Source organism: Kitasatospora sp. NPDC002543, from assembly GCF_053594915.1.
On record NZ_JBSFWR010000080.1, the window covers coordinates 1 to 41,754 of the forward strand.

The following is a 41,754-nucleotide window of genomic DNA, read 5'->3' on the forward strand; positions in this document are numbered from 1 at the left end:
CGAGAAGTCGGACCGGCCGACTTCTCGCGCGGCCGTGCTCATCGGCTCCTCTCCGTAGGGGCGGGCCGGGTGGTGAGGGCGTGGCGCAGGCGCTGGATCTCGGCTCTGGCTTCGGTGAGTCGGCGGTGGAGGTCGGGGGGTGGGGGCGGCGCCGCGCCGGTGCGGCGCAGGGCCGTGACCCACTCGGCCTCCTCTGCCGGACCCACCCCGCAGGCCCGGACGAACTCGACGAGGACCCGCTCGGTGCAGCCCCGCTGACCGGCGAGCACCCCGTGCAGGGTGCTGCGCGGCAGATGGCTCACCGGGCCGCCCCGCGCCGCGCGCGTCTCCAGTTCGCGCAGGGACGGGCTCCCGGCGCGCAGCCTCAGCCGCCGCATGGCGACGAGCAGTTCGGAGCGCTCCGTCACGTACGGCAGGGCCCGGCTCGGGCCCGCCCCGCCCGGTGCGACCGGTACGGGCTTGCCCCTGCGCCGCCCGGGACGGTGGGCGTCGGCGCGCAGCCACAGCCGCTCGGCGGTGCGCACCGAGCCGCCGCAGGCCCGGACGTAGGCCTCGGTGGCCGGCCAGGTCGGCACCGTGCGGCCCTCGTCCGCGCGGGAGAGGGTCGCGAGGGAGACGGGCTGGGCGAGTTCGGCGGTCTTGCGCGCCATCTGGCTGTAGGTGAGGCCGGAGCGCTCGCGCAGCCCGCGCAGCCACCGCGCGAGCGTCCGGACCTCCTTGTCCCGTTCAGCCAGGGCGCTGTTCAGGCGCCCCACCGGCCGCCGCCTAGCGGGCCCGGCGGACGGTGAGCGCCTCGGCCAGGCGGCGGACCAGCTCTATGCCGAGCAGTCCGCCGGTGGCCAGGGTGGCGACGGCGGTGCGGGCGGGGGTGCCGGAGCCGGTCAGGGCGGTGGTGAGGAGGAGGACGACGACCACGAGCACCGTGGCCGGGACCGGCCCAGGGACGCCGGGGGCCGTCCGGATCTCCCGGGCCCGCCGGGTCTCGACGCACGCCGGGTGCGCGGCCGGGGTGTGCTGCTGTTCCATGCGGTCTCCGCTTCGCTGGGTTGCGGTTGCTGCCACTCGACACCGGGGTCCTCGCGCCCGCCCGGCCTTCCAGAGCCGGGCGGGACGGACACCCACGCACAGGGTCGCCGGGTGCCGCGGGGACGGTCCAACGCTTTACGCCCCGGTTTCTCGCTTTGTCCCACTCGAAGTCGAGAAGGGGTCGGGGGAGAACCGCAGCTCACACCCCTGCCCGCCCGTATTCCCGGGCCCCGGTGGGCCGCAGCGTCCGATCCCGCGCGCCCTTTCGGGCTTGCCGCGGCGGAGCGAAGAACGCCATCCTCTGTGGACATCGGCGGGGTGAACGACCCGCACAGGCCCCGCCCCGGGCCAGGAGCCGGGGGCGCCCGGGCCCGGCCCGGCACAGGCACGGGTCCGATGCCTCAGGTTCGCGGTCTCCCCGGCCGCTGCCACTCGACACCACCCGGGGGATCCGGCCCGCCCTGTTCCAGCGGGGCGGGCCAGGCGGGTCAGGTGCGGCGCCGCCACACCTGACCGCCATACCTGACCGCCATACCTGACCGCCGCACCGGGGCGGGACACCGGTGCGGGACACCGGGCCGGGCCGGCGGGCCGACTGCCGGTCGGCCCGATGGCCGGTCAGTCCGCGGGCCGGTCCGCCGTGACCGGCAGGAGGCCGCGCTCGCCGAACACCTTCTTGGCGACGAAGGTGGCGTTCAGGGCCTTCGGGAAGCCGCAGTAGGCGGCGGAGTGCAGCAGCGCCTCGACGATCTCCTGCGGGGTGAGCCCGACGTTCAGCGAGGCGTTGACGTGGACCTCCAGTTGCGGCTCGCACCCGCCGAGCGCGGTGAGCATGCCCAGGGTGACCAACTGCCGCTCGCGCGGCGCCAGCCCGGGACGGCTGTAGATCTCCCCGAAGCCCCAGGCGACCACCTGGTGCCCGAGCTCGGGGCTCACGTCACCCAGCGCGTCCACCACCCGCCGCCCGACCTCGCCGTCGATCCGGTCGAGCACCTCCAACCCGTGCGTGAAACGCTCCCGGCGGACCTCGGCCTCGTTCGCGGACATGCTCATCTGCGCTGCTCCTCTTCCGTCTCCCGGCCCCCGGCCACCGGCGGCGGCGACCAGCAGAACCGTAGGACTTCGAGTGCGCTCCACCTCAAGTCGACATGCTGACCCGCCCTTACAGGAAGATTTGCGGCCAAGACCCCCTGAGATGGCATCACCGCGCCCTACCGGAGCCGAAAGATTTCCTGTGGCCGAGTCACCCGAGGGGGTGACCCCGGGTCGGAACGCCGTCCGCGGGCGGCCGGTGAGCCACGGTCCGGGCCGCACGGGCAAGGACCCGGGGGAGAAGGAGACAGCTGTCGCCCGCCACGGAGAACCCCCGTGGAGCGGGAAGTCGGCGGGGCCGACTTCCCGCTCCGTGGGCTTGCCGGGCTCAGGTGCGGTGGTACTGGACGGGGGTGGGGACTTCGCCGCCGAGGGTGGTGGCGGCGTGGCGGGCCCAGTAGGGGTTGCGCAGCAGCTCGCGGCCGATCAGGACGGCGTCGGCGCGGCCCTCGGTGAGGAGGGCCTGGGCCTGCGCCGGGTCGGTGATCAGGCCGACGGCCGCCACCGGCAGGTCGGTCTCCCGGCGCACGGCCTCGGCGAAGGGCACCTGGAAGCCGGGCGCGGCCTCGATGCGGGCGTCGGGGACGACGCCGCCGGTGGAGACGTCGAGCAGGTCGACGCCGTGGGCCTGGAGTTCCTTGGCGAGGCGGACGGTGTCCTGGGAGGTCCACCCCTCGCGGCCGTCCTGCGGGTTCTCGGTGATCCAGTCGGTCGCGGAGACGCGGAAGAAGACCGGCAGGTCCTCGGGCCACACCGAGCGGATGGTGTCGACGACCTCCAGCGCGAAGCGGACGCGCCCCTCGAAGGAGCCGCCGTAGCCGTCGGTGCGGTGGTTGGACGCGGGGGAGAGGAACTGGTGGATCAGGTAGCCGTGGGCGCCGTGGACCTCGGCGACCTGGAAGCCGGCGGCGAGCGCGCGCCGGGCGGCGTCGGCGAACTGCCGCACGATGTCGCCGATCTGCTCCTCGGTCAGCTCGTCCGGCGTGGTGTGGGCGGGGGAGAAGGCCTCGGCGCTGGGGGCGAGCGGGGTCCAGCCGTGTTCCTCGTCCGGGGTGACGGGGCGTCCGCGGTCGACCCAGGTGCGCTCGGTGGAGGCCTTGCGGCCGGCGTGGGCGAGTTGGATCGCGGGGACGGTGCCCTGGCTCTTCAGGAAGTCGGTGATCCGGCGGAAGGCCGCGGCCTGCTCGTCGTTCCAGATGCCGAGGTCGTACGGGGAGATGCGTCCCTCGGGGCTGACCGCGGTGGCTTCCGTGATGATCAGCCCGGTGCCGCCGGCGGCGCGGGCCGCGAGGTGGGTGAAGTGCCAGTCGGTCGGGACGCCGGCCGCGTCCCCGTCCGGGGCTGCGCTGTACTGGCACATCGCCGGCATCCAGATCCGGTTGGGGACGGTCAGGGAGCGCAGGGTGAACGGGGCGAAGAGAGAGGTGCTCATGTCGGACTCCCGGTGGGTCGGCGACCGGACGAAGGGGCGGGCATGCAACTTTTGCAGCTGCATCTATATTCGCAAACAATAGTTGCGTGCGCAGAGACCTGCAAGGGGGGGTATCCCTCCGGCGCGCCCCCCACCTGCGACAATCCGTTCCATGATCGACTCTGCCGCCACCGACAGCCCCGACTCCGCTCCCGCCCCCCTCGCCGTCGCCGCCGCCGCGATCATCCGGGACGGCCGGCTCCTGGTCGTCAGCAAGCGGGCCGCCCCCGACGTCTTCTACCTCCCCGGCGGCAAGCCCGACCCCGGCGAGGACGCCCTCCGGGCGCTGGCCCGCGAGCTGGGCGAGGAGCTCGGCGCGGCCCCGGTCGACCCCCGCCACCTCACCGACATCCGCGCCACCGCCGCCCTCGAGGGCGTGCCCATGCTGATGACCGTCTTCACCGCCACCCTGGACCGCGAGCCCGTCCCCGCCGCCGAACTCGCCGACCTGCGCTGGACCGACGGCCGCGACGACACCCTGCGCCTGGCCCCGGCCGTCCGCGACCACCTCCTGCCGCTGCTGCGCGAACGCGGCGACCTGGCCTGACCGGAAGCCGCGCCCGGAAACCGCGCCCGGAAGCCGCGACGGGGAGCCGGGCCCGGAAGCCATGGAAGAAGGCCGGGCCCGGGAGCCGCGACGGCCCCCGCCCGTCCGCACGCCCCGTGGAAACGGGACGCCCGGACGGGCGGGGGCCGAGCCGTGGGCGGAGGGACCGCCGCCGGCGAGTCGCCGGTGAGTCGTCAGCGCACCGTCAGCGCACCGTCTGCGGAACGCGCTGGGCCGGGACGGCGCCGCGCGCGGAGCGCGGCGCCCCGGCGGAGGCGGAGGCGGCGGGGGAGGCGCCGAGCGCGGTGCCGCGGGTCTCCTCGGCCCACCGGACGCAGACCAGCAGGCCGACGGCCGTGGTGCCGGCCGCGATCAGCATCGTCGGGCCGGTGCCCAGCCCGGTCAGCGACAGCGGCAGCAGGTAGGTGCCGACGGCCGCGCCGATCCGGCTGACCGAGGTGGCGACGCCCACGGCGGTGGCCCGGATCTCGGTCGGGAACAGCTCGTTGGGGTACGTCCAGTCGAGCACGTTGGGCCCGCCGCACAGGAAGGCGTACGCGCACAGCGCCAGCAGCGCGACGGCGGCCGGGGCGGTGGGCCACACGCCCAGCAGCGCCAGCGGGACGGTCATCAGCGCGAAGGACCAGATGATGACGGGCCGCCGGCCGCGGCTGTCGATCAGGCGCAGCGCCGGGTAGCAGCCGAGCAGGAAGACCAGACTGATCAGGCCGGTGCCGAGGGTCTCCATCACGGTGCCGCCGGGCATGCCGAAGGAGGAGAGGATCTGCGGGCCGAAGGTGAGCATCGCGAACAGCGGGCCGACCTGACACAGGAAGAACAGTCCGCAGAACAGGGTGCGGCGTCGGTAGGGCTGGGTCATCAGCAGGCGCAGGCCGGTGGGGCCGCTGCGCTCGGCGGGGTCGGGCATCAGTTCCCGGCCGTCCACGCGTACGCCCAGGTGCTTCTCGACCACGCGCACCGCGTCCCCGACCCGCCCGTTGGCGGCCAGCCAGCGCGGCGACTCGGGGGAGCCGCGCCGGATGACCAGGAACACCACGCACAGCACCGTGGAACTCGCGAGCATCCACCGCCAGCTGCCCGGTCCGGCCAGTTCCAGGAACAGGTAGCCCACCACGTAGGCGAGGACGGATCCGGCGTACCAGGCGATGATCTGCTTGCCGAGCAGGCGGCCGCGGTGCTTGGTGGGCGTCCACTCGGCGAGCAGCGAGGTGGCGATGGGGTAGTCGGCGGCCACGGCCATGCCGAGCACGAAGCGCAGCACGGCGATCGCCCACACCGCGTCCACCCAGAAGGAGAGCACCGAGCAGGCGACCATCACGAGCAGGTCGGCGGTGTACATCACCTCCCGGCCGATCTTGTCGGTCAGCACGCCGAAGAGCGCGCCGCCGACGAACATGCCGACCAGGGCGGCGGCGCCGATCAGGCTGACCTCGGCGGTGGACAGCCCGAGGTCCGGGCGCATCCCGATCAGGGCGACGCCGACGATGCTCAGGATGTATCCGTCGAGCAGGGGTCCGCCGGAACAGGCCAGGGCCAGCCTGCGGTGGAACGCGGTATACGGGGCGTTGTCGATGGTCTGGGACATGTGCTTGGGGTCCTCCGGAGCGTACGGCGCGCACTGCGCACCGTGCGCCGGGTAGACGGCAGGGGAAGGCGCCGTCCACCTCGGACGGCGCCATCGCCCGGTCACAACGGGCGACCGTCCACGGTTGCCCCGGCTCCGCGGGGCCGCCACCGGGTCGAAGGTCGGGGGGATTCGCGACCAAGGTCCCGAAGCGGACAGGCCCTTCGCCCGTGCCGGACCGCCGCCCGCCCAGTCCCGCCGCGGGGAGCCCGGGGGCGGGCGCCGGCGCGCGCCGGGAACCTGCCCGAGGGGTGACCCTTTTCACTCGAAGACCCCAACAGCCCTGGAACTGTGGCCCATTCCACACCGGGGCGGTGCCCGTCCGTACGGGAACGACCCCGCTGCGTGACCCGGAGCGTGCCGCCGGGGCGTCACGGGGGGCACGGGGTCGGGGCGGTGTCAGCCCAGTCCGAGCCGGGCCAGGCCCGAGTCCAGCGCCGCCTCCAGGTGGTCGGCGGAGCCGGTGGTCAGGAGGATCAGCACCCCGCCCTGGATCCCGGCCAGCAGCGCCGCGGCCTCCCGCTCGGCGTCCAGGTGGGCGGGGGCCGCGCCGGCGCCCTGCAGGTGGCGGATGCCCGCGGCGAGTTGGCGCCGCCACCGCGCCAGCAGCTCGGCGGCCACCGTCCGGCCCGCGCCGGTGGCCGTGCCCAGCTGGGACAGCGCCACGTGCAGCGGGCAGCCGACGCCCTGGGCGCGGTAGCGGGCCAGGACCTTGTCGCGCCACCGCAGCCAGGCCTCCCGGGAGGTGAGGGCGCCGAGCTCGGGCTGCTGGTCGTCGAGGACCCGGGCCGCCTCGAAGCGGGCCACGGCCAGCAGCAGTTCGTCCTTCCCGCCGGGGAAGTAGTGGAAGAGCTGGCTCTTGCTGGTGGCGGTGCGGGCCATCACGTCCTCCAGCCGCAGCGCGAACACGCCCGCCTCGCGGATCTCCCGGGCGGCGCCCTCGACGATGCGCCGCCGGGTCGCGGCGCCCTTGCGGGTCGGCGGCACGTGCTCCCTCGGCGCGGTCACGGCAGCAGCACCAGCTTGCCGGTGGTGCGCCGGGACTCCAGGTCCGCGTGCGCCCGGGCCGCCTCGGCCAGCGGGTAGCGGCCGGTGATCCGCGGGGTGAGCCGGCCCGCCAGGACGAGGTCGAACAGCTCGCCGGTGCGCCGCACCAGCGCCTCGCGGGTGGGGACGTGGTGCTGCACCACCGGGTAGGTCAGCAGGATGCTGTTCGGCAGGTCGGTGGGCCGCAGCTCGGGCACGCCCATGAAGGGGCCGTAGTAGGCGTGCACCCCGTGCGGGCGCAGGGCCAGCTGGGAGGAGACGAAGGTGTCGGCGCCGCCGCCGTCGTAGACGACGTCGGCCCCGCGCCCGCCGGTCAGCTCCCTGATCCGCTCCTCGAAGCCGCCGCCGGAGTGGACCAGCACGTGGTCGGCGCCGGCCTCCCGCGCGACCGGGGCCTTCTCCTCGCGGGAGACCAGGCCGATCACGGTGCCGCCGCGCGCCTTGACCAACTGGGTGAGCAGCCGGCCGACCCCGCCCGCCGCCGCGTGCACCACCGCGGTGTCGCCCGGGCCGACCGGGTAGGTCTCGGTGCTCAGGTGGCTCGCCGTCAGACCCTGCATCAGCAGGCCGCCCGCGACCTCGTCCGGCAGCCCGTCGGGCACCTTGACCAGCGAGGCGGCCGGGACGGCGAGCAACTCGGCATAGCTGCCCGGGTGGTAGAACCAGGCCACCCGGTCGCCGACGGCGAAACCGCCCGCCCCCGGGCCGAGGGCGGCGACGTGGCCCATGCCCTCGGCGCCCAGGACCACCGGCGCCGCCCAGCCCGGGCCGCCCTCGGCGCGGGCGCCGACGTCCATGTAGTTGACCCCGGCGGCGCCCAGGCGCACCAGCACCTCGCCGGGGCCGGGCACCGGATCCGGCAGCTCGGTCCAGCGCATGACCCCGGGGCCGCCGTGCTCCTCGATCCGGATCGCGTGCATGGGCTGACACCTTTCTGTACGGGCCCGTACGGGCTTCCGTACGGACTTGTACGGGCCCGTTCGGACTCGTACGGGCCCGTTCGGGCTCGTACGGGCTCGTTCGGGAGGGACGAACAGCACGGTAGGCAGCCGAAAATGGACCCACAAGTCCAGAAATCCACGCCGGGACGGGGCAGTTGCCCGGCCGCCGGGGACGGGGCGGACGCGGTCGGGGACGGGCCGTCGGGGGCGGACCCCCGTCCCCTTCCTGGCGGTACGTCAGCCTTCCTCCCGGATCCGCCCGCCGCTCCCCGCCTCCTGTTCGCGGCGCCGAGCGGGCCGGTTCACCGGCCCGTGGACTGGAGGTCGTCCGTGCACGGTTGGCTGCCCCCGACCTGGGAGGACACGCCCCCGGGCCGCACCGTCCGCAGGCGAACGACGAATCCGGCGCCCCGCACGCCGCCGGAGCCGCCCGAGCCCGCCGCCGTACGAGGAGAGCCCCGCATGCCACCCCCACCCGCCCGCACCGCACGGACCACCCGCACCGCACGGACCACCCGCACCCGCGGCCGCCGCGCCCTGGGCGCGCTCGCCCTGGCCACCGCGCTGGCCGCCGGCCTGACCGGCCTCGCCGCCCCCGCCTGGGCCGCCCCCGCCCCCGCCCCCGTGAAGGAGTCCGCCGACCCCGGCCTGGTCCTGGACCGCCCCGGGGAGTCGGTGGTCACCCGCCGCGAGGTCACCCCCATCGCCCCCGGCCTGACCATGACCTCCTTCGACCGCCTCGGCGGCGCCGGCTGGATCCGCGGCAAGGTCCTCGTCGCCGACCTGGCCACCGAGGGCCTGAGCGTCGACTACCTGTCCTCCGGCCGGGTGACCACCCGCGAGACCGTCACCGGCATGGCCCGCGGCGCCGGCGCCGTCGCCGCGATCAACGGCGACTACTTCGACATGAACGCCTCCGAGGCCCCCCTGGGCGTCGGCGTCTCCCGCAAGGACGGCCTGGTCCAGGCCCCCGTCGAGGGCTGGAACCAGGCCGTCACCGTCGGCACCGACGGCCTGGCCCGCATGGCCCAGGTCTTCCTGGAGGGCCACGCGGGCCTGCCCGGCGGCCGCGAGCTGGCGCTCAGCGGCGTCAACACCTACGGCCTGCCCACCGACGGCGTCGGCGTGTTCACCCCCGCCTGGGGCAACGCCACCCGCGCCCACGTCGCGGGCGACTCCGCCGAGGCCGTCGAGGTCGAACTGCGCGACGGCCAGGTCACCGCCGTGCGCGACCGCCTCGGCGCCGCCGTCCCCGAGGGCACCACCGTCCTGGTCGGCCGCGAGGCCGGCGCCCGCGCCCTGCGCGACCTCAGGCCCGGCGACCGGGTCAGCGTCGGCTACCGCCCGCGCGCCTCCTTCGGCGAGGTCGCCGTCGCGGTCGGCGGCTACCAGGTCCTGGTCGCCGACGGCGTCGCCCAGCGCTCCGGCGAGAACGACGGCAACGAGCCCAACGCCCGCACCGCCGTCGGCTTCTCCGCCGACAACCGGCGCATGTACCTCGTCACCATCGACGGCCGCCAGGCCGACAGCCCCGGCATCAACCTGCCCGACCTCGCCGTCCTGATGCGCGACATGGGCGCCCACAACGCCCTCAACATGGACGGCGGCGGCTCCGCCGCGATGGCCGCCCGCCTGCCCGGCGCCCAGCAGGCCGGCACCGTCAGCAGCCCCTCCGACAACGGCGGCGAACGCGCCGTCGCCAACGGCCTCGGACTGTTCTCCACCCCCGGCTCCGGCCAGGCCCGGGGCTTCCGGCTGCGCCCGGCCGAGCCCGCGGACACCGCCACCCGCCTCTTCCCCGGCCTGCACCGCACCGTACGCGCCCTGCCCCACGACGAGGCCTACGGCGCCGTCACCGCCCAGGTGCCCGCCACCGCCTGGTCCACCGCCACCGGCGAGCGGGTCGCCGTCGAGGGCCGCGGCCTGGACGCCGTCGTCACCGGCCGCGCCTCCGGACCCGCCGAGGTCGCCGTCACCGCCCAGGGCGCCCGGAAAGCCGTGCTGCCGCTGACCGTGCTCGGCCCGGCGGCGCGCATCACCGCCGGCGACGAGCCGATCGCCCTCGACGGCGCCGGCGCCACCGCCCGCCTGACCGTCACCGGCCACGACGCGCTCGGCCACACCGCGCCCGTCGAGGCCGCCGACGTCAAGGTCACCGGCGGCGAGGGCGTCGTCGAGGCGAGCGCCGCTCCCGACGGCACCATCGCCCTCAAGGCCCTGGCCGACGGCCGGTCGGCCACCCTCGAACTGACCGTCGGCACCCTGAAGAGCGCCGTCGCCGTCACCGTCGGCATGACCGAGAAGCCCTTCGCCGACCTCTCCGACGCCGCCGCCTGGAAGTCCGGCAACGACCGCGCCCCCGGCGGCTCGGTGGCCCCCGCCCCCGGCCCCGACGGTGCCCACGGCCTGCGCCTGGCCTACGACTTCACCCACTCCACCGGCACCCGCGGCCAGTACGCCATCGCCCCCGAGGGCATCGTGCTGCCCGGCCAGCCCCGCTCCGTCAGCATGTGGATCGAGGGCGACGGCAACGGTGCCTGGCCGCGCGTCCAGTACCGCACCGCCGCCGGCGTCACCGCCAACCTCGACGCCCCGATGGTCACCTGGACCGGCTGGCGCAAGGTCGAGTTCCCCATCCCGGCGGGCGTGCAGTACCCGCTCACCTTCCAGCGCTTCCGCCTGATGGAGACCAGCGCCGCCCGCTCCTACACCGGCGCCCTCACCCTCGCCGACCTGCGGGTCAAGGTCGCCCCCGACGTCGAACTGCCCGTCCGGCCCAAGGTCACCGACCCCGTCGTGCTCACCCACGGCACCGTCGACGACCGCCCGCTGCGCGTCGCCGTCATGTCCGACGCCCAGTTCATCGCCCGCAGCCCCGACAGCGACATCGTCCGGGCCGCCCGCCGCACCCTGCGCGACATCGCCGCCGCCAAGCCCGAACTGCTCGTCATCGACGGCGACTTCGTCGACGAGGCCGCCCCCGCCGACTTCGCCCTCGCCCGCACGCTCCTCGACGAGTTCGACCAGCTCACCGGCCACAGCATCCCCTGGCACTACGTGCCCGGCAACCACGAGGTCATGGGCCCCGGCACCATCGACAACTTCAGGGCCGCCTTCGGCGACACCACCCAGGTCTTCGACGTCAAGGGCACCCGCTTCGTCACCCTGAACAGCTCGCTCGGCACCCTGCGCGGCAGCGGCTTCGACCAGATCGCCACCCTGCGCACCGCCCTGGACGGCGCCGCCCGCGACCCCGACATCACCGGCCTGCTGCTCTTCGAACACCACCCCACCCGCGACCCGCTGCCCGACCAGGGCAGCCAACTCGCCGACCGCAAGGAGGCCGCCCTCGTCGAACAGTGGCTCGCCGACTTCCGCACCGGCGGCAAGTCCGCCGCCATGGTCACCGGCCACGTCGGCGCCTTCCACGCCCAGAGCATCGACGGCGTCCCGCACCTGATCAACGGCAACTCCGGCAAGGGCCCCGCCTCCGAACCCGACCGCGGCGGCTTCACCGGCTGGACGATGCTCGGCGTCACCCCCGCCGCCGGCCGCGTCACCGACCCCTACAAGACCGACGACGACGCCTCCGCCTGGCTGCGCGCCGAGGTCCGCGCCCGCGCCGACACCGTCGACCTCAAGGCCCCCACCGCCCTCGGCCTGCTCGAAACCGCCCCCGTCACCGCCACCTTCACCCAGGACGGCGAGCGCACCGTGCCCGTCGCCTGGCCCGTCACCGCCCAGTGGGGCGGCACCGGCGTCCACATCGGCGCCGCCGCCGGCGCCCCGCGCACCGCCGTCGCCGCCTACGACCCGGCCACCGGCGCCCTGACCGGGCTGCGCCCCGGCAGCGGGACGCTGAGCGTCACCGTCGGCGGAGTGAAGGCCGAACAGCCGCTCACCGTCGGCGCGGCGCCCGCCTGCACCACCACCGTGCGCGGGAAGCACTCCTCGCTCGCCGTCACCTCGGGCGTCACCTGCCTCCAGGGCGCGAGCATCGACGGCCCCGTCCTGGTGCAGCCCGGCGCGGCCCTGGTCGCCGTCGACTCCACCGTCAACGGCCCGCTCTCCGCCCGCGGCGCGCGCACCCTGCTGCTGGCCGACACCACTGTCCACGGCCCGGTCGCCGTCAGCGGCACCACCGGCGGCACGGCGGTCCTGCGCACCGCCGTCTCCGGGCCGCTGCACCTCGCCCTCAACCAGGGCACCACCCTGCTGGCCGGCACCACCGTGCGCGGGCCGCTGGACTGCTCCGGCAACACCCCGGCCCCGGTCGACGGCGGCCTCGCCAACACCGTGAACGGCCCCAAGTCGGGCCAGTGCGCCAAAATGTGACGAACTCTGAGCAATGACCGCAGGCCCGGACCGTCCACGGTCCGGGCCTGCGCCGTGGGGCCGGGCGGTGGTGTCCGGGGCGTGGCGTCATTTCTATGATGGGACGTCAGTCGTCGTCCCTCCGGTGTCATGATCTTCGCGGCGCGCCCCGGACCAGGGCGCGCCGCCAGGGGGCGGGCCGGTCCCCGGACCGGCTCCGGTCCCGGGGCTCGGAATTCGTCGATTCAGGGAGAAGCATGCGCGGCACCGTGCTCGCCGACCGTTACCGGCTGGTGGACTGGCTGGGCGGCGGGTCGATGGGCGACGTGTGGCTCGCCGAGGACGAGGTCCTCGGCCGCCGGGTCGCGGTCAAGGTGGTGAAGCCCGCCCTGCTGGACGAGCCCGGCTTCGCCGAGCGCTTCCACGCCGAGGCCCGGGTCATGGCCCAGCTGCGGCACCCGGGCATCGTCGGCGTGTACGACTACGGGCACGACGCCGGCCCCGGCCCCGCCTCCTCCGTCTCCGCTTCCGCCTCCGCCGCCGGGCGGCGCCCGGTCGGCTACCTGGTCATGGAGCTGATCGACGGCCGCCCGCTGAGCGCGGTGCTGGAGCGGCGCGGCGCACTGCCGGTGGCGGAGGCGCTGGCCCTGGCCCTCCAGGTGCTGGAGGCGCTGGAGGCCGCGCACGCCTCCGGGATCGTCCACCGGGACATCAAACCGGCCAATCTGATGGTCCGCGACGACCGGACGGTGATCGCCGACTTCGGCATCGCCCGCCCCGCCTGCGACGCCCGGCTGACCGTCCCCGGGATGGTCCTGGGCACCGCCGCCTACCAGGCGCCCGAACAGGCCTCCAGCGGGACGGTCACCGCCTCGGCGGACCTCTACGCGCTCGGCGTGGTCCTCTACGAATGCCTCGCCGGCCGCCTCCCGTACGAGGGGGAGACCGCCCTCGAAGTGATCCTCAAACACCTGACGGAGCCCGTGCCGCCGCTGCCCGGGTCCGTGCCCGCGCCGGTGGGGGCGCTGGTCGGGCGGGCGATGGCCAAGGAGCCCGGCGAGCGCTGGCCCGACGCGGCGGCGATGGCGGCGGCGGTGCGGCGCGTCCTCGCCGGGGACGAGGGCGCGCCGGCTCCGGACGGGCCGTGGCCGGCCACCGGGCGCATACCGGGAGCCGCACGCATACCCGGAGCTGTACGCACGACGGGAGCCGTACCCGCACCGGGAGCCGTACGCACGACGGGAGCCGCACCCGCACCGGGAGCCGCCGTACGCGCACCGCGGGCCCGCCCGAGGGGCCGGCGCCACCGCCCGCGGGCGCTGGCCGCACTGGCGGCGCTGACACTGCTCTGCGTGGCCGGGGCCCCCGGGGCCACGCTGGTCCGGCCCGGGCGGGACGGCACACCGCGCGGCACCGCCGCCGAACCCGCCCCCGCCCCCGCGGTGGCGGGCCCGGCACCGCTGGTGGCCGCCGGCGGCCCGGGCGCCCGGCCGCCGGCCCCGGCGCCGGCGGCCGCACCGGGGCAGAGCCCCGCCCCCGCCGCCGGGCCCGAGGCGCTCGCCGCGCTGCTCTCCGCCGCCCCGCCCGCCGCCCTCCCGGCCCCCGCCGTCCCCGGGCAGAGCCCGGCCCCGCCGCCGGCCGCGACCGAGGCCGGCCGGAGCCCCGCCCCGCCCGCGCAGAGCCCCGCCGCCCCGGACCGGCCCGCCACCGCCGAGCCGGCCACGCCCACCGGGACCGCGACCGCGACCGGGACGCCGACGTCCTCCGTGCCGCCCACGGCGCCGCCGCGGCCGCAGCTGCCCGCCGTGGCGCAGATCGCGGGCGCCAACGGCGCGTTGGACAACTACCAGTCCGAGGACAAGGACGGGAACATGGTCGGCACCTACTTCGTCAACGGGACGGCGGCGCAGCAGTGGCGGCTGGACAAGGTCGTCGAGGGGATGTACTACCTGCGCAACGCCTCCAGCAACTACACCAAGGCGCTGGACCAGGACCGCAAGTCCGGGCTGGTGCAGATCTGGTCGAGCCCGCCCGCCGACTGGAACCAGGTCTGGGCCATCGCGCCGGTCCTGGGCGGCTACCGGATCTCCAACGTCGCCACCCAGCTGTGCCTGACCTCCGAGGGGATCGGCGTGAGCACCCACGTGGCGAACTGCTCGGGCGCCCAGAACCAGGTGTGGACGTTCTCCTGAGCCGCCGAACGGGCCCCCGTCCGGCGGCTCAGGCCGGCAGCCAGGACGGCCACTGCCGGCGGGGCCGTACGGCGGGCCCGCCGGGGCCGATCAGCCCGCGCAGCCGGCCCGCCTCGGGGGAGCCGATGGAGGCCAGGATGTCGTAGGCCTCCGCGCGGCACGCCCGGGCGGTGTCCTCGTTGCCGCCGTCGGCGAGCGCGTCGCCGAGCGCCGCCAGGGCCAGCCCCCGCCCCCGGCGGTCGCCGTCCAGGGTCAGCACCTCCACCGCCCGCCCGGCCGCGGCCACCGCCTCCTCGCCGCGCCCCAGGGCGCGCAGCGACTCGGTCAGCCGCAGCAGGGTGCGGCCGGTGCGGCGCCGGTCGTCCGGCCGCAGCAGGGACAGGGCGTTGCGGTGGTGGCGCAGCGCCTGCTCGAACTCGCCGCGGTCGTGGGCGATCGTCCCCAGGGAGTCCAGGGCGAGGGCCTGGAGGCCGTGGTCGGCGAGCCGGTGGCAGATCAGCAGGGACTGGTCGACGACCCGCACCGCCGCGTCGTGGCGCCCGAGCTCGGTGAACGCGCCCGCCAGGTTGAGCAGTTCGGCCGCCACCGAGCGCCGGTCGCCCAGCCGCTCCCAGACCGAGATCGCCGCGGTGAAGCCCTCCAGCGCGTCGCCCGGCCGGCCGACCTGGACGAACAGGGCGGCCAGCGAGGCGTGGGCCAGGGCGAGCAGCGGCCCCGGCAGCCCGTGGGCGGCGCACAGCTCGCGGGCCCTGAACAGCTCGGCGAGGGCCGCGGGTTCGGAGCCGACCTCGGTCAGCAGCCGTCCGAGCACCAGCCTGGCCCGGACCTCGGCCGTCCGGTCGCCCTCCCGGACGGCGGCCTCCAGCAGCACCTTGGCGGCGTGGCCGAGCGGCCGGGTGGCCTGGCCGGTCTCGCTCGACAGGCCGCAGCCGAGCAGCAGTTCGGCCGCCAGGTCGAGCCGGGGCGGCGCGGGCAGGGCGGCGTACTGGCCGACCAGCGCGCCGACACCCTGGTAGTCGACGGGGTCGTGCGCGGCCGGCGCGGGGGAGTGGGCGCCGGTGGTGGACAGGGCGGCCCGGGCGGCGCCGTGGCCCAACGCCGCCGCGGCCTCGGCGTGGTGGCGGATCATCAGGCGGGTCAGGACGGCGGCCGGCTCCTCGTCGCCGTCCGCCGCCGCGCCGTGCGCCGCCGCGCCGTCCGCCGCCGCGCCGTCCGCGCCTGCCCCCGCGCCTGCCCCCGCGCCCGGGCCCGGTCCCGGGGCGAGTCGCAGCGCGAAGGCGCGCAGTAGGTCGTGGTACCGGTAGCGGTCCGGCGGCGCCGTCTCCAGCATCGAGCAGTCGACCAGGGACTCGGCCAGTTCCTCGGCCTCGTGCTCCGGCAGTCCGAGCACCGCCGCGACCGCGCCCGGCGTCAGGGCGGGCACCTCCGGCACCGCCAACAGCCGGAACGCGCGCGCCTGTTCGGCCGTCAGCTGGTCGTAGCCGAAGCGGAACGCCGACTCGACGGCGAGGTCCCCGGCGCGCAGCACGTCCAGCCGCCGGCGGTTGCCGGACAGCTTGTCGAGCAGCCGGTCCATGCCCCAGCCCGGCCGGCAGGCCAGGCGGGCGGCGAGGATGCGCACCGCCAGCGGCAGGTGGCCGCAGAGCCGTACGAGCTCCGCGGCCGTGTCCGCCTCGGCCCGCAGCCGCTGCTCGCCGATCACCTGGCCGAGCAGGCCCAGGGCCTCCTGCGGGGCGAAGGCCGTCAGTTCCACGACGTGCGCGTTGGGCAGCGAACCGAGCCTGGCCCGGCTGGTGACGAGCACCGCGCTGCCGGGCCGGCCGGGCAGCAGCGGCCTGATCTGCTCGGCGTCCCGGGCGTTGTCGAGGACCACCAGCACCCGCCGGTCGCCGAGCAGCGAGCGGAACTGGGCGGAGCGTTCGGCGACCCCGGGGGCCAGCCCGTCGGCCGGCACGCCGAGGGAGCGCAGGCAGGCGGCCAGCGCCTCCTGGGGCCGGGTCGGGCGGCCGTCGGCCCCGTGCAGGTCGAGGTAGAGCTGGCCGTCGGGGAAGTCCGCGGCCAGCCCGTGCGCGACGTGCACGGCCAGCGCCGTCTTGCCCACGCCGGCCAGGCCCGACACGGCCGCCACCGGCACGGTGTGGGGGGCCAGCAGGACGGCCCGCAGCGCGTCGGTCTGGGCCTGGCGGCCGGTGAAGTCGGCGAGGTCGGCCGGGACCTGGGTCGGCCGCACCGCCCCCGGCCGCGGCGTCCGGTCCCGGTACGGCGGCCGGGCCACGGCGGAGACGGCGGCGGAGGGCCGGAGCGGCGCGGGCGGTACGGGCGGCACGAGGGTCGCGTCGGCCGCCAGGATCCGGCGCTGCAGCTCGCGCAGGCCGGGCCCGGCGCACACGCCGAGCTGCGTGGCCAGCCGCCGGTCCGTCGCGCGGTACACGCCCAGGGCCTCGGCCTGCCGGCCGGTGCGGTAGAGGGCGAGCATCAGCAGCTCGGAGAACCGTTCCCGGAGCGGGTGTTCGGCCACGACGGCGGTCAGCTCGGCGACGGCCTCGCCGGACGGCCCGGCCTCGACCTCGGCCTCCAGGCACGCCTCCAGGACGGTCACCCGCCGTTCGGCCCATTCGCCGCGCTGCCGCTCCGCGTACGGGCCGGGCAGGCCGGTCATCGGCTCGCCCTGCCACAGCGCCAGTGCCGACCGGAGCACGGCGGCGGCCCGGTCGTGCTCCCCGGCGGCGCGCAACTCCCGTGCCTCGCCGACGAGTTCCTCGGCCCGGTGGGTGTCCAGCCCGCCCGGGTCCACGGCGAGCAGGTAGCCGCCGCTGAGCGTGGTCGGCGCGGCCGCCCCGAGGACGCGGCGCAGCCGGTGGACGTACGTGCGGATCACGGCGGAGGGCTTGGCGGGCGGCTCCTCGCCCCACAGGTCGTCGACGAGCTGGCCGATCGACACGGGGTGGTTGGCCCTCAACAGCAGGGCGAGCAGCAGGCTCCGCTGCTGTGGCGAGCCCAGCGCGAGCTCACCGCCGTCCCGCCACCCCCGCAGCGGCCCCAGCACCGCGAACCGTAAACCACCCACCGGCCGTTCCCCCTCCGCCCACACCCGCGATTCCCCCGGGCGGGCATTTTACCGACCGCATCGCCCCTGCTCAGGGCGGCCGCCGCCGCGGGCCCGGGCCGCCCGCCGCGCCCGGCGAGCGGAACGGCCGGTTTCGGCCAGTCGTGCCGCCGGTGGATACATCCGTTCACGTCTTCGGCATGCTGACCGCACAGGTTGTCCATAACGCGACAAGGGAGTTGGCCATGCGTCGAATCGCTGCTCTGGGGACCGGTGCGGCACTGCTGGTGGCCGCCGGGGTGATGGCGGCGCCGAGCGCCTCGGCGACCTCGTACTGCAGCACCACCCAGGGGACGAACTGGGGCTCGGTGAGCTGCCAGACCACCGCCACCAAGAATCACTGGCAGCTGGTGCTGGTCTGCAACAACGACAACGTCAAGGGCGTCCAGACGACGGTCATCGGCTCCTGGCACATGGGCAACGGCAGCGACACCCTCTACTGTCCGACCGGCTACAGCACCGCCTACACCAAGGTCAACAACGACAACTGACCCGCCGGGCCCAGGAGTCGGCCCCGTCTCGGCGGGGCCGACTCCTGGGCGCCGTGGTGCGGCCGGACGTCGCCTCGCCGAACAGCCCTGCCGTGTCGGCGGCTTGACGGTCACGGAATAACTGAGTTAGTTACTGAATTATGGACTTCACTGTTATCGCCCATGCCGTGGAAGTCGACCACGGGGTCAAGCGCCTCTCCATGCGGTTCATCAAGCGCTACGCGGCCCCGGAGCGCGCCCGGCTGAGTGTGGAGCTGTGCGAGAGGATCTCGGCGGCCCTGGAGGAGTTGGACCTGATCACCGTGCCGAGGCGGCTGCCGACGTCGGAGAACGAGTACGTCTTCGTTGTCCACAAGCAGAGCCCCATCGGTGAGGCGGTGTTGATCGCCTCGGCCGTCGCCATGATGGAGAGGTTGGGAACCCCGGCGATTCCGAACATCTTCGATCACTTTCCCCAGGCCCGGCATCAGCTCACCTAGCGGATGGATGGCCTGATGTCGCCCACTTCCGATCAATTGTGTTCAGCGGGGGCATCGTGCCACGAGTGTGACTCGGATGGCCGCTAGAGTCTCCAGGCACTCGGCGGTCCACCGTCGGCGCGCCGGTCCCGGGGGGCTGCGCAGTGGGGCATGCCATTCGAACCACCCTCATTCTTCCGAAGGGTGGAGTTCGGGGCGGGCCTCGGGAGTTTTCTCGTTGAAGCCGCGGCGCAACCGGAGTTCAGTGCATGTCCATCGCAATGACGACGAAGGAGAACGTCTTCCCCGGGTTTCCCCTGCCCCCACTGCCCTTGCCGGACAGCGTCTACTTCATCGATGACTCCGGTAATTCAGATATAACGCTGTTCGGATTGATTCGTGTACCTCAGACCGGCGGAGAGCTGACGACCGAGGCCGCGTGGACGCGGTTCCTCGAGGAACTCGCGGGGAACCCGCACCTCGTCTTCCAGCCCGGCACCTACCTGCACGCGGTCGACCTCGTCGCCGGTCGGGGCGGCCTGCTGCACCACACCCCGGGGCTCGCTCCCACCAGGCGCCAGAAGGAGGAAGCCGCGGGCGTCGTCCGACGCGGGCTGCAGGTGCTGGCCGACGTGCCCGGCATCGGGGTCAGCGTCGTCTACAGCCGCCGGGCCAGCCGCGAGGCCGTCTACGGGGCGCTCGTCGAACAGCTCAACGACCGCCACGCATCGGCCGACAGCACCTGCGAGGTCGTCATGGACGGCAACGGGACCGAGAAGCGGCTCAAGGCCGCGCACCACGACCTGCCGCGCGACCGTCGTCACGTCATCGGGGAACCGCTCCTGGTGCCGGCCAGGCTCAGGCACCTGCTCCAGGCGGCCGACTTCGTCGCCCACGCGGGATTCCAGTCGCTCGTGCGCGATCCAGCGCGCGAATTCATGTGGGACTGGTTCCCTGAAGCCTTCCCGCAGGCCGACGCGCTGGTGGACCTCGGACGGCTTCGCCAATAGGCCGGGCCCCGGCGATCAGCCGGGGCCCGGGGCGGACCTGGTGCTCCGAATCGTCGGGCCAGAACCGCAGAAGACAGTGTTCCACACATTCCGCTTCATCCCCTTCAGCTCGGAGGATTCATGTCCGCATTCGACCGCCTCTCCAAGGCGATCCTCTGGAAACGAGAGCAAGTCGTCGTCTCCAGCGTCGAGTTGAGGCTGCCGACCGAACCCGTGAAGTCCTCCCAAGCCGAGGTCGTCGCCTCCGGGACGGCCAATCCGCTCGCCCGCCTGCCGGAATCCGCCTGGGAGGCGGTGGCCGGCGCGGTGACCAACCCGGAGGCGGTGGCCGGCATGCTGCGGCCGACCGAGCAGGAACCCACCGGCCTGCTGCTGGAGGAGCACGTCGAAGGCGCGACGCTGCGCAACCTCAACACCCGGGTCTGGCTGAGCGAACTGCTGCCGGGCATCCAGCCCCGCACCGGGATGGAGGTGATGGACACCGCGGACCCGCAGGTCTCGGGCACGACCGAGGACGGCGGGCCGTGCGCCGTCGTGCGCTACCGCTACCGCGACCTCCAGCACCTGAAGGACCACGTCCGGCAGACCGTCCACAGCACGCTCGCCATCAACAGCTACGCGTCCTCCATCCTGGCCCGCAAGGTGACCAGGCCCTTGATCGTCCATCCGGTCGAGTTCGCCTTCGAGGACGGAACGGCGCCGTTCACCATGCTCGTCGTGCGCGACGGGATCACGCGCCTGGCCAGCGCCTGGTCGGTGCTGGCAGGGCCCGACGCCGACGCCGCCGACACCGCGGACCTGCTGGTGCAGCAGCTCTTCGGCACGGTGCCCGCGGAATCCGCCGCGAACGGCCCGCGCCTCGGCGAGCGACTCGCGGCCGCGCGCCGGGACTGGCGGGCCTCGCTCGCCGCCGCCTTCGCGGAGGCCAGGGTCGGCGACGACCTGGAGGACCGCGGCATCCACATCGCGCAGACCCTCGTGGTGCCCGCGCAGATCGCGGTCGGCGCCCAGGGCCACCCCGGCCACCTGCTCGCTCCCGAGGACGTCTTCGACGACGCCATGCGCTCCGTGCTGGCCAGCGTGCACGTCGAGTTCAAGGCGTGGGACTCGGCCGCGCAGAACGTCGAGGTCGCCACCCGCGCCCTCAAACGCGTCATCCAGCTCGGCGACACCGGCATGGGCGGGGAGACCCTGCAGGTCGTCTACGGCCTCGCCGTGGGCCGGATCCGGCCGGAGGAGATGCCCCGGCACTACGGCGACAGCCGTCTCCCCGGTACGGCGCTGTGGCGCGGCATCCAGCTCGTCCACGCCCTGACGAGGCCCGAGCTCTACGGCCAGCTCAAGGACCAGGCCAAGGCGATCAAGGGCGGCTCCCGCATGAGCACCAGGGGCTTCGCCGAACTCCTCGGCCCGATCGTCGACCTGCCGTGGCGCAGCCCGAAGAAGGCCGTCGCCAAGCAGGCACGCAACGCCTGGGCCAACGGCGGCGTGCTCACGCGCGACGTCCTCGGCGAGTGGGACCCCGTCCTCACGGACGACTTCACGACCCTCGTCGAGCCCGCACGGGCGGGGGACACGGACGCCCGTTGCACCCTCGCCGTCGCCGGCGGGATCGCTCTGATAGCCGACAAGCTGCTCACCCGCAACGTCGGCTCCTCCCTGATGGCTCCGCGCGAGAAGGGCGGAGTGCCGCTGCGGGCCGACGTCAACGCGGTCATCGAGGGGCTGTCCACCGCGGGCAACGCGACGGGGCTGTGGATCCTCGCGCTGGCCGCGAACCGCTTCCGCGTGGACGGGCTTCCGGAGAACTCCAAGCCCGTGCGGCAGCTCGTACGGGTCGTGCCCGACGAGTCGCAAGCCCCGTACGTCCACCTGAAGGTGGATCCGGGCCGGCCGGACCGGATCGCCCGCGACGGCCACGGCGTCCCCGTCCCGATCTTCGAGTGGGACGTGGTGGCCGCGCACGACCCGGAGCGGGCGGAGGCAGCGGTCAGGGACCACGTCGCGCGATCGTACGTCCGCATGACGGAGCCGGCCACCCTCTTCGGCGACCACGGGTACTCCGACGGCTCCGCGGACGGTCCGGCGCCGGCGTCGCAGGGGCGGGAGGAACCGAAGCCCGACGACGCGTCCTTCACCGTCCCCGGCTCCGAGGTGCCCCCCGGGCGACGTGCCGCCGACCTCCGCCGCGCCCTGCGCGCCGGGATCGACAGCGCCCGGGCGGCCCTGAACGACCTGCTGGAGGTCGACCGCACCGCCGGGAGCTGGCCCCCCGTGCTGGAGCCCGACGACTTCGAGGACCTGGGCCAGTCGCTCGTCGGCCTGCAGACCGACATGGAGAACCTGCGCCGCAACATCCAGAGCGACGAGCAGCCGGACTGCGACGCCGAGGAGGACGAGGACTGACCGGCGCGCGCCGAGCCGAGCACGCGCCGCTGTCCGGAACCGTCCGCCTCCCGGGCCCCCGAGCGGCCGACCTGCCGGCACCTCGGCGTTCCGGGCTCCGGCACCGCGCCCGCGCCCGTGCCGCGCTTGCGTCCGCGCCGGCGCCGCGACAGCCGATCGACAGCGGAGCGTTAGCGCCGTCCCCGACCGTGGGAACCCGCCGCACCCGGCGGCGGTCACCGAAGGAGGCGTGATGTTCAGCAAGAGGACGACCGGCAGGGCCGGCACGGCGGGCACGCGGACGCGCGGGGGTGTCGCCCTGCTGGCCGCGGCCGGCGCGCTGGTGCTCGGCGCCGCCCCGGCGGCCGTGGCCACGCAGGCCCCGGACACCGCCGAGGGCCCGGCCGGGGTGCAGTCGGCGCGCAGCACCGCGGTGTCGCTCTACAACGGCACCACGGCCAAGATCTACCGGAACTACAGCTCGCTGTCGCACGGCGTCTGGGACGACGCCACCCCGCCGCAGGCCATCGACAAGGCCTCGTCGGCGTCCTGGGGCTCGCACTCCTCCGGCTTCATGACGGGCACCGAGGGCGAGGTGCGCTACCAGCTGGAGTCGGGTGAGGCGACGATCCACTGGAACAACCCGTTCTCCGGCAGCAACAGCTACAGCTGCACCGTCCCCGAGGGCTACACCTGTTCCTGGACGGGCGGCTCGGGCAACAACGCCTCGGTCGACTTCACCCTGGGCGGCAGCCCGAAGACCCTCGCCGCCGCGCCGGCCGCGTCCGCCGAGCAGGCGAGCGCGCTCTCCGCGGCCCGGAGCACCTACGTCGCGCTCCAGAACCGCACCACGAACACCATGGACCGCACCTCCTCCTCGCTCTCGCACGGCACCTGGAGCGAGAACATGCTGCCGCCGGACCACATCTTCCCGAAGGACAACGGGTCCTGGCAGTCGGAGTCCAACGGCTTCATGACCGGCACCGAGGGCCGGGCCGTCTACAACATGTACGACGTGGGCAACGTCGAGATCTGGTGGGACAACCCCTACTCCGGCAGCAACAAGTACGACTGCAAGGTCCCCGACGGCTACACCTGCAGCCGGGACGGCGGCGGCGGCGACAACGCCAACGTCACCTTCACCGTGAAGAAGGGCTGATCCGATGGAGCGCATCCTCCGCACCCGCCCGGGCGTCAAGGCCCTGGCCGCGGCCGCCGTCGCCGCGATGACCCTCGTCCCGCTGGCCGCGTCCGAGTCGCTCGCGGCTCCCGCGCCCGCCACGGCACCGGCCGCCGGGCAGCAGGCCGGCGCCGCGGTCGCGCTCGCGGCCGGGATCACCCCCGGGCAGAGCTACGTCCTCTCCCCGCAGAACGCGCCCGACCAGTGGCTGGGCGAGAACGCCTGGAACAGCATCACCACCCAGGCCAGCCGGTGGTGGTACGGGCAGGACCAGTACCACCACGCCCTGTGGACCGCCCGTGACGGCGGCAACGGCGCCATCGAGTTCCAGAACTTCGACTTCGGCGGCAGCCTCCAGGACGACGGCGGCGCCGTGGAGGCGAACTGGGGCAACGGCGGCTCGTGGGACTGGGTCACCGTCGCGGGCCCCAGCGGCACCGTCGCGCTGCGCAACCGCGCCACCAACCGCTATCTCGCGCTCGCCGGGAACACCGCCGTCATGACGGCGGGCGCCTTCTACTGGTTCGTCGTCAACGCCCACCCGTAACCGGCAGGGCCCGTCGCCTCCCACCGTTCCGTCCGCGCCACCACAGCCCCGATCACGCCATGTGATCGGGGTTGTGTGTATGAGTAGCATATGTTTCGGGTAGCTCCTCACTGATCATCAGATGAACAGCCAGGAGGACGTGTTGCTCGACTTCCGCATGCTCGGTCCCGTGGAGGTCCACCACAACGGGACGGCTGTCGACCTCGGGCCACCGAAACGCCGCACCGTCCTGGCCGTGCTGGCACTCGCGCACGGCTCCCTGGTCACCGTCGACCGCCTCACCGACGCCCTGTGGCACGAACGGCCGCCCACCCACGCGAAGACCACCATCCAGGGCCACGTCTCCCGGCTGCGCCGCCTGGTCCACCCCACCGGCGGGGCCACCATCGAGACGGTCGGCGACGGCTACCTGCTCCACGCACCCACCGAGGGCATCGACGTCCGGCGCTTTCGCGACGCCGTCTCCGCCTCCCGCCGCGACCACACCCTCCAGGCCCCCGCCGCCCCGGACTCGGCCGTCCCGACCCTGCGCAGGGCACTCGCCCTGTGGCGCGGCCCCGCCCTCACCGGACTCTGCGACACACCCCTGATCACCTCCGCCGCCGCCGAGTTGGAGGAGAGCCGGCTGAGCGCCGTGGAGAACCTCGGCCACGCGCTGACCTGCGAACACCGCGCCGAGGACGCCGTGGCCGTCCTGCGCGGCCCGGTCGACCGGCACCCGCTGCGCGAGTCACTGGTGGCGGCGCTGCTCGACGCCCTGCTCGCCGCCGACCGCCAGGCCGCCGCCATCCGCCTCTACCACCGCACGGCCCGGCTGCTGGCCGACGAACTCGGCGTCAGCCCCGGCCCCGCGCTGGCCCGCTCCTACGCCCGGATCCTCGCCGGTCCCCAGCCCGGAGAGCACACCCAGCCCGCGCCCCGCACCCAGCCCTCACCCCGCTCCTCACCCCGCTCCTTATCCCGCCCCGCGGACCTCCCCGAGGCCGTCCTCCCCGAGACTGCCCGCCCCGAGGCCGCCCGCCCGGTCGCCGACGGTGGGCGGCGCCCGTTCCTCCTGCCCCGCCGCCCGGCCGGCTTCCGCGGCCGCGAGCACGAACTCGACCGCCTGGACGAAGCCGTGGCACCCACCCGCGACGCCCCCGTCTGCCTGGTCACCGGCCCCGCCGGCATCGGCAAGAGCGCGCTCGTGGCCCACTGGGCGCAACGCGCCGCGACGGCGTTCCCCGACGGCGTCCTCTTCGCCCGACTCGACGGATTCGTCGGCACCGCCCCCGCCGCCGACCCCGCCTTCGTCCTGAGGGACTTCCTCGTCGCCCTCGGCACCAGACCGGACGACCTCCCGCACAGCCCCGCCGCCGCCGAGAGCCGCTACCGCGAACTGCTCCGCGACCGCCGCGTCCTGGTCCTCCTCGACGACGCCCTCAGCTACGACCAGGTACGGCCGCTGCTGCCCGACGCGGCCGGCTGCGCCAGCGTCGTCACCAGCCGCAACCGGCTGGAGAGCCTGATCGCCGCCGACTGTGCCCGGCCGCTGCTGCTCGACCGGCTGGAACCACGCCAGGGCGCCGCACTGCTCGCCGACGTGCTCGGGCCGGAACGCGTCGAAGCCGAACCGTCCGCCGTCCGCCGCCTCGTCTGGCTGTGCGACGGCCTGCCGCTCGCCCTGCGACTGACCGGCGCCCGGCTCGCGACCAGGCCGGAACGGTCGCTGCGCGAGGCCGCCGAGGAGATGCGGGACGAACGCCAGCGCCTCGCCCTGCTGGCCGCCGGCGAGTTCGACCTCGCCTCCGTCCTGCGGGCCAGCGTCGGCCAACTGCCGCCCGAAGCGGCTGAACTCCTGCACCTGCTGGCCCACCACGCCGGCCCCGACGCCGACCTCGGCGCGGTGACCGCGCTGGCCGGCGGCGACCCGGCCGCCGTCCGGGCCGCACTGAACCGGCTGATCACCGCCAACCTGCTGGAAGAACGGGCCCAGGGCCGCTACGCCCTGCGTGACCTCGTCCGGCTGTTCGCCCGGACGCTCGGCCCCGCGCCCGACCCCGACCGCCTCCTGCGGCTCCTCGACCACTACCTGTGCGGGGCGCTGGCAGCCGCCGCCGTGGCGGGGCCCGGCGGCGGGCTGCCCGAGGACGTCCGCCCGCCGGCCGGCGCACCCGCGTTCGCGGACCGGGCCGAGGCGATGGCCTGGTACGCGCGGGAACGGCGCAACCTGGTCGCCGCCGTGGCGGCGGCGGCCGCGGCGGGCCACCACGGCCGGGTGTGGCGCCTCGCGGCGCTGCTGTGGCCGTTGGTGATCCAGCAGACGAAGGGCGAGTGGGCGGCCCCGCTGGGGCACGCGCTGGCCTCGGCGGTCCAACTGGCGCTGCTGGGCCACCACGGCGAGGCCCGGTGGTACTTCGACCGCGCCGGACGCCTCGCCGGACAGGACGGCCCCGCCGCCGACGCCACCGACGCCTCCGACGCCTCCGGCCCGACCGAACGCCCCGGCGGAACCGCCAGAAGCCTCGGAGAGGCACGCTTCTGCTCCTGACCGGGCCGCCCGGGGGACCGGGACGGGGTCGGCCGCGGGGCGGGCGGGTCGTTCGTCGGGTGGCTGTCGGGTCCGGGTGGGTGTCGGCCCCGGCGGGGCGCCGGCCCGGCCGTTCAACAGCGGCAACCGGCCTGCCGGACGCGGGTTTCGGCCCTCGCCTCGCGGACGAGGACCGGGGCCGGCACGCATGGTGCCGTGACGTTCCGCCTTGGACGCGCTTGTGGCCGCCGCCCCACCTGCCGGTGCGTACCCCGGAGTCCGACCGCCCGGCGCCCCGGCCTCCGGCAGCCACAACCGGGAGCCGGGAGCCGGCCGTCAGGTCGCGGCTCGCAGAGCCGCGAGCCGCGCAGCGCGGGGCGGGCCCAGGTGGCACCCACAAGCCCCCCACCAACCCGCGATTCGAATGCGCGGGACGTCGGTTGAGGGCCTTCCCGTGAGGGAGAGGCCGGGCCGGTGGTGGCGCTACGAGGCACCGGAAGTCGGCGGGGCCGACTTCTGGTGCGGGGCGGCTTGGGTGCGGCAGTGGGTGAGGGCGTAGGTGAGGCGGGTGTCGGGGTTGGGGACGGCGGTGAGGAGTTCACCGGCGGTGGTGAGGGTGGTCCAGTAGGTGGTGGGGTCGCCGGTGCGGGGCAGGGGGCGGGCGAAGGCGAGGGAGAGGTAGGCCGCGGTGAGGTTGCCGGTGGTGAACCAGCGCTGGAGTCCGTGGCGGTGGCCGGGGCGGATGCCGCCCATGGCGTCCATGGCCGTCAGGAAGAGGTCGACGACGGCGAGTTCGGTGTCGGTGAGGGACTTGGGGACGTCGAAGACACCGAGGGCTTCGAGGACTTCGCCGGTGTCGCACTCGGAGTCCGGACGGGGGTCGGCCAGGAGGGCGTCGTAGCAGTCAGCCAGGCGGCGGGTGGTCTCGGCGTGGGGGATGTCCAGGGCGAGGCAGACGGCCCGGGCGACGGGCAGCGGCGGGTGGCCGAGGCGCGCGATCAGGGCGTAGGTGGCGGCCGGGGTGGCGCCGCGGGAGAGGGTGTGCCGGGCGAGGGTGGTGAGGTTCATGGGGTCCGGGCTTTCAAACGGTGACGAGGGTGGGCACGGGGGTGGGGGCGACGAGCACCCAGACGAACTTGCCGATACCGCCCGGGCGGGACGAGCAGCCCCAGCGCTCGGCGAGCTCGTCGATGAGGAACAGGCCGCGCCCGCACTCGTCGTCGGGCGAGGCGGTGCGCAGGGTGGGGCGGCCGGTGCCGGCGTCGTGGACTTCGAGGCGCAGGCGGGAGCCGGTGAGGGAGATGCGGATCTCGATGTGGCAGTCGTCGGGGCCGTCGGAGTGCTGCACGGCGTTGGCGAACAACTCGCCCAACAGCAGCTCGGCGGTATCGCGGTAGCGCTCGCCGGAGGGGAGGGCGGCGAGGTAGGCGCGGAGCAAGTACCGGGCCAGCGGCGTGGATTCGACACGGGCATCGAGCCGCGCGACGAACGCGCGAGGCCGACGGGCAGTGAGCATGGGGGAGTACCTCAAGGGATGGCATGAGAGTGGGATGCGCCGTGCGCTGCGAGATGGACGGTCTCGGCAGGTTGCGCTGTGCACCTGGTGAATCACCGGGTGTAGCCATGGTGGCGCTCTGACCCCTACTATCGGAAGCCGATCTGACGCTTGAAGTCGATGCACGGCAAGTAGGTGAAGGTCAATGAACCTCAAGGAACTTGATCCAACATCAAGCCCATGGGCCCCCTTTGGGGTGCAACTCCGCAGGTCACGCAGGGCTGCCGGCCTCACGCAAGCTCAGTTGGCGAGGCGCGTGGGGGTCGATCCTTCCTACGTCTCCTATGCCGAACTTGCCCCGCCTGGCCGGACCCCGCCGAGCGAGAAGTTCGCACGTGACGCCGATCGCGTGTTGGACACGGGCGGAACCCTGCTGCTGATGTGGCTCCAGGCCAAGCACTCGGCGTTGCTGGAGGGGTTCCCGGAGTACGCAAATCAGGAGCAGAACGCCACTGAGATAAGGATCTACGAGGCTGGAGTCGTCCCGGGGCTCTTCCAGATCGAGCCCTATGCCCGGGCTCTGGCAGCAGGCGACGTTCGCCGAGGCGCGATCACCCAGCAGCAGGCGGACGAGCGAGTGACCTACTTGCTCACGAGGCAGCAACTGCTCCGACGGGCCAGGCCACCACTGGTTCATGCTGTGCTGGACGAGAGTTGCCTGCGTCGCCCAATCGGCGGTCGTGAGGTCATGAGGGCGCAGCTCTCTCACTTGGAGGAGCTGTATGCCGTCAATAATGTGATTCTTCAAGTTGCGCCGTTCGCGCTGGGGGAGGAGCGCCCCTTCGCCTTGCCGCTAGTGCTTCTGACCCTCCCCGACCGGTCCCTCCTGGGATACTCGGAGTCTGAGGGCCGAAGCCACCTCGAGCGGGATATCGAACGGCTTGCCGCCTGGAGGAAACACTACGATCGACTCCAAGTGGGAGCGCTGGCCGAGACGGCGACTCTCGAATGGATGCGTGCTGCTCGGAAAGGGATCGAATGTCCGACATCAACTTGACCGCTGCCCGCTGGGTGAAGGCGAGCTACAGCCAGCAGGGCGGAAACTGCGTCGAGGCGGCCCCGGGCTTCCCCGGTCTTGTTCCGGTCCGCGATTCGAAGGACCCTCAGGGCCCGGCTCTGGTCTTCCCGGCCGAGTCCTGGAAGTCGTTCGTCACCGCTGTCCGCAGTGGTGAGTTCGGCGGAGTCTGAGCCCCAGCCCCGCATCCGCAGGCCCGGGCCGTTCGCGGTCCGGGCCTGCGGTCGGTTCCTCCCCCGCTCCCTGGGGCAGGATCTGCGACGACGAAGTGCGATCAGCTGGAGGCCTCTCCGCTGATCGGCCATCCACCAAGGGAGTCGGCATGGGCGGGAACGTTGATCTGACGGGTGCCTCCTGGAGCAAGAGCAGCTACAGCCAGCAAGGCGGCGATTGCCTTGAGGTTGCGCGTGGCTCGCTTGGGATGGTGCCCGTTCGTGACTCCAAGGACCCTGAAGGCCCGGTCTTCGTCTTCTCGGCCGAGGCGTGGCAGTCGTTCGTTGTCGCTGTCCGCGGTGACGAGTTCGGCGTGGTCTGAGCCTCACGTCGGTATCCGCAGGCCCGGGCAGCGAGCATCGAGTTCATCAGAGAAGTGCGGAGAGGTTTCGAACATGGATGACCTGCGCAGCACCGTTTGGCGCAAGAGCTCGTACAGCGCCCAGCAGGGGCAATGCGTCGAGGTGGCGATCGGGTCCTCCGCTGACGTGCCGGTACGCGACTCGAAGGACCCGCACGGTCCTACCCTCGCGTTCCCGGTCTCCGCCTGGGAAGCCTTCGTCATGGCTGTCCGCAGTGGCGAGTTCGGCGTGGTCTGAGCCTCACGTCGGCATCCGCAGGCCCGGGCCGTTCGCGGTTCGGGCCTGCGGTCGGTTCCTCCCCCGCTCCCTGGGGCAGGATCTGCGACGACGAAGTGCGATCAGCTGGAGTCCTCTCCGCTGATCGGCCATCCACCAAGGGAGCCGGCATGGGCGGGAACGTTGACCTGACGGGTGCCTCCTGGAGCAAGAGCAGCTACAGCAACGGGCAGGGCGGCTGTGTTGAGGTTGCTGGCGGTTACTCAGGCATGATGCCTGTCCGTGACTCGAAGGACCCTCAGGGCCCGGCTCTCGTCTTCCCGGCCGAGTCCTGGAAGTCGTTCGTCACCGCCGTCCGCAGTGACGAGTTCGGCGAGGTCTGAGCCTCACGTCGGCATCCGCAGGCCCGGGCCGTTCGTGGTCCGGGCCTGCGGTCGGTTCTTCCCGTTCGTTCCTCGACCGGCTCGGCTGTAGGGCGAAGCAGCCGTCGGGGCGGGTTCAGGGGGCCAACGGCTCGATCTCACCGGCGAAGACGATGATCTGGTCGATGAGGCTGCGCCGCAGATGCACGACGTCCGTTCCCGTCAGACGGGGGCCTTCGTCGGGCGTGGTGAACACCCACTGGTACCGGGCCCATTCGCCGGGCATGTCGACCGCCGAGCAGCGGACCATGGTGCCGGCCCCGGCCGGGTGGTGCCGGATGTCCAGGACGAACCGTTCGACCGCCTCGATTCCCTCGCTGCGGCCCAGCGGCCCCCAGAAGACCACGTCCGACGTCAGGGCCTGGGAGAGCAGAGCCGTCACATAGCTGTCGTCCGAGGCGTTGAACGCGGAGATGAACGTGTCGATCGCGGAGCTTGCGGTCTCTTCCTGCATCCCTCAGTAATACCAGCAGTTTCGCGTGCGCTCGACCCGCGATCCGCCGTCCGACCACGGCGAACAGGCCCGGTCACGGCTCTGGTTGGCGTTGCGGTCCGCCGGCGTCGGGCTGTGGCCGCCCCGGCCCCGGCCTGTTGCCGGGCCTGCCCGGGCGGGCTTGTCGAAGGTCCGTCTCCATCCCAGGAATCTGGGATGGAGACGGACGTGCGGGCGACGGAAGGATCTGCTCGGCAGGAACGCCGGAGCACCCTCGGCTCGGACCTGTCAGATACCCGTCATACCGGCGGCCGTCGAGGCGGCCGCCGCGCCCGCCGGTGCTCCACGGTGCCCGCTCTCGGACTTCGGTGACGTGGAAGCGCCGGCCCCCGCATGCTCCTTCTTCGGCCCTTAGGAGTTCGCAGTGATCCGCCTCGCTTCCCGTCGACGTGCCGTAGTGCCCGTCGCCGTGGCGCTCTCGGCCCTCGTCTCGTTCGGCGTGCTCGGCGCCGGGACGGCCCAGGCGACCCCGACCCCGCTTCCGAAGCCCCCGACGCCCACGTGCAATCCCAGCGTCGAGCCGACGTGGGTGGACATCATGTCCTACCGGGTCACCCCGGTCATCACCGACTACCTTGCCGTGCAGGTCCCCGACGGGGCGACCGGCCAGCGCACCGAGACGCTGGTCAACACGGACTCGGTGACCACCACCGTCAACAACAGCACCGAGATCGGCGCGAGCCTCTCCGTCCTGTTCGTCAAGGTGGAGGCCAAGGTCGGCTTCTCCGTCATGAAGACCACGTCCACCACGAAGACCAGCCAGATCACCACGACCTGGAACCTGAACAAGCCCGGTCGGTACGGCCTCTACCGGGGCACCCGCAAGGTGCAGGGCGAGTGGGTCAAGTACCTCTGTGCCGAGACCAGCCCGACCACCGGTGTGTGGATCAACGCGCTCAACGGCGGCTCCGGCACCTTCACCACCTTCGAGCCCACGGAGATCGGCGCCGTCTCGTGCGCGAACCAGGAGCCTGCCGGCACGTTGCGGCGGGCCGTCCAGATACAGCTGAGCTGCTGACCGGGCCATGGAACACACCGAGGAGAACAGCATGACCAGCAGCACGGCGCACCCCGTCCGCCGACCCTCCGCGCGTTCGGCGGGCGCCGCCCGCGCGGCGGCCCGGGCCGTTCGGACGGCCGTCGCCACCGTCGCCGCGGTGGCCCTGCTCGCGACGCCGGCGGTGGCGGACACCGGGACCGGATCCGCTCCGGCCGCAGCGCCCCGGGCTTTCGTCGGTCACGAATGGAAGGGCTGGGACTGCGACGGGTACTACCGGATCGAGACGCCCACCCCGGGCATGGTCCTGGAGTACGACCAAGGCCCCGCCAAGGCGGTGCTCCAGAGGCCGTCGAGGAACTCGGACACCCAGCTGTGGGAGGTCTGCCGCTGGCCCGGCGGCCCGTTGGAGACCGCCGACTTCATCCTGAAGGCCAAGAACGGCGGCGACTGCGTCACCCTCTGGGGCGGCTACCAGCAGGAGGACTACTGGTTCTCCGTCTACAACTGCGACAACGTCGGACAGAACCAGAAGTTCTGGATCTCCCACGACCCGGCAACCGACACGATGATGTTCCAGGTGCTGCACAGCGGTATGTGGATGGCGATCCAGGGCACGTTCGCGGGGGACGGCTCGCACGTCGCCCAGTACCTGAACCGCGCCACCGCGTTCTCCATCCCGGGGTACTGGGCGAACAACTCGCGGTAGCCCCGCACCGGGCCCGAACGGCTCCCGTGCCGCCCCCGGGGACGGACACGGGGACGGACACGGGGCCCGGACCGCGAACGGTCCGGGCCCCGCTCCGCGCCCGGGACACCCGGGGCCGCAGCCGTGCGACCGCCGAGAAATCGGCTACCGCCGGCCCGCCGGATGGAGCAGCATGACCCCGTGTCCGATACCTCAGTACTCACCCGCACCGAGGCCGCCGAGCGCCACCGCCTGCTCGACGTCCGCACCGTCCACCTCGACCTCGACCTGACCCGGGGCCCGGAGGTGTTCGGCTCCACCACCGTGATCCGCTTCGGCTGCGCCACCCCGGGCGCCGGCACCTTCGTGGACGTCAAACCGGCCCGGCTCCACCGCGTGGTGCTCAACGGCCGCGAGCTGGACGTCGCCGCGCTGGAGGCCGGGCGCTTCCCGCTGACCGGCCTGGCCGCCGACAACGAGCTCACCGTCGAAGCCGACATGGCCTACTCGCACACCGGCGAGGGCATGCACCGCTTCACAGACCCCGCCGACGGCGAGGACTACGTCTACACCCAGTCCTTCCTCGACGACGGCCCGCGGGTCTTCGCCTCCTTCGACCAGCCCGACCTCAAGGCGCGGTTCACGGTGTCCGTCACCGCGCCCCGGCCGTGGACCGTGGTCGGCAACGGCCTGTCCCGCCAGGTCGAGCCCGGCCGCTGGGAGTTCGCGACCACCCCGGTGATCAGCAGCTACCTGGTCTCCGTGGTCGCCGGCCCGCTGCACTCGGTGTGCGCCGAGCACGACGGGATCCCGCTGGGCCTGCACTGCCGCCGCTCGCTGGCCGCCCACCTGGACGCCGACGCCGACGAACTGCTGGAGATCACCCGGCAGGGCTTCGACCACTACCACCGGGTCTTCCGGCACCGCTACCCGTTCGACAGCTACGACCAGTGCTTCGTCCCGGAGTTCAACGCCGGCGCGATGGAGAACCCGGGCTGCGTCACCCTGCGCGACGAGTACGTCTTCCGCTCCGCCGTCGACGACACCAAGCGCGAGGAGCGCGCCCTGGTGGTCGTCCACGAGATGGCGCACATGTGGTTCGGCGACCTCGTCACCATGAAGTGGTGGGACGACCTGTGGCTGAACGAGTCCTTCGCCGAGTACATGGCCTACCGCGTCACCGCCGCCTCCACCCGCTTCACCAGCGCCTGGACGGGCTTCGCCGCCAACCGCAAGCCCTGGGGCTACGACGCCGACCAGCGCCCCTCCACCCACCCGGTGGCCCCCGGCACGGTGGACGACACCGCCCAGGCCCTGCAGAACTTCGACGGCATCTCCTACGCCAAGGGCGCCGCGGCCCTGCGCCAACTGGTCGCCTGGCTCGGCGAGGACGCCTTCCTGGCCGGCGTCAACGACCACTTCGACGAGCACGCCTTCGGCAACGCCACCCTCGACGACCTGCTGCGCGCCCTGGCGGCGGCGAGCGGCCGCGACGTCCACGCCTGGGCCGAGCGCTGGCTGCGCACCACCGGCGTGGACACCCTGCGGCTGACCGACGGCCGGATCGAGCACACCGCGGCCGACGGCGGTCCCACCCGCCCGCACCAGCTGACCGTCGCCCACTACCGGCGCACCCCCGAGGGAGCCCTGGAACTCGCCGAGCGGGCACCGCTCGCCCTGGCCGCCGACACCGACGCCGACACAGGCACCGACACAGGCACAGGCACAGGCACAGGCGCCGACGCCGCGGAGGCGCCGGGCACCACCCTGGCCCGGCCCGCCGCCACCGCGCTCACCCTGCTCAACGACACCGACCTCGGCTACGTCAAGATCCGCCTCGACGCCGCCTCCTGGGACACCGCGCGCACCTCGCTCGGCGCCGTGCCCGAGGAGGAGGCCCGGGCGGTGCTCTGGAGCGCCGCCCGCGACCAGGTGCGCGACGGCGAACTGGCACCCGACGCGTACCTGCGGCTGGTCGCCGACCACCTGCCCGGCGAGACCTCCGTGCACCTGGTGGACGCGGTGCTCGCCTTCGCCCGCGACTTCGTCGTGGACTGCGCCGTACCCCCGGCCGACCACCCGGCGGCGCTGGCCCGGCTCGGCGAGGTCTGCCGCGCCCTGCTGCGGCGCACCGAGGGCGAGCCGGACCGCACCGGCCTGCGCCTGGTGGCCGCCCGCGGCGTGATCGGCACCGCCCTCGGCGAGCAGCAGGCCGCCGAACTGCGCGACTGGCTGGCGGCCGGCACGGTGCCCGGCGGCCCGGCACTCGACCCCGACCTGCGCTGGCAGCTGCTGCTGCGCCTGTGCGTGCTCGGCGCGGCCGGCGAGCCGGAGATCGCCGCCGAACTCGCCGCCGACCCGAGCAGCACCAGTGAGCAGGGCGCCGCCCGCTGCCGCGCCGCCCTGCCCGACCCGGCGGCCAAGGAGGCCGCCTGGCAGGCGCTGTTCCACGGCGAGCTCTCCAACTACCTGGCCATCGCCACCGCCAGGGGCCTGTGGCAGCCCGAGCAGGCCGACCTGCTGGACGAGCTGACCGCGCGCTACTTCAAGGAGCTGGGGCCGGCCGCCGCCCGCCGCGGCCCCGCCCTGGCCCGGGTGCTCGCCACGGCGGGCTTCCCCGCCTTCGCCGCCACCGAGCGCACCGTCCGGGCGGCCGAGGCCTGCCTGGCCGACCCGGACCTCACCGCGGCGACCCGGCGCGGGCTGGTGGACCAGCTGGACACGCTGCGCCGCGCGGTCCGGGCCCGGGAGCTGACCGGGCGGTAGGCCCCGGCGGTCCACCACCGCCGGCACCGTCCGGCCTCATGGAAACGGCCGGCGGAAGGTCCCTTCGGACACTTCCGCCGGCCGTCGCGCCGTGCTCCCGGCTACGCGCCGTGCTCCCGGCTACGCGCCGGACCGGCCCTGCTCGTCGTACGAGGAGGTGCCCTCGTCCAGCAGCGGCTCCTGCGTCTTGAGGTGCGCCGGGGCCAGCGCCCGCAGCGTGTGGTAGCCGGTGATGACCACCAGGGTGCCGAGCGCGATGCCGCTGAGGCTGAAGGTGTCGGTGAACTTCAGCGTCACGTTGCCGATGCCGATGATGATGCCCGCCGCGGCCGGCACCAGGTTCAGCGGGTTGCGCAGGTCCACCTGGGCCCTGGTCCAGATCTGCGCGCCGAGCAGGCCGATCATGCCGTACAGGATGACGGTGATGCCGCCGAGCACCCCGCCGGGGACGGCGGCCACGATGGCGCCGAACTTCGGGCACAGGCCGAACAGCAGGGCGAAGCCGGCGGCGCACCAGTAGGCGGCGGTGGAGTAGACCCGGGTGGCGGCCATGACGCCGATGTTCTCCGAGTACGTGGTGTTCGGCGGGCCGCCGACCGCGGTGGAGAGCATGGAGCCGATGCCGTCCGCGGAGATCGCGGTGCCCAGCTTGTCGTCCAGGTTGCTGCCGGTCATCTCGCCGACCGCCTTGACGTGCCCGGCGTTCTCCGCGACCAGCGCGATCACCACGGGCAGCGCCACCAGGATCGCCGACCACTGGAAGGACGGGCCGTGGAAGGTCGGCAGGCCGATCCAGTCGGCCTTGCCGACGCCCGACAGGTCCAGGCGCCAGTGGTCGGTCAGGTGCCCGCCGCCGTCCACCGAGTGGATCTTCCCGAAGACCCGGTCGAACACCCAGGAGATCCCGTAGCCGAACAGCAGTCCCAGGAAGATCGCCACCCGCGACCAGAAGCCGCGCAGGCACACCACGGCGAGGCCGGTGAACAGCATCACCAGCAGCGCCGTCCACTGGTCCTGCGGCCAGTACGTCGAGGCGGTCACCGGGGCCAGGTTGAAGCCGATCAGCATGACCACCGCGCCGGTGACGATCGGCGGCATCGCGGCGTGGATGATGCGCGCCCCGAACTTCTGGACCGCCACACCCACCAGGAACAGCGCCACGCCCACCACGAACACCGCGCCGGTCACCGTCGCGCTGGTGCCGCCCTGCGCCCGGATCACCGCGGCCACGCCCACGAAGGACAGCGAGCAGCCCAGGTAGCTGGGCACCCGGCCCTTGGTGGCGAGCAGGAAGATCACGGTCGCCACGCCGGACATCATGATCGCGAGGTTGGGGTCGAGCCCCATCAGCACGGGCGCCACGAAGCTGGCCCCGAACATCGCCACCACGTGCTGGGCGCCGAGGCCCACCGTACGGGGCCAGGAGAGCCGTTCGTCGGGACGGACCACCGCCCCCGGTGCGGGCGTGCGCCCGTCACCGTGCAGCTTCCAGCGCACGCCGAGATCCATGGTGAGGTATCGCTTTCTCTGTACTTCCGGGGAACTGTCCGCACCATTGTCGTGGCCGCCGGGTGTCCCGGCGATCACACGGACCCGCGTGAGCTGCGAAGACGTGTGCCGAGGCCTGACGGGCCCGGTGCTGTCGGGGATCTTACGGCCAGTCGTTCCACGCCGGCGGCGCGCCCTCGGTGATGACCCGCGCGTGCAGCGCCTCCAGGACGACCGGGTCCCTCCCGGTGCCCTGGACCGTCGGCCCGACCCGCTGCTCGCCGGAGGTGACGGCACCTACTTCCAGGGGCCCCCGGTGCTTCCAGGGGCCCTCCGGTGGCGAGAGCGTCGGCGCGGGAAGCAACCCTTCGCCGCCCGGCAAGGGTCTGTACATCGACGACTCGCCCAAGGTCACCTACTGGCAGCAGAGGATGGACGACGCCGTCACCTGGTGGTTTGACCTGGGACGACGCTCTGCGGTCGGCGGGTCGCCAGCTGTCATATGCTTGTCATATACATCTAAGGGGGGGTGCGTGGAGTTCCGACTGCTGGGCCCGGTGGCCGTGCTGGCCGCGGACGGCCGCGAGCTTCCGGCCGGATCGGCCAAACGCCGCAGCCTGCTGGCCATGCTGCTGCTCAACCCCGGAGCACCGGTCACCGTCGAGCGGCTCACCGGGACCCTCTGGGCGGACGAGGAACCGCCCCGGCACTCGCGCACCGTCATCCACAACCACGTCTCCGGGCTGCGCGCCCTGCTCACCGCCCACGACGCCCCCGCCGCCGGCATCGAACTCGTCACCGACAACGGCGCCTACCTGCTGCGGGCACCCGACCGGGCGGTGGACGCCGTACGGTTCGAACGCCTGGTGGCCCGCGCCCGCGCCCTGGACGCCGACGCCGCCGAGGCCGCCGCCGCCCTGCGCGAAGCCCTCGCCCTGTGGCGCGGCCCCGCCCTGGCCGGCACCACCGGCGGCCTGCCGCTGCAGTGCGCCGCCCAGGCCCTGGAGGAACAGCGGCTGGCCGCCGTCGAGGAACTCGCCCGCGCCCACGGCCGGCTCGGCGACCACGGCACGGCCGCCAACCTGCTGCACACCGAGGCCACCGCCAACCCGCTGCGGGAGTCCCTGGTCGCCGGACTCATGCTCGCGCTCGGCCGTGCCGGACGCCGCTCGGAGGCCCTGGACCACTTCCACCGCACCCGCCGCGCCCTGGCCGAGGAACTCGGCATGGACCCCGGACCGGAACTCGCCGACGCCTACGACCGCCTGCTGCGCGCCGACGCCCCGCCGCGTCCCGACGCCCCGCCGCGTCCCGACGCCCCGCGCCCCGACGCCCTGCCGCCCCGCTCCGACACCCCGCGCCCCGACGCCCCGCCGCCCCGCTCCGACCGGGTGCCGCCCGCCCGGATCCCCGGCGACCAGGAGCCGCCGGACCGCGTCCCGCCCGCGCGGGTCGCCACCGTCGGCGGCCTGGCCTCCGTCCCCGACCAGCGGCCCGCCCCCGCCTCGTCAGCCCCCGCCCCCGTGCCGCCGCCCGCCGCTCCGGTCCCGCCGCCCGCCGCCGTACCGCCCGCGGTCCCCGGCCCGCAGCACACCCCCTGGCCCTTCCCCCGCCGCCCGCGCGGCTTCGCCGGCCGGGAGGACGAACTGGCCGCGCTCGACCGGGCCACCGCCGCCCCCGGCGCGATCGCCGTGCTCACCGGCGGCGCCGGCGTCGGCAAGACCACCCTCGCCCAGTACTGGGCCCACCGCCGCCGGCAGGACTTCCCCGACGGCCGGCTCTTCGTCGACCTGTGCGGCCACAGCCCGCTGCCGGAGCGCGACACCGCCGCCGTCCTGCGCGAGCTGCTGCTCGCCCTCGGCCTGCCCGCCGAGCAGATGCCCGCCACCCCGGAGGCGATGGCCGCCCGCTACCGCGAACTGACCGCCGCCCGCCGGATGCTGATCGTCCTGGACAACGCCCGCCGCTCCGAGCAGGTACGCCCGCTGCTGCCCGACGGCGACGACTGCGTCACCCTGGTCACCAGCCGCGACCGGCTCGGCGGGCTGGTCGCCTCCGACGCCGCCCGTCCCGTGCCGCTCGCCGAGCTCTCCTCCCCGCAGGCCGTCACCCTGCTCGCCGCCACCCTCGGCGCCGACCTGGTCGCCGCCGAGCCCGAGGCCGCCGCCCGGCTGGCCGGGCTGTGCGACGGCCTGCCGCTCGCGCTGCGGCTGGCCGCCGCCCGCCTCGCCACCGGGCCCGTGCGCGCGCTGGCCGCCCTCGCCGACGAACTCGCCGACGAACAGGACCGCCTGGACCTCCTGGACGTCGAGGACACCAGCGTCGCCGCCGCCCTCGCCCTGACCGTCCAGCACCTCGCGGACCCCGCCCTCCGGATGTTCCGCCGCCTCGGCGCCCACACCGGCGCCACCCTGGACAGCCGCACCGCCGCCGCGCTGGCCGGCTGCCGCCCCGAGGAGGCCGCCGAGGCACTGGCCCAGCTGGCCGCCGCCCACCTGATCGTCCAGATCGGCCGGGACGCCTACACCCTGCACGACCTGGTCCGCCTCTACGCCCGCAGCCTGCCCGGCGACACCGACCGCGAGGTGCTGCCCCGGCTGCTCGACCACCTGCTCAACACCCTGCTCACCGCCTGCGCCGCCGCCGAGCCGGGCAGCGAGCCGTGCTGCGCCCTGCCGCCGGGCATCCGCCGCCCCGCCGAGGTCCGCCCCTTCCCCGACCGGGAGAGCGCGCTCACCTGGTACGCCGCCGAACGCGACACCCTGCGCGGCGCGGTCGAGGCGGCCGTCGCCGCCGGGCTGCACGACCGGGCCTGGCGCCTGGTGCTGCTGCAGTGGCCGCTGATCGTCTGGCAGGTCCGGGACGGCTGGGCGCCGCTGCTCGAACACGGCCTGGCCGCCGCCGAGGCCGACCGCGACCCCGGCGCCCAGTCCCGGGCCCGGGCCCTGCTGGGCTGGGTCCTGCTGGAGGAGGGCCGCCCCGGGGAGGCCCTGGTCCACCTGGAGCGCGCCCCCGACCTCGCCGCCCGGGCCGGCGACGGCACCGCCCAGGCCGTCGCCCTGGTCAACCTCGCCGTCGCCCTCGGCCGGCACGGTGACCACGCCGGGCGCGCCCGGGTGAGCGGCCTGCTGATGAAGGCCCTGTCGCTGGCCGACCGGGCCGGGCGCGCCGACCTGGTGGCCCTGGCCCGCCAGCACCTGGCCCACACGTGCCTGGCGGCGGGCGCCGCCGAGGAGGCCGCCCACCATGCCGCCCGCGGCCTGGCCGTGGCCGAACCGCCCTTCCCGGTCACCCGCCGGGTGGTCCTGCAGACCCTCTACGGCCGCGCCCTGGCCGCCACCGGCCGGCCGGAGGAGGCCGCCCTGCACCTCGGCGCCGCCCTGCGCACCGCCCGCGCCCACCAGTACGGGGAGGGCGAGGCGGACGCCGAGGCGGCCCTGCGCGCGCTGCCGGCGGCCGTCGCCGCCGCCGTGGCGACGGCCGCGCCCGCCACCGCCACTGCCGCCGCCTCCGCCACCGTCGACGGCTCGTACTGACGGGCAGCGCTGACGGGCAGCACTGACGGGCCGTCCCGCAGGGAAGGATGGAGGCAGCGGGGGAGAGCCCGGGCCGCGGGCGAAGCCGGCACACCACCTGGCCGAGGGGGTCCGCCATGACCAAGCCGGAGGAACCGCACCGCCGGCCCGAAGTGCTGGAGCTGTACCTGCTGGCGGTGGAGATGGCCGACCGGATCTCCGCCCGCCGGGGGAACGCCAACACGTTCTTCCTGTCCGTGCAGACCGCGCTGGTCACCCTGATCGGCTTCGGGATACCCAAGCTGTCGGAGTCCCCGTGGTGGGTGCCGACGGCCGTCGCGCTGGCCGGCATCACCCTCTCCGGCGCCTGGTGGATGCAGCTCAGGAGCTACCGGGACCTCAACGGCGCCAAGTTCCAGGTCATCAACTCCCTGGAGGAGAGGCTGTCCGCGCGGATCTACACCGACGAGTGGGACGCCCTCAGGAACAGCGCCCGGCAGGGCCGGCACCACCGGCACTACACCGAACTCGGCACCACCGAGCGGCTCGTGCCGATGATATTCGCGGCAGCCCATCTGATCCTGCTCACCGGCACGCTCGCCACCGGCACACTGGCCGTATGAGCCACCTCGACCCCATCGCGGACCTGATCCGCTCCTGCCTGCCCTCCGAGGCAAGCCCGCCCGCGGGCTCCGACGACCTCTTCCGCCTCTACGCCGTGCTGCTCCAGGCCAAGGGCGAGCAGGTCACCGACGAGGACGTCCACAACGCCTGGACGGCCTGGACCCAGACCACCGACGACACCCACAAGGCCCTGGTGCCCTTCGACGACCTCGACGCCCGTACCCGCGCCCTCGACGCCCCGTACACCCTCGCCATCCGCACCGCCGCCCGCCGGCTCCACCAGCCCACGGCCTGAGCCCGGCACGACGACGGGCGGCACGACGGGCGGGCGACGGCGGGCCCACGGGCGGGGGTCCGCCGTCGCCCCGCCCTACGCGCCGGGGGCGGCGGCCGCGAGCTCGTCGACGGTGCCGGACATGACGGTGCGCAGGTGCCGGGTGAGGTGCTCGGCGGGCCAGTCCCACCAGGCGAGGTCCAGCAGGCGGGCGATGTCCGCCTCGTCGTGGCGCAGCCGGATCACCGTGGCCGGGTTGCCGCCGACGACCGCGTAGTCGGGGACGTCGGAGGTGACGACGGACCCGGCGGCGACGATCGCTCCGTGGCCGATGCGCACGCCCGGCATGACGGTGGTGCGGTAGCCGAGCCACACGTCGTGGCCGATCACGGTGTCGCCGCGCCCGGGCAGGCCGGTGAGCAGGTCGAAGTGCTCGGCCCAGGCGCCGCCCATGATCGGGAAGGGGAAGGCGGACGGCCCGTCCATCCGGTGGTTGGCGCCGTTCATCACGAACCGCACCCCGGTGGCGAAGGCGCAGAACCTGCCGATGACGAGCTTCTCCGGCCCGTAGTGGTACAGCACGTTGCGGGTCTCGAAGGCCGTCGGGTCGTCCGGGTCGTCGTAGTACGAGTACTCGCCCACCTCGATCAGCGGTGAGGTGACCAGCGGCTTGAGCAGCACCACCCGGGGCTGCCCGGGGAAGGGGTGCAGGACGGTCGGGTCGGGCAGGGCGGGGACGCCGGGGGCGTCGGCGGAGTTCACGGGGGCGGTACCGCTTTCGGATTGACGGGTCGTCGGGTGGCCGGGGCGCCTGGAGCGCGCCGCTCCATGATCCACCGGGCGCCGCCGCGGGCCGGCGGATTTTCCGGACCGGCCCGAACACCCGCGCGGCATTCACGAAACCTCCACACCGCCGGGCTGCATCGATCGGCCGAGGCGGGGTATCCGGGCCGTTCGACCGTGCCGACAAGAGGAAGGACTCCGATGGTCACGACCGCTGGTGAACTGACCGCCTCCGCCGCTTCGCCGACGCAGGCCCCCTCCCGCACGGCCGCCTCCGCCACGGCGGGCCTGCGCGACCTGCTGCCGCCGGAGCTGGCGGCGGCGGAGGACCTGCGCGAGGTCGCGCCGGCCGACGCCCGGGAGCTGACCCGGGTGCTGCTGC

The 41,754-nt window shown here is 74.2% G+C and carries 34 protein-coding genes and 2 pseudogenes; 22 read left to right on the top strand and 14 right to left on the bottom strand.

What is annotated here, in order from left to right; all coding sequences use genetic code 11:
- Positions 1–38: 38 nt before the first annotated feature.
- The 4 genes from ACWD4P_RS27805 to ACWD4P_RS27820 all read right to left on the bottom strand — a co-directional run bounded on the left by ACWD4P_RS27805 (position 39) and on the right by ACWD4P_RS27820 (position 3,550).
- A complete protein-coding gene (locus tag ACWD4P_RS27805) occupies positions 39–755 on the bottom strand; it encodes a helix-turn-helix domain-containing protein (RefSeq protein ID WP_359828805.1) in 717 nt (238 codons plus the stop codon).
- A 10-nt stretch (positions 756–765) separates the two neighbouring features.
- Positions 766–1,026: a hypothetical protein gene (locus ACWD4P_RS27810; protein ID WP_359828803.1), complete on the bottom strand. Its 261-nt coding sequence runs from the start codon at positions 1,024–1,026 to the stop codon at positions 766–768.
- A 618-nt stretch (positions 1,027–1,644) separates the two neighbouring features.
- Complete coding sequence (locus ACWD4P_RS27815; protein ID WP_359828807.1) at positions 1,645–2,073, bottom strand: carboxymuconolactone decarboxylase family protein; 429 nt, start codon at positions 2,071–2,073, stop codon at positions 1,645–1,647.
- A gap of 373 nt (positions 2,074–2,446) precedes the next feature.
- Positions 2,447–3,550 carry an NADH:flavin oxidoreductase/NADH oxidase gene (locus ACWD4P_RS27820; protein WP_449781493.1) on the bottom strand — a complete coding sequence of 368 codons (1,104 nt, stop codon included), beginning with the start codon at positions 3,548–3,550 and terminating at the stop codon, positions 2,447–2,449.
- A gap of 151 nt (positions 3,551–3,701) precedes the next feature.
- On the opposite strand from ACWD4P_RS27820, the gene ACWD4P_RS27825 reads away from it, so the two are divergent.
- A complete protein-coding gene (locus ACWD4P_RS27825; RefSeq protein WP_449781494.1) occupies positions 3,702–4,136 on the top strand; it encodes an NUDIX hydrolase in 435 nt (144 codons plus the stop codon).
- A gap of 205 nt (positions 4,137–4,341) precedes the next feature.
- On the opposite strand, the gene ACWD4P_RS27830 is transcribed toward ACWD4P_RS27825, so the two are convergent.
- The 3 genes from ACWD4P_RS27830 to ACWD4P_RS27840 all read right to left on the bottom strand — a co-directional run bounded on the left by ACWD4P_RS27830 (position 4,342) and on the right by ACWD4P_RS27840 (position 7,748).
- Positions 4,342–5,742, bottom strand: coding sequence for an MFS transporter (locus tag ACWD4P_RS27830; RefSeq protein WP_449781495.1), 1,401 nt, complete (start codon positions 5,740–5,742; stop codon positions 4,342–4,344).
- A 438-nt stretch (positions 5,743–6,180) separates the two neighbouring features.
- On the bottom strand, positions 6,181–6,768 hold the full coding sequence (locus ACWD4P_RS27835; protein ID WP_449781517.1) for a TetR/AcrR family transcriptional regulator: 588 nt from the start codon (positions 6,766–6,768) through the stop codon (positions 6,181–6,183).
- A 17-nt stretch (positions 6,769–6,785) separates the two neighbouring features.
- Complete coding sequence (locus ACWD4P_RS27840; RefSeq protein WP_359828797.1) at positions 6,786–7,748, bottom strand: quinone oxidoreductase family protein; 963 nt, start codon at positions 7,746–7,748, stop codon at positions 6,786–6,788.
- Positions 7,749–8,231: 483 nt separating this feature from the next.
- On the opposite strand from ACWD4P_RS27840, the gene ACWD4P_RS27845 reads away from it, so the two are divergent.
- Both ACWD4P_RS27845 and ACWD4P_RS27850 read left to right on the top strand, forming a co-directional pair.
- On the top strand, positions 8,232–12,104 hold the full coding sequence (locus ACWD4P_RS27845; protein WP_449781496.1) for a phosphodiester glycosidase family protein: 3,873 nt from the start codon (positions 8,232–8,234) through the stop codon (positions 12,102–12,104).
- 236 nt (positions 12,105–12,340) lie between these two features.
- Positions 12,341–14,275, top strand: a complete 1,935-nt coding sequence (locus ACWD4P_RS27850; protein WP_449781497.1) for a serine/threonine protein kinase — start codon at positions 12,341–12,343, stop codon at positions 14,273–14,275.
- 28 nt (positions 14,276–14,303) lie between these two features.
- On the opposite strand, the gene ACWD4P_RS27855 is transcribed toward ACWD4P_RS27850, so the two are convergent.
- Entirely contained in the window at positions 14,304–17,342 is a 3,039-nt protein-coding gene (locus ACWD4P_RS27855; protein WP_449781498.1) for an AfsR/SARP family transcriptional regulator, read from the bottom strand.
- Between the two features lie 224 nt (positions 17,343–17,566).
- On the opposite strand from ACWD4P_RS27855, the gene ACWD4P_RS27860 reads away from it, so the two are divergent.
- The 7 genes from ACWD4P_RS27860 (at position 17,567) to ACWD4P_RS27890 (ending at position 25,982) form a co-directional block, all read left to right on the top strand.
- On the top strand, positions 17,567–17,872 hold the full coding sequence (locus ACWD4P_RS27860; RefSeq protein ID WP_449781499.1) for a hypothetical protein: 306 nt from the start codon (positions 17,567–17,569) through the stop codon (positions 17,870–17,872).
- A gap of 140 nt (positions 17,873–18,012) precedes the next feature.
- Positions 18,013–18,351: a hypothetical protein gene (locus ACWD4P_RS27865; RefSeq protein WP_449781500.1), complete on the top strand. Its 339-nt coding sequence runs from the start codon at positions 18,013–18,015 to the stop codon at positions 18,349–18,351.
- A 260-nt stretch (positions 18,352–18,611) separates the two neighbouring features.
- A complete protein-coding gene (locus ACWD4P_RS27870; RefSeq protein WP_449781501.1) occupies positions 18,612–19,340 on the top strand; it encodes a hypothetical protein in 729 nt (242 codons plus the stop codon).
- 120 nt (positions 19,341–19,460) lie between these two features.
- The gene (locus ACWD4P_RS27875; protein ID WP_449781502.1) at positions 19,461–21,746 is read left to right on the top strand and encodes a hypothetical protein; all 2,286 of its coding nucleotides are present in this window, start codon (positions 19,461–19,463) and stop codon (positions 21,744–21,746) included.
- A 232-nt stretch (positions 21,747–21,978) separates the two neighbouring features.
- Positions 21,979–22,884, top strand: coding sequence for a Crystal protein ET79 (locus ACWD4P_RS27880; RefSeq protein WP_359823587.1), 906 nt, complete (start codon positions 21,979–21,981; stop codon positions 22,882–22,884).
- Between the two features lie 4 nt (positions 22,885–22,888).
- Positions 22,889–23,452 (top strand): hypothetical protein, encoded by a 564-nt coding sequence (locus ACWD4P_RS27885; RefSeq protein ID WP_359823585.1) that lies wholly within the window; start codon positions 22,889–22,891, stop codon positions 23,450–23,452.
- Positions 23,453–23,573: 121 nt separating this feature from the next.
- The gene (locus tag ACWD4P_RS27890; protein ID WP_449781503.1) at positions 23,574–25,982 is read left to right on the top strand and encodes a BTAD domain-containing putative transcriptional regulator; all 2,409 of its coding nucleotides are present in this window, start codon (positions 23,574–23,576) and stop codon (positions 25,980–25,982) included.
- 462 nt (positions 25,983–26,444) lie between these two features.
- On the opposite strand, the gene ACWD4P_RS27895 is transcribed toward ACWD4P_RS27890, so the two are convergent.
- On the bottom strand, positions 26,445–27,029 hold the full coding sequence (locus ACWD4P_RS27895; RefSeq protein WP_449781504.1) for a hypothetical protein: 585 nt from the start codon (positions 27,027–27,029) through the stop codon (positions 26,445–26,447).
- Positions 27,030–27,042: 13 nt separating this feature from the next.
- A complete protein-coding gene (locus ACWD4P_RS27900) occupies positions 27,043–27,477 on the bottom strand; it encodes an ATP-binding protein (RefSeq protein ID WP_449781505.1) in 435 nt (144 codons plus the stop codon).
- Positions 27,478–27,661: 184 nt separating this feature from the next.
- Here ACWD4P_RS27900 and ACWD4P_RS27905 point away from each other — a divergent pair, with 184 nt between their 5' ends.
- The 5 genes from ACWD4P_RS27905 (at position 27,662) to ACWD4P_RS27925 (ending at position 29,705) form a co-directional block, all read left to right on the top strand.
- A complete protein-coding gene (locus ACWD4P_RS27905) occupies positions 27,662–28,513 on the top strand; it encodes a helix-turn-helix domain-containing protein (protein ID WP_449781506.1) in 852 nt (283 codons plus the stop codon).
- Positions 28,495–28,704 (top strand): DUF397 domain-containing protein, encoded by a 210-nt coding sequence (locus tag ACWD4P_RS27910; protein WP_449781507.1) that lies wholly within the window; start codon positions 28,495–28,497, stop codon positions 28,702–28,704. The genes ACWD4P_RS27905 and ACWD4P_RS27910 overlap by 19 nt, the downstream gene beginning before the upstream one ends.
- A gap of 149 nt (positions 28,705–28,853) precedes the next feature.
- Positions 28,854–29,066 carry a DUF397 domain-containing protein gene (locus tag ACWD4P_RS27915; protein ID WP_449781508.1) on the top strand — a complete coding sequence of 71 codons (213 nt, stop codon included), beginning with the start codon at positions 28,854–28,856 and terminating at the stop codon, positions 29,064–29,066.
- A gap of 73 nt (positions 29,067–29,139) precedes the next feature.
- On the top strand, positions 29,140–29,343 hold the full coding sequence (locus ACWD4P_RS27920) for a DUF397 domain-containing protein (protein WP_449781509.1): 204 nt from the start codon (positions 29,140–29,142) through the stop codon (positions 29,341–29,343).
- A 149-nt stretch (positions 29,344–29,492) separates the two neighbouring features.
- Positions 29,493–29,705, top strand: coding sequence for a DUF397 domain-containing protein (locus ACWD4P_RS27925; RefSeq protein WP_449781510.1), 213 nt, complete (start codon positions 29,493–29,495; stop codon positions 29,703–29,705).
- A 115-nt stretch (positions 29,706–29,820) separates the two neighbouring features.
- On the opposite strand, the gene ACWD4P_RS27930 is transcribed toward ACWD4P_RS27925, so the two are convergent.
- The gene (locus tag ACWD4P_RS27930; RefSeq protein WP_359823572.1) at positions 29,821–30,198 is read right to left on the bottom strand and encodes a nuclear transport factor 2 family protein; all 378 of its coding nucleotides are present in this window, start codon (positions 30,196–30,198) and stop codon (positions 29,821–29,823) included.
- 436 nt (positions 30,199–30,634) lie between these two features.
- Between ACWD4P_RS27930 and ACWD4P_RS27935 the strand changes: the two genes are divergently transcribed.
- From ACWD4P_RS27935 to pepN, 3 genes are all read left to right on the top strand, one after another.
- Positions 30,635–31,255 (top strand): hypothetical protein, encoded by a 621-nt coding sequence (locus ACWD4P_RS27935; RefSeq protein WP_449781511.1) that lies wholly within the window; start codon positions 30,635–30,637, stop codon positions 31,253–31,255.
- 31 nt (positions 31,256–31,286) lie between these two features.
- The gene (locus ACWD4P_RS27940; RefSeq protein WP_449781512.1) at positions 31,287–31,943 is read left to right on the top strand and encodes an RICIN domain-containing protein; all 657 of its coding nucleotides are present in this window, start codon (positions 31,287–31,289) and stop codon (positions 31,941–31,943) included.
- 162 nt (positions 31,944–32,105) lie between these two features.
- Positions 32,106–34,688, top strand: a complete 2,583-nt coding sequence (gene pepN / locus ACWD4P_RS27945) for an aminopeptidase N (RefSeq protein ID WP_449781513.1) — start codon at positions 32,106–32,108, stop codon at positions 34,686–34,688.
- A 120-nt stretch (positions 34,689–34,808) separates the two neighbouring features.
- On the opposite strand, the gene ACWD4P_RS27950 is transcribed toward pepN, so the two are convergent.
- Both ACWD4P_RS27950 and ACWD4P_RS27955 read right to left on the bottom strand, forming a co-directional pair.
- Positions 34,809–36,197, bottom strand: a complete 1,389-nt coding sequence (locus ACWD4P_RS27950) for a uracil-xanthine permease family protein (protein WP_449781514.1) — start codon at positions 36,195–36,197, stop codon at positions 34,809–34,811.
- A gap of 148 nt (positions 36,198–36,345) precedes the next feature.
- Positions 36,346–36,477, bottom strand: a pseudogene (locus tag ACWD4P_RS27955) (transcriptional regulator); the annotation flags it as partial.
- Between the two features lie 232 nt (positions 36,478–36,709).
- On the opposite strand from ACWD4P_RS27955, the gene ACWD4P_RS27960 reads away from it, so the two are divergent.
- The 3 genes from ACWD4P_RS27960 (at position 36,710) to ACWD4P_RS27970 (ending at position 40,610) form a co-directional block, all read left to right on the top strand.
- Positions 36,710–39,712, top strand: coding sequence for a BTAD domain-containing putative transcriptional regulator (locus ACWD4P_RS27960; RefSeq protein WP_449781515.1), 3,003 nt, complete (start codon positions 36,710–36,712; stop codon positions 39,710–39,712).
- Between the two features lie 116 nt (positions 39,713–39,828).
- A complete protein-coding gene (locus tag ACWD4P_RS27965) occupies positions 39,829–40,314 on the top strand; it encodes a RipA family octameric membrane protein (protein WP_359823557.1) in 486 nt (161 codons plus the stop codon).
- A complete protein-coding gene (locus tag ACWD4P_RS27970) occupies positions 40,311–40,610 on the top strand; it encodes a DUF7701 domain-containing protein (protein WP_359823555.1) in 300 nt (99 codons plus the stop codon). The genes ACWD4P_RS27965 and ACWD4P_RS27970 overlap by 4 nt, the downstream gene beginning before the upstream one ends.
- 75 nt (positions 40,611–40,685) lie before the next feature.
- Here ACWD4P_RS27970 and ACWD4P_RS27975 read toward each other — a convergent pair whose 3' ends face one another.
- A complete protein-coding gene (locus ACWD4P_RS27975; RefSeq protein ID WP_449781516.1) occupies positions 40,686–41,351 on the bottom strand; it encodes a CatB-related O-acetyltransferase in 666 nt (221 codons plus the stop codon).
- A gap of 222 nt (positions 41,352–41,573) precedes the next feature.
- Here ACWD4P_RS27975 and ACWD4P_RS27980 point away from each other — a divergent pair.
- Positions 41,574–41,754: pseudogene (locus ACWD4P_RS27980) on the top strand (RNA polymerase sigma factor SigF); the annotation flags it as partial.

Excerpts from the sequence above, each read along its gene's own strand:
- ACWD4P_RS27810 (WP_359828803.1), bottom strand. The coding sequence starts at position 1,026 with ATGGAACAGCAGCACACCCCGGCCGCGCACCCGGCGTGCGTCGAGACC.
- ACWD4P_RS27815 (WP_359828807.1), bottom strand. The coding sequence starts at position 2,073 with ATGTCCGCGAACGAGGCCGAGGTCCGCCGGGAGCGTTTCACGCACGGG.
- ACWD4P_RS27820 (WP_449781493.1), bottom strand. The coding sequence starts at position 3,550 with ATGAGCACCTCTCTCTTCGCCCCGTTCACCCTGCGCTCCCTGACCGTC.
- ACWD4P_RS27825 (WP_449781494.1), top strand. The coding sequence starts at position 3,702 with ATGATCGACTCTGCCGCCACCGACAGCCCCGACTCCGCTCCCGCCCCC.
- ACWD4P_RS27830 (WP_449781495.1), bottom strand. The coding sequence starts at position 5,742 with ATGTCCCAGACCATCGACAACGCCCCGTATACCGCGTTCCACCGCAGG.
- ACWD4P_RS27840 (WP_359828797.1), bottom strand. The coding sequence starts at position 7,748 with ATGCACGCGATCCGGATCGAGGAGCACGGCGGCCCCGGGGTCATGCGC.
- ACWD4P_RS27845 (WP_449781496.1), top strand. The coding sequence starts at position 8,232 with ATGCCACCCCCACCCGCCCGCACCGCACGGACCACCCGCACCGCACGG.
- ACWD4P_RS27850 (WP_449781497.1), top strand. The coding sequence starts at position 12,341 with ATGCGCGGCACCGTGCTCGCCGACCGTTACCGGCTGGTGGACTGGCTG.
- ACWD4P_RS27860 (WP_449781499.1), top strand. The coding sequence starts at position 17,567 with ATGCGTCGAATCGCTGCTCTGGGGACCGGTGCGGCACTGCTGGTGGCC.
- ACWD4P_RS27865 (WP_449781500.1), top strand. The coding sequence starts at position 18,013 with ATGGACTTCACTGTTATCGCCCATGCCGTGGAAGTCGACCACGGGGTC.
- ACWD4P_RS27870 (WP_449781501.1), top strand. The coding sequence starts at position 18,612 with ATGACGACGAAGGAGAACGTCTTCCCCGGGTTTCCCCTGCCCCCACTG.
- ACWD4P_RS27875 (WP_449781502.1), top strand. The coding sequence starts at position 19,461 with ATGTCCGCATTCGACCGCCTCTCCAAGGCGATCCTCTGGAAACGAGAG.
- ACWD4P_RS27880 (WP_359823587.1), top strand. The coding sequence starts at position 21,979 with ATGTTCAGCAAGAGGACGACCGGCAGGGCCGGCACGGCGGGCACGCGG.
- ACWD4P_RS27885 (WP_359823585.1), top strand. The coding sequence starts at position 22,889 with ATGGAGCGCATCCTCCGCACCCGCCCGGGCGTCAAGGCCCTGGCCGCG.
- ACWD4P_RS27890 (WP_449781503.1), top strand. The coding sequence starts at position 23,574 with ATGAACAGCCAGGAGGACGTGTTGCTCGACTTCCGCATGCTCGGTCCC.
- ACWD4P_RS27895 (WP_449781504.1), bottom strand. The coding sequence starts at position 27,029 with ATGAACCTCACCACCCTCGCCCGGCACACCCTCTCCCGCGGCGCCACC.
- ACWD4P_RS27900 (WP_449781505.1), bottom strand. The coding sequence starts at position 27,477 with ATGCTCACTGCCCGTCGGCCTCGCGCGTTCGTCGCGCGGCTCGATGCC.
- ACWD4P_RS27905 (WP_449781506.1), top strand. The coding sequence starts at position 27,662 with ATGAACCTCAAGGAACTTGATCCAACATCAAGCCCATGGGCCCCCTTT.
- ACWD4P_RS27910 (WP_449781507.1), top strand. The coding sequence starts at position 28,495 with ATGTCCGACATCAACTTGACCGCTGCCCGCTGGGTGAAGGCGAGCTAC.
- ACWD4P_RS27915 (WP_449781508.1), top strand. The coding sequence starts at position 28,854 with ATGGGCGGGAACGTTGATCTGACGGGTGCCTCCTGGAGCAAGAGCAGC.
- ACWD4P_RS27920 (WP_449781509.1), top strand. The coding sequence starts at position 29,140 with ATGGATGACCTGCGCAGCACCGTTTGGCGCAAGAGCTCGTACAGCGCC.
- ACWD4P_RS27925 (WP_449781510.1), top strand. The coding sequence starts at position 29,493 with ATGGGCGGGAACGTTGACCTGACGGGTGCCTCCTGGAGCAAGAGCAGC.
- ACWD4P_RS27930 (WP_359823572.1), bottom strand. The coding sequence starts at position 30,198 with ATGCAGGAAGAGACCGCAAGCTCCGCGATCGACACGTTCATCTCCGCG.
- ACWD4P_RS27940 (WP_449781512.1), top strand. The coding sequence starts at position 31,287 with ATGACCAGCAGCACGGCGCACCCCGTCCGCCGACCCTCCGCGCGTTCG.
- pepN (WP_449781513.1), top strand. The coding sequence starts at position 32,106 with ATGGAGCAGCATGACCCCGTGTCCGATACCTCAGTACTCACCCGCACC.
- ACWD4P_RS27950 (WP_449781514.1), bottom strand. The coding sequence starts at position 36,197 with ATGGATCTCGGCGTGCGCTGGAAGCTGCACGGTGACGGGCGCACGCCC.
- ACWD4P_RS27965 (WP_359823557.1), top strand. The coding sequence starts at position 39,829 with ATGACCAAGCCGGAGGAACCGCACCGCCGGCCCGAAGTGCTGGAGCTG.
- ACWD4P_RS27970 (WP_359823555.1), top strand. The coding sequence starts at position 40,311 with ATGAGCCACCTCGACCCCATCGCGGACCTGATCCGCTCCTGCCTGCCC.